Annotated in this window: 49 protein-coding genes and 1 pseudogene (2 of these 50 running past the window's edge); 14 read left to right on the top strand and 36 right to left on the bottom strand. The window is 64.5% G+C overall.

Going from position 1 to position 56,623, the window contains the following annotated elements; genetic code table 11:
• Window positions 1-1,872 carry the 3' portion of an acetyl-CoA carboxylase biotin carboxylase subunit gene (locus tag BcanWU425_RS36695; RefSeq protein WP_204513123.1) on the top strand. Its footprint begins 102 nt before the window's first position, so only the last 1,872 of its 1,974 coding nucleotides appear in the window; its start codon lies beyond the left edge, outside the window; it ends in the stop codon at window positions 1,870-1,872.
• A 50-nt stretch (window positions 1,873-1,922) separates the two neighbouring features.
• Here the strand turns inward: BcanWU425_RS36695 and BcanWU425_RS36690 are convergent, their stop codons facing one another.
• The 7 genes from BcanWU425_RS36690 to BcanWU425_RS36660 form a co-directional block, all read right to left on the bottom strand.
• The gene (locus tag BcanWU425_RS36690; RefSeq protein WP_085348659.1) at window positions 1,923-2,909 is read right to left on the bottom strand and encodes an ABC transporter ATP-binding protein; all 987 of its coding nucleotides are present in this window, start codon (window positions 2,907-2,909) and stop codon (window positions 1,923-1,925) included.
• Window positions 2,906-3,913, bottom strand: a complete 1,008-nt coding sequence (locus BcanWU425_RS36685) for an ABC transporter ATP-binding protein (RefSeq protein WP_231189560.1) — start codon at window positions 3,911-3,913, stop codon at window positions 2,906-2,908. Before BcanWU425_RS36685 ends, BcanWU425_RS36690 begins: the two co-directional genes overlap by 4 nt.
• Window positions 3,913-4,806: an ABC transporter permease gene (locus BcanWU425_RS36680; RefSeq protein WP_018455966.1), complete on the bottom strand. Its 894-nt coding sequence runs from the start codon at window positions 4,804-4,806 to the stop codon at window positions 3,913-3,915. Before BcanWU425_RS36680 ends, BcanWU425_RS36685 begins: the two co-directional genes overlap by 1 nt.
• 9 nt (window positions 4,807-4,815) lie before the next feature.
• Complete coding sequence (locus BcanWU425_RS36675) at window positions 4,816-5,763, bottom strand: ABC transporter permease (RefSeq protein ID WP_018455967.1); 948 nt, start codon at window positions 5,761-5,763, stop codon at window positions 4,816-4,818.
• Window positions 5,764-5,798: 35 nt separating this feature from the next.
• Complete coding sequence (locus tag BcanWU425_RS36670) at window positions 5,799-7,397, bottom strand: ABC transporter substrate-binding protein (protein ID WP_204513125.1); 1,599 nt, start codon at window positions 7,395-7,397, stop codon at window positions 5,799-5,801.
• A 172-nt stretch (window positions 7,398-7,569) separates the two neighbouring features.
• Complete coding sequence (locus tag BcanWU425_RS36665) at window positions 7,570-9,120, bottom strand: AMP-binding protein (RefSeq protein WP_204513126.1); 1,551 nt, start codon at window positions 9,118-9,120, stop codon at window positions 7,570-7,572.
• A gap of 18 nt (window positions 9,121-9,138) precedes the next feature.
• Window positions 9,139-10,293 (bottom strand): iron-containing alcohol dehydrogenase, encoded by a 1,155-nt coding sequence (locus BcanWU425_RS36660; RefSeq protein WP_204513127.1) that lies wholly within the window; start codon window positions 10,291-10,293, stop codon window positions 9,139-9,141.
• A gap of 279 nt (window positions 10,294-10,572) precedes the next feature.
• Between BcanWU425_RS36660 and BcanWU425_RS36655 the strand changes: the two genes are divergently transcribed.
• The 3 genes from BcanWU425_RS36655 (at window position 10,573) to BcanWU425_RS36645 (ending at window position 16,438) form a co-directional block, all read left to right on the top strand.
• Window positions 10,573-11,778, top strand: coding sequence for an efflux RND transporter periplasmic adaptor subunit (locus BcanWU425_RS36655; RefSeq protein WP_018455971.1), 1,206 nt, complete (start codon window positions 10,573-10,575; stop codon window positions 11,776-11,778).
• Entirely contained in the window at window positions 11,775-14,939 is a 3,165-nt protein-coding gene (locus tag BcanWU425_RS36650) for an efflux RND transporter permease subunit (protein WP_018455972.1), read from the top strand. The genes BcanWU425_RS36655 and BcanWU425_RS36650 overlap by 4 nt, the downstream gene beginning before the upstream one ends.
• 305 nt (window positions 14,940-15,244) lie before the next feature.
• Window positions 15,245-16,438, top strand: coding sequence for an ABC transporter substrate-binding protein (locus BcanWU425_RS36645; protein ID WP_231189558.1), 1,194 nt, complete (start codon window positions 15,245-15,247; stop codon window positions 16,436-16,438).
• A 32-nt stretch (window positions 16,439-16,470) separates the two neighbouring features.
• On the opposite strand, the pseudogene BcanWU425_RS36640 reads toward BcanWU425_RS36645, so the two are convergent.
• The 5 genes and pseudogenes from BcanWU425_RS36640 to BcanWU425_RS36620 form a co-directional block, all read right to left on the bottom strand.
• Window positions 16,471-17,461, bottom strand: a pseudogene (locus BcanWU425_RS36640) (IS30 family transposase); the annotation flags it as partial.
• Between the two features lie 179 nt (window positions 17,462-17,640).
• Window positions 17,641-18,027: an MAPEG family protein gene (locus tag BcanWU425_RS36635; protein ID WP_018455974.1), complete on the bottom strand. Its 387-nt coding sequence runs from the start codon at window positions 18,025-18,027 to the stop codon at window positions 17,641-17,643.
• 27 nt (window positions 18,028-18,054) lie between these two features.
• A complete protein-coding gene (locus BcanWU425_RS36630; protein ID WP_204513130.1) occupies window positions 18,055-19,137 on the bottom strand; it encodes a lipocalin-like domain-containing protein in 1,083 nt (360 codons plus the stop codon).
• The gene (locus tag BcanWU425_RS36625; RefSeq protein ID WP_231189555.1) at window positions 19,127-21,589 is read right to left on the bottom strand and encodes an ABC transporter permease; all 2,463 of its coding nucleotides are present in this window, start codon (window positions 21,587-21,589) and stop codon (window positions 19,127-19,129) included. The genes BcanWU425_RS36630 and BcanWU425_RS36625 overlap by 11 nt, the downstream gene beginning before the upstream one ends.
• Window positions 21,586-22,239, bottom strand: coding sequence for an ABC transporter ATP-binding protein (locus BcanWU425_RS36620; protein WP_204513132.1), 654 nt, complete (start codon window positions 22,237-22,239; stop codon window positions 21,586-21,588). Before BcanWU425_RS36620 ends, BcanWU425_RS36625 begins: the two co-directional genes overlap by 4 nt.
• A gap of 145 nt (window positions 22,240-22,384) precedes the next feature.
• Between BcanWU425_RS36620 and BcanWU425_RS36615 the strand changes: the two genes are divergently transcribed.
• Complete coding sequence (locus tag BcanWU425_RS36615; RefSeq protein ID WP_085349635.1) at window positions 22,385-23,743, top strand: MFS transporter; 1,359 nt, start codon at window positions 22,385-22,387, stop codon at window positions 23,741-23,743.
• A gap of 187 nt (window positions 23,744-23,930) precedes the next feature.
• Here the strand turns inward: BcanWU425_RS36615 and BcanWU425_RS36610 are convergent, their stop codons facing one another.
• The 10 genes from BcanWU425_RS36610 to soxX form a co-directional block, all read right to left on the bottom strand.
• On the bottom strand, window positions 23,931-25,139 hold the full coding sequence (locus BcanWU425_RS36610) for an MFS transporter (RefSeq protein ID WP_018455979.1): 1,209 nt from the start codon (window positions 25,137-25,139) through the stop codon (window positions 23,931-23,933).
• Between the two features lie 131 nt (window positions 25,140-25,270).
• On the bottom strand, window positions 25,271-25,444 hold the full coding sequence (locus BcanWU425_RS36605; RefSeq protein ID WP_018455980.1) for a hypothetical protein: 174 nt from the start codon (window positions 25,442-25,444) through the stop codon (window positions 25,271-25,273).
• A gap of 76 nt (window positions 25,445-25,520) precedes the next feature.
• A complete protein-coding gene (locus BcanWU425_RS36600) occupies window positions 25,521-26,558 on the bottom strand; it encodes an MBL fold metallo-hydrolase (RefSeq protein WP_018455981.1) in 1,038 nt (345 codons plus the stop codon).
• Window positions 26,559-26,829: 271 nt separating this feature from the next.
• Window positions 26,830-27,288, bottom strand: coding sequence for a DsrE family protein (locus BcanWU425_RS36595; RefSeq protein WP_018455982.1), 459 nt, complete (start codon window positions 27,286-27,288; stop codon window positions 26,830-26,832).
• Window positions 27,285-29,036: a thiosulfohydrolase SoxB gene (gene soxB, locus BcanWU425_RS36590; protein WP_204513133.1), complete on the bottom strand. Its 1,752-nt coding sequence runs from the start codon at window positions 29,034-29,036 to the stop codon at window positions 27,285-27,287. The genes BcanWU425_RS36595 and soxB overlap by 4 nt, the downstream gene beginning before the upstream one ends.
• 55 nt (window positions 29,037-29,091) lie before the next feature.
• Window positions 29,092-29,409: a hypothetical protein gene (locus BcanWU425_RS36585; protein ID WP_085349637.1), complete on the bottom strand. Its 318-nt coding sequence runs from the start codon at window positions 29,407-29,409 to the stop codon at window positions 29,092-29,094.
• Window positions 29,406-30,269: a sulfur oxidation c-type cytochrome SoxA gene (gene soxA / locus BcanWU425_RS36580; protein ID WP_018455985.1), complete on the bottom strand. Its 864-nt coding sequence runs from the start codon at window positions 30,267-30,269 to the stop codon at window positions 29,406-29,408. The genes BcanWU425_RS36585 and soxA overlap by 4 nt, the downstream gene beginning before the upstream one ends.
• Window positions 30,269-30,580 carry a thiosulfate oxidation carrier complex protein SoxZ gene (gene soxZ, locus BcanWU425_RS36575; RefSeq protein ID WP_204513134.1) on the bottom strand — a complete coding sequence of 104 codons (312 nt, stop codon included), beginning with the start codon at window positions 30,578-30,580 and terminating at the stop codon, window positions 30,269-30,271. The genes soxA and soxZ overlap by 1 nt, the downstream gene beginning before the upstream one ends.
• 15 nt (window positions 30,581-30,595) lie before the next feature.
• A complete protein-coding gene (soxY, locus tag BcanWU425_RS36570; protein WP_018455987.1) occupies window positions 30,596-31,087 on the bottom strand; it encodes a thiosulfate oxidation carrier protein SoxY in 492 nt (163 codons plus the stop codon).
• 38 nt (window positions 31,088-31,125) lie between these two features.
• Entirely contained in the window at window positions 31,126-31,479 is a 354-nt protein-coding gene (gene soxX, locus BcanWU425_RS36565) for a sulfur oxidation c-type cytochrome SoxX (RefSeq protein WP_018455988.1), read from the bottom strand.
• A gap of 258 nt (window positions 31,480-31,737) precedes the next feature.
• On the opposite strand from soxX, the gene BcanWU425_RS36560 reads away from it, so the two are divergent.
• Window positions 31,738-32,409 (top strand): DUF938 domain-containing protein, encoded by a 672-nt coding sequence (locus tag BcanWU425_RS36560; RefSeq protein ID WP_018455989.1) that lies wholly within the window; start codon window positions 31,738-31,740, stop codon window positions 32,407-32,409.
• A 116-nt stretch (window positions 32,410-32,525) separates the two neighbouring features.
• Here BcanWU425_RS36560 and BcanWU425_RS36555 read toward each other — a convergent pair whose 3' ends face one another.
• Window positions 32,526-34,592, bottom strand: coding sequence for a prolyl oligopeptidase family serine peptidase (locus BcanWU425_RS36555; protein WP_204513135.1), 2,067 nt, complete (start codon window positions 34,590-34,592; stop codon window positions 32,526-32,528).
• 207 nt (window positions 34,593-34,799) lie between these two features.
• On the opposite strand from BcanWU425_RS36555, the gene BcanWU425_RS36550 reads away from it, so the two are divergent.
• Together BcanWU425_RS36550 and BcanWU425_RS36545 are read left to right on the top strand one after the other, a co-directional pair.
• The gene (locus tag BcanWU425_RS36550) at window positions 34,800-36,047 is read left to right on the top strand and encodes an MFS transporter (RefSeq protein WP_204513136.1); all 1,248 of its coding nucleotides are present in this window, start codon (window positions 34,800-34,802) and stop codon (window positions 36,045-36,047) included.
• 174 nt (window positions 36,048-36,221) lie between these two features.
• Window positions 36,222-37,466 (top strand): MFS transporter, encoded by a 1,245-nt coding sequence (locus BcanWU425_RS36545; protein WP_204513137.1) that lies wholly within the window; start codon window positions 36,222-36,224, stop codon window positions 37,464-37,466.
• On the opposite strand, the gene BcanWU425_RS36540 is transcribed toward BcanWU425_RS36545, so the two are convergent.
• Window positions 37,458-37,892: a helix-turn-helix domain-containing protein gene (locus tag BcanWU425_RS36540; RefSeq protein WP_085361906.1), complete on the bottom strand. Its 435-nt coding sequence runs from the start codon at window positions 37,890-37,892 to the stop codon at window positions 37,458-37,460. The two genes, BcanWU425_RS36545 and BcanWU425_RS36540, sit on opposite strands and share 9 nt — an antisense overlap.
• 83 nt (window positions 37,893-37,975) lie before the next feature.
• Between BcanWU425_RS36540 and BcanWU425_RS36535 the strand changes: the two genes are divergently transcribed.
• Entirely contained in the window at window positions 37,976-38,848 is an 873-nt protein-coding gene (locus BcanWU425_RS36535) for a class I SAM-dependent methyltransferase (RefSeq protein ID WP_085349643.1), read from the top strand.
• Entirely contained in the window at window positions 38,841-39,353 is a 513-nt protein-coding gene (locus BcanWU425_RS36530; RefSeq protein WP_085349644.1) for a DUF2938 domain-containing protein, read from the top strand. The genes BcanWU425_RS36535 and BcanWU425_RS36530 overlap by 8 nt, the downstream gene beginning before the upstream one ends.
• Here the strand turns inward: BcanWU425_RS36530 and BcanWU425_RS36525 are convergent.
• Entirely contained in the window at window positions 39,350-39,844 is a 495-nt protein-coding gene (locus tag BcanWU425_RS36525; RefSeq protein ID WP_018455996.1) for a VOC family protein, read from the bottom strand. The two genes, BcanWU425_RS36530 and BcanWU425_RS36525, sit on opposite strands and share 4 nt — an antisense overlap.
• Before the next feature lie 91 nt (window positions 39,845-39,935).
• A complete protein-coding gene (locus BcanWU425_RS36520) occupies window positions 39,936-40,481 on the bottom strand; it encodes a carboxymuconolactone decarboxylase family protein (protein ID WP_204513138.1) in 546 nt (181 codons plus the stop codon).
• 136 nt (window positions 40,482-40,617) lie between these two features.
• Between BcanWU425_RS36520 and BcanWU425_RS36515 the strand changes: the two genes are divergently transcribed.
• Complete coding sequence (locus BcanWU425_RS36515; RefSeq protein WP_085361901.1) at window positions 40,618-41,832, top strand: acyl-CoA dehydrogenase family protein; 1,215 nt, start codon at window positions 40,618-40,620, stop codon at window positions 41,830-41,832.
• A 148-nt stretch (window positions 41,833-41,980) separates the two neighbouring features.
• A complete protein-coding gene (locus tag BcanWU425_RS36510) occupies window positions 41,981-43,120 on the top strand; it encodes an acyl-CoA dehydrogenase family protein (protein ID WP_231189533.1) in 1,140 nt (379 codons plus the stop codon).
• 276 nt (window positions 43,121-43,396) lie between these two features.
• Here the strand turns inward: BcanWU425_RS36510 and BcanWU425_RS36505 are convergent, their stop codons facing one another.
• The 10 genes from BcanWU425_RS36505 to BcanWU425_RS36460 form a co-directional block, all read right to left on the bottom strand.
• The gene (locus tag BcanWU425_RS36505; RefSeq protein ID WP_085362044.1) at window positions 43,397-44,434 is read right to left on the bottom strand and encodes an amino acid ABC transporter substrate-binding protein; all 1,038 of its coding nucleotides are present in this window, start codon (window positions 44,432-44,434) and stop codon (window positions 43,397-43,399) included.
• A 59-nt stretch (window positions 44,435-44,493) separates the two neighbouring features.
• Window positions 44,494-45,087, bottom strand: a complete 594-nt coding sequence (locus BcanWU425_RS36500) for a L,D-transpeptidase (protein ID WP_007597994.1) — start codon at window positions 45,085-45,087, stop codon at window positions 44,494-44,496.
• Window positions 45,088-45,408: 321 nt separating this feature from the next.
• The gene (locus BcanWU425_RS36495) at window positions 45,409-46,383 is read right to left on the bottom strand and encodes a hypothetical protein (RefSeq protein ID WP_085385501.1); all 975 of its coding nucleotides are present in this window, start codon (window positions 46,381-46,383) and stop codon (window positions 45,409-45,411) included.
• 84 nt (window positions 46,384-46,467) lie between these two features.
• Window positions 46,468-47,031 (bottom strand): thioredoxin family protein, encoded by a 564-nt coding sequence (locus BcanWU425_RS36490; protein WP_018456003.1) that lies wholly within the window; start codon window positions 47,029-47,031, stop codon window positions 46,468-46,470.
• Between the two features lie 31 nt (window positions 47,032-47,062).
• Window positions 47,063-47,761, bottom strand: a complete 699-nt coding sequence (locus BcanWU425_RS36485; protein ID WP_085361899.1) for a cytochrome c biogenesis CcdA family protein — start codon at window positions 47,759-47,761, stop codon at window positions 47,063-47,065.
• Between the two features lie 310 nt (window positions 47,762-48,071).
• Window positions 48,072-48,683 carry a sigma-70 family RNA polymerase sigma factor gene (locus tag BcanWU425_RS36480; RefSeq protein WP_018456005.1) on the bottom strand — a complete coding sequence of 204 codons (612 nt, stop codon included), beginning with the start codon at window positions 48,681-48,683 and terminating at the stop codon, window positions 48,072-48,074.
• Between the two features lie 411 nt (window positions 48,684-49,094).
• Entirely contained in the window at window positions 49,095-49,829 is a 735-nt protein-coding gene (locus BcanWU425_RS36475) for a response regulator (RefSeq protein ID WP_085361898.1), read from the bottom strand.
• Window positions 49,830-49,839: 10 nt separating this feature from the next.
• Window positions 49,840-51,585, bottom strand: a complete 1,746-nt coding sequence (locus BcanWU425_RS36470) for an ATP-binding response regulator (protein ID WP_018456007.1) — start codon at window positions 51,583-51,585, stop codon at window positions 49,840-49,842.
• Window positions 51,555-53,585: a sensor histidine kinase gene (locus BcanWU425_RS36465; RefSeq protein WP_018456008.1), complete on the bottom strand. Its 2,031-nt coding sequence runs from the start codon at window positions 53,583-53,585 to the stop codon at window positions 51,555-51,557. Before BcanWU425_RS36465 ends, BcanWU425_RS36470 begins: the two co-directional genes overlap by 31 nt.
• Before the next feature lie 54 nt (window positions 53,586-53,639).
• On the bottom strand, window positions 53,640-54,635 hold the full coding sequence (locus tag BcanWU425_RS36460; protein WP_026233068.1) for a TRAP transporter substrate-binding protein: 996 nt from the start codon (window positions 54,633-54,635) through the stop codon (window positions 53,640-53,642).
• A 186-nt stretch (window positions 54,636-54,821) separates the two neighbouring features.
• On the opposite strand from BcanWU425_RS36460, the gene ugpB reads away from it, so the two are divergent.
• A complete protein-coding gene (gene ugpB, locus BcanWU425_RS36455; RefSeq protein ID WP_085349649.1) occupies window positions 54,822-56,162 on the top strand; it encodes a sn-glycerol-3-phosphate ABC transporter substrate-binding protein UgpB in 1,341 nt (446 codons plus the stop codon).
• A gap of 154 nt (window positions 56,163-56,316) precedes the next feature.
• Window positions 56,317-56,623, top strand: partial view of an aminoglycoside phosphotransferase family protein gene (locus tag BcanWU425_RS36450; protein WP_204513139.1) — the start only. The gene runs 641 nt beyond the window's last position; the window shows 307 of its 948 coding nt (coding positions 1-307); its start codon is at window positions 56,317-56,319; the stop codon falls past the right edge of the window.

The raw sequence follows: 56,623 nt of genomic DNA, 5'->3' as shown, positions 1-56,623 counted from the left end.
CTCGGCGTCGTCGCGGTCTATTCGGATGCGGATAGGGATGCGCTTCATGTGCAACAGGCCGACCAGGCCGTGCGAGTCGGCGAAGCGCTGCCGGCGCAGTCCTATCTCAACATCGCCGCGATCATAGCGGCCGCAAAGGCCAGCGGCGCGGATGCCGTTCATCCCGGCTATGGCTTCCTCGCCGAAAACGAGGAGTTTGCGCAAGCCTGCAAGGATGCCGGCCTCGTCTTCATCGGCCCGTCGCCGCAGGCGATCGAGACAATGGGCAACAAGGCCGGTGCCAAGGAGATCATGAAAAAGGCCGGCGTGCCCGTCGTGCCCGGCTATCAGGGCGCCGATCAGGGCGATGAAGTCATGCTCGCGGAGGCGAGAGAGATCGGCTTTCCCGTGATGATCAAGGCGGTCGCCGGCGGCGGTGGACGCGGGATGCGGCTCGTTGCGGATGCCAATTCGTTCCCCGAGGCACTGCGTAGCGCGCGGTCCGAGGCGAAGGCGGCGTTTGGCGATCCGACGGTGATCCTCGAACGCGCCATCCAGAATCCCCGTCACATCGAAATTCAGGTGTTCGGCGACAGCCATGGCAACGCCATCCATCTTGGCGAGCGCGACTGCTCGGTGCAGCGGCGGCACCAGAAACTAATCGAGGAGGCGCCGTCGACCGCAGTCACGCCCGACCTGCGTGCGAAGATGGGCGAGGTCGCGGTCGCCGCGGTGAAGGCGTTGCGTTACGAGGGCGCCGGCACGCTCGAATTTCTGCTCGATGCGAGCGGCGGATTCTACTTCATGGAGATGAATACGCGTCTCCAGGTCGAGCATCCCGTCACCGAGGCCATCACCGGGCTCGATCTCGTCGAATTGCAGCTGCGCGTCGCGCGCGGCGAGTCGCTGCCGGTCAAGCAGCAGGACATTCGCTTCACAGGCCACGCCATCGAGGTGCGGCTGTGCTCGGAGGACGCCGCGCAGGATTTCATGCCGCAGTCCGGGCGCATGGCGCGCTGGCAGGTGCCGGATGGCATCCGCGTCGAACATGCGCTGCAATCGGGCTCCGAGATTCCGCCGTTCTACGATTCCATGATCGCGAAGGTGATCGGCCATGGCGCGACCCGCGAGGAGGCGAGGGGGCGGCTGATCGTCGGCCTGGAGCAACTGACCGGATTTGGTGTGACTACCAATCAGACTTTCCTGATGTCATGCCTGCGTCATCCCGGCTTCGCCAAAGGCGAGGCGACCACGGCGTTCATTGGTGCCCATCGCGACGAGCTGCTGGCGCCGCGCGCGGACGCCGCATTCGACATGGCCTTGGCCGGCCTGCTGCTCTACGTCACGAACCCCCAGGCACCGTCGTGGCGCCGCGGACGGAGCCTCGCGGCAACGTTCCCGCTGCCGGCGAAAATCGAGATCGCAGGCCAGGCGCTTGAGCTAGAAGTCTGGCGCGAGCGCGATGGCAGCTACATTGTTGCCAGGGACGGCCGGCAAGACAAGTTCGAGATCGACCAACTCGATCTCGACGTGATTCGCTTCCGCCATGACGGCGTGATGGACAGTGCCAAATTCCTGCGCGACGGCGACCGGCTCCACCTCCAGCGCCGCGGCATCCCGCTCGCGGCGACCGATCTCACCCTCGCCGCGCCGAAGGCGGCCGCAAGCAACGGAGACGGCAAGGTTCGCGCTGCCATGAACGGCCGCGTCGTTGCCGTCCTGGTCAAGCCGGGCGACCGCGTCACTGCCGGCCAGCCGGTGATGACGCTGGAAGCGATGAAGATGGAGCATGTCCACAAGGCCGGCATCGACGGCGTCGTCGCCGCGATCGACGTCGCCGAGGGCGAGCAGGTGACAACGGGCCGGATCGTGGCGGAGATCGGGGCTGAGTAGGGCGGCAAGCTCAACTCGTCGCCCCGGCGAAGGCCGGGACGACAGCGGAGCTACTGGCTCCGCCCCGTTCCGCCATTGAGCAAGCACGCCACCTGGTGCCCGTCCCCCGCGTCCACCAACGCCGGTCGTTCCGTCCTGCATCGCTCCATCGCATACCGGCAGCGGGTGTGAAACGCACACCCCGGCGGCGGATTGACCGGGCTTGGCACGTCGCCGTCGACCAGCGGCACGAGCTTTTTGGCGAGCGGGTTGGCGATCGGTACCGAGGCGAGCAGGGCCTGCGTGTAGGGATGGCGCGGATTGCGGAACAGCTCGTCCTTGTCCGCGATCTCGACGATGCGGCCGAGATACATCACGGCGACGCGGTGACTGATATGGGCGACCACGGCGAGGTCATGCGCGATGAAGAGGTAGGAGAAGCCGTGCTGCCGTTGCAGATCGATCAGGAGATTGATCACCTGCGCCTGGATCGAGACATCGAGCGCGGAGACCGGCTCGTCGCAGACGATCAGGCGGGGCCCGAGCGCCAGCGCGCGGGCGATGCAGATGCGCTGGCGCTGGCCGCCGGAGAATTGATGCGGGAAGTTGCGCATCTGGTCGGGCCGCAAGCCAACCTGCTCGAACAGCTGTGCGGTACGTGCCTCCAGCGCTTTGCCGGTCGCGAGCCCGTGCACGAACAGCGGCTCGCCCACGATGTCTCCGGCAGTCATGCGCGGGTTGAGCGAGGCGAAAGGATCCTGGAATACGATCTGCATCGAACGACGGTGTGGCCGCAGCGCGGACTTGGAGAGATGCGTGATGTCCTCGCCTTCGAGGCGAATCTGGCCCGAGGTCGGCTCGACCAGCCGCAGCACGCTGCGCGCCACCGTCGACTTGCCGCAGCCGGATTCGCCGACAAGGCCCAGCGTCTCCCCGACCCCAACCGAAAACGAGACGCCGTCGACCGCATGCACTGTGCCGATTTGTCGGCGCAACACGCCGGCGCGCACCGGATAGTGCTTCTTGAGTTCGGTGACTTCGAGCAGTGCCTCGGTCATGCCACCTCCGCAACCTCGGCCGCCCGCCAGCATGCGGCGAGATGGCCGCCGCCCCAATCGATGAGCGGCGGATATTCGGCCTCGCAGCGCTTGATCGCGAGCTTGCAGCGTGGCGCGAACGCGCAACCTTTGGGCAGCCCCACCAGCGACGGCACGGTGCCGGGAATTTCGTTCAACCGTGCCGGCGCGGCAACGCCGGGCGCCGGCACCGCCGGGATCGAGGCCATCAATCCGCGCGTGTAGGGGTGCTTTGGCGCGGCGAACAGCGCCTCGACGCTCGCTTCCTCGACCTTGCGTCCCGCATACATCACGATGACGCGTTGCGCGGTCTGCGCGACGACGCCGAGATCATGCGTGATCAGCACGAGCCCGGTGCCGAGCTCTTTCTGAAGGTCTAGGATCAGCGCCAGAATCTGCGCCTGGATCGTGACGTCGAGCGCGGTCGTGGGCTCGTCCGCGATCAGCAGCACCGGCCGGCACGCCAGCGCCATCGCGATCATGGCGCGCTGGCGCATGCCGCCGGACAGCTGATGCGGATATTCCCGCGCGCGCCGAGCCGGCTCGGGGATGCGCACCAGGCGCAGCATCTCGATTGCGATGCCCCGGGCCTCTTTGCTCGACATGTTCCGGTGCAGCCGCACGGCCTCGACGATCTGGTCGCCGATCCGCATCACCGGATTGAGCGAGGTCATCGGCTCCTGGAAGATCATCGAGATGCGGTTGCCCCTGACGGCACGCATCTCTGCTTCGTCCAGCGTCAGAAGGTCGGTGCCTTCGAGCGTGACGGAGCCGCCGACGATGCGGCCGGGTGGATCCGGCACCAGCCGCATCAGCGATAGTGCAGTGACGCTCTTGCCGCAGCCGGATTCGCCGACGATCGCCAGCGTCTCGCCGCGCTTCACCGTGAAGGAAACATCATCGACGGCCTTGAACAGACCGGAGTTGGTGAAGAACACCGTCTTCAGGTTCTTCACCTCGATCACGAGATCGGAGTTCTCAGCCATCAGCCGCGCTGCCGGGGATCGAGGATGTCGCGCAAGGCGTCACCGAACAGATTGGCGCCGAACACCGCGAGGCTGATGGCGATGCCCGGGAAGATCACCAGCCATGGCGCCGTGCGGACATATTCGGCGGCGGATTCAGAGAGCATGCGCCCCCACGACGGGTACGGCTCGGGAATGCCGAGGCCGAGGAAGGAGAGCGAGGCTTCCGTGAGGATAGTCGAGCCGAGCTGGGCCGTCGCAAGCACGATCAGCGGCGCCAGCGTATTCGGCAGCACGTGACGGAGCGCAATGCGTACCTCGCTCATGCCGATCGACTTGGCGGCCTCGATGAATGGCAGCTCGCGCAGCGCCAGCGTGTTGGCGCGGATGACGCGCGAGACGGTCGGGATCAGCGGAATGGCGATCGCAATGATGACGTTCGGCAAGGACGGCCCAAGCGCCGCGGTCATGATGAGGGCCAGCACCAGCAGCGGCAGCGCCTGGAGGACATCGGAGACGCGCTGGAACACGAGATCGACCCAGCCGGAGAGATAGCCGGAGGTGAGGCCGACGATCACGCCGATGCTGCCGCCGAGCGCCGTCGAGCCGATGCCGACCGCGAGCGAGATCCGCGCGCCATGAATGATGCGGCTGAAGACATCGCGGCCGAAGGAATCCGTGCCCATCCAGTGTGCCAGGCTTGGACGCGCCAGTGCCCGAGCGGCATCGATCGTCAGCGGATCGTAACGCGCGATGAAGTCGGCGAAGATCGCGGTGAACACGAACAGGGTCATGATGACGAGCCCGGCCGCGCCCAGCACATGCCGCTGCGCCAAAAACAGCACGCGCCGCCAGCCGACGGTCGCGTGCGCCCCGGCGCGCCTCAGTTCAACGTCATAGTCGATCGCAGCCAACAGGTTCTCCTAATCCGTGTACCGGATACGCGGGTCGAACACCGCGTACAGCATGTCCACGATGAAATTCGCGCTCACCACGACGATGGCAATCAGCATCACCAGGTTCTGCACGATCGGATAATCGCGCCAGCGAATCGCTTCGACCAGGAAGCGCGCGACGCCGGGGATGTTGAACACCGTCTCCGTCACGATGAGGCCGCCGATCAGGAACGCCGCTTCGATGCCAATCACGGTGATGACGGGCAGAATCGCATTCTTCAGCGCATGCTGATAGTTCACAGCGGCGTCCGATGCGCCCTTGGCACGCGCGGTGCGGATATAGTCCTGCCGCAGCACCTCCAGCATCGAGGATCGCGTGATGCGCATGGTCAGTGCCGCGCTGCGGAAGCCGACGGCTGCGGCGGGCACGGCATAGGTCGCAAACGCTTCCAGCCAAGTCGCTGGATTCGGGTTGAAGATCGGCATCTGGTTGAACATCGCCACCGAGGCGGTGAGGATGAGCAGGCCAAGCCAGAACGAAGGCAGCGACAATCCGCTGAGGCTCACCACACGCAATGCGTAGTCGAGCCTCGTTCCCTGCTTCACCGCGCTGATCACGCCAAGGGGGATGCCGATCGAGGTCGAGAACAACAGCGCCAGGCCAGCGAGCCGTGCGGTGATCGGGATCCGTGGCAGGATCTCCTGGAGCGCCGGCTTCTCGGAGACGTAGGAGTAGCCAAAATCGCCGCGCAGGAAGCCGCTGATCCAGTGCCAATATTGCACCACCAGCGGCTGGTCGATGCCGAGCTCCTTCTCCAGATTGGCCTTGTCGGCGGGGTCCACATAGCCCGCGGCGGCGAACAGGATGTCGACGATATTCCCGGGGACGATGCGCAGCAGGAAGAAGATGACGATCGAGATCCCGAACAGGGTCAGGAGCATCAGCAACAGGCGCCGCACCAGATAGGCAAACATGCATCGCCTCCCGTCGAACCCATCAGCCGCCCGCGCTACTTGTCCATCCAGACGTCCTCGTAGCGATAGCCATTGTAGGAGCTGTTCGACATCACCGTCACGCCCTTGACGTAAGGTTGCCAGCAGCTGCCGGTACGTGCGTGGAAGATGATCGGGCGGGCGACGTCCTCCTGCAGCTTCTTGTCGATGTCCCACACCAGCTTCTTGCGCTTGTTAATGTCGGTCTCCTGGGACTGCACGTCGAACAGCTTTTCGATCTCCTTGTTGCAGTAATTGGTGTAGTTGCGCTCGGAGCCGCAGGAATAGTTCTCGTCGAAAGACTGGTCGGGGTCGTCGACGGCATTGCCGGTCAAATTGAGCCCGAGCATGTAATCCTTCCGCGCGATCTTCGGGAACCAGTTTGCGGTCTCGACCACGTCGAGCTCGCCGTCGATATAGATGCTCTTGAGCTGATCGATCAGGATCACCGCAGGATCGCGGTAGACCGGAATGTTGCGGGTCGAGACCTTGACGGCGAGATGCTTATCCGGCCCATAGCCGGCCTTCTGCATCAGCTTTTTTGCTTCCTCACGGTTGGCGTTGATGTCGGGGCCGTAGCCCGGAATGGTCTCGAGCATCTCCTTCGGCATCCCCCACAGCCCATTCGGCGGCGGCAGCAGGGTGCCGCCGATGTCACCCTGGCCCTCGAACAAGATCGAGATGAAGGCCTTTCGGTCGAGCGACAGCGCCATGGCGCGACGGATGTCGATATTGTCGAACGGCGGCGCGGACGAATTGACGATGATGTTGGTGGCGACATTGTTGGGCTCGACCACGCAGACCGCGTTCGGCGCCTGCGATTTGACGTCCTTGAGCAGCGGGATGCTCACCTCGGTCGGGAAGGTCATGTCGAACTTGCCGGCGACGAACGCGAGGATCGCGGTGGAGCGGTTCGGGATGATGGTGAACTCGATGCCGTCGAGATAGGGCCGGCCCTTGCGCCAATAGTCGGGATTGCGGGTCAGCTTGATCGATTCATTGGCCTTGAACTCGACGAACTTGAACGGCCCGGTGCCGATCGGGTGCGTGCGCATGTCGCCGGGCGAGACGTGGCAGGGATAGACCGGCGTGTAGCCCGAGGCGAGCAGCGCCAGCAGCGAAGGCTGTGGCCGCTTCAGGTTGAAGGAGACCTCGAGATCGCCGTTGGTGGAGACGTCGTTGACCTGTTCGTACCAGCTCTTGCGCGGGTTCTGCCGGAACTTCTGCTGCGACTTGCCCATCAGCATGTCGAAGGTGCATTTGACGTCCGCCGAGGTGAACGGCTTGCCGTCGTGCCACTTCACGCCCTGGCGTAGCTTGAAGGTCAGCGTCTTGTTGTCGTTGACCCAGGCCCAGCTCTCGGCGAGCTCGGGCACGATGGTGTCCATGCTGTTCTGCGCCACGTCCTGCTTGTAGATGACGAGGTTGTTGAACACCGGCATGAAGGGAACGTTGAGCGAGTAGGTCGCGCCTTCGTGGATCGAGGCATTGCCGGGACTGTCGCGGTGGTACATCCGCAAAATGCCGCCCTGCTTGGGCTCGCTGGCGAGTGCAACGCTCGAAAACGCAAGCAAAGATAGCGCCGCCGTCGCGGCGAGCGCCCGTACGCTCCGCATCCTCGTCCTCCCTGGACATCGGCCTTTTGCGGCCTGTTTGTCCCGACGATAGCGGCGCGTGCGCGGTGAGGCAACCGTCAAGGTCCGCTACTCTCTCGGCAATTCGGACGACGGAAAGCCGCAGGGGTGTCTCTCACGATGAGAGGGAAGTTTCTCCGGCGACAGCGGCCCTTCACACAATCCTTGACGCCTTGTTCCCCCAATACCGGTCCCGCAGCAGCCGCTTGTACAGCTTCCCCGTCGGCAGCCGCGGCAACTCCTTCTCGAAATCGACCGAGCGCGGCACCTTTTGCCGCGACAGCGACGCCCCGCAGAACGCGATCAGCTCCTCGGCGAGCGCCTCGCCCGGCACGGCCCCGGGCATCGGCTGCACCACCGCCTTCACCTCTTCGCCGAGATCGGAATTGGGCACGCCGAACACCGCGGCGTCCGCAACCTTCGGATGGGTGATCAACAGATTCTCGCACTCCTGCGGATAAATGTTCACGCCGCCGGAGATGATCATGAAGGTCGCGCGGTCCGTTAAATAGAGGAAGCGATCCTCGTCGACATAGCCGACGTCGCCGACCGTGCTCATGCTGCCGTCGGTCGAGCGCGCTTCCTTGGTCTTCTCGGGATCGTTGAAATATTCGAACGGTGAGGCCGTCTTGAACCAGACCTGTCCTGGCGTGCCGGTGGGGCATGGCTTCATGGTCTCATCGAGAATATGGAGGTCGCCGAGCAGCACCTTGCCGACGGTGCCGCGGTGGGCGAGCCATTCCGCGCTGTCGCAGGCGGTGAAGCCAAGGCCTTCGGTGGCGCCGTAGTATTCGTGGATGATCGGTCCCCACCATTTGATCATGTCATCCTTGACCTGCGCCGGGCAGGGCGCGGCGGCATGGATCGCGATCTCGAGCGAGGAGAGGTCGTAGCGCGCGCGCACCTCCTCCGGCAGCTTGAGCATGCGCGAGAACATCGTCGGCACGAGCTGGGTGTGGGTGATACCCCATTGCTCGACGAGCTGGAGGTAACGCTCGGGATCGAAATTCTCCATGATGATCGCGGTGCCGCCCATGCGGATCGTGAGGTTCACGGCGGCCTGCGGCGCCGAATGATAGAGCGGCGCCGGCGACAGGTAGACCATGCCCTCGCGGTAGTGCCAAAGCTTTGTCAGGAAATCGAACAACGGCAGATTGTGTTTCGGCGGCTCCTCCGGAAGCGGCCGCAGAATCCCTTTTGGCCGTCCCGTCGTGCCCGATGAATACAGCATGGCGGTGCCGAGCCATTCATCCGGGATCGGCGTCTTCGGCAGGTCGGCGGTTACCTCAGTGAGGCCGACGATGCGCTCGCTCTCGCCCGGGCCGTCGGCGACGATGCACAGCTTGATGTCGGGGCAGACCTTGATCGCCTCGCGGGCGATATCGAGCTTAGCAACCGACGTGATCAGGATTTTCGACTGGCTATTGACCAGGAGATAGGCGAGCTCGCCCGGCGTCAGGAACGAGTTGATGCAGGTGTAGTAGAGGCCGGAGCGCTCGCCCGCGCCGCAGGCTTCGAGGTAGCGGGAATTGTTCTCCATGAAGATCGAGTAGTGGTCGAGCCGCTTCAGGCCATACTTGCGGAACAGGTGCGCCAGCCGATTGCTGCGCGCATCGAGCTCGCGATAGGTGACGGCCTCGCCGGTCGTCGCCATGATGAAGGCGGGCTGGAGTGGGCGCAGGCGGGCATGCTGACCTGGGTACATCAGTCCTCCGGCTTTGGATCATGCGGCAAGAAGCAGGATTTCGCGCACTTGAGCGGGGCTGTCGATCTTGCGCGGGTTGCGCGGGATCCAGTTCGTGCGCATCGCAGCGTCCGCGATGGCGTCGAAATGCTCCGGCGAGACGCGCACATCGGCGAGGCTGCGCGGCATGCCGAGCGAGCGGATGAAGGCATCGAGCACATCGGCTGCCGCGTGGCCGGGAAAGCCCATTGCGGCCGCGACGATCATCTGGCGCTCGGCATTGTCGCGCGCATTCCAGCGCATCACGGCCGGCAGCATGACGCAGGAGGTGTAGCCATGCGGTACGTCGAAGGCTGCGCCCAGCACGTAACCGATGCCGTGGCTCGCGCCCATCGGCACGCCAGCGGCGAGCGCGCCCATCGACAGCCAGGTGCCGATCTGCGCATCCATTCGCGCGTCGAGGTCAGCAGGGTCAGCCTTCACCCGTGGCAGCGCGTCGGCGAGCATGGCGAGGCCCTTCACCGATTGCGCGTCGGCATAGGGGTGCGTCTCGCGCGAGCAGATCGCCTCGACGCAATGATCGATGGCGCGGATGCCGGTCGAGAGGAATAGCCATTCCGGCGTGTGCACGGTGATGGCGGGATCGAGGATGGTCGCGCGCGGAACGCTGAGCGGATGCCGTAGCATCTGTTTCACATGGGCGGTGCGGTCGGTGACGCCTGCGATCGAGCTGAACTCGCCGCCGGCGATCGTGGTCGGCACGCTGATCTGACGCACGGTCGGCGCCGTCATCTCGGGCGCGACGCCCTTGTGCACGCGGATACGCTCGATGCCGTCGACATCGTCGATGCCGTTGGCGAGGCAGAGCTGCACCGCCTTGGCGCCGTCGGTGATCGAGCCGCCGCCCACGGTGACGATCAGGTCGGCGCCCGCTTCGCGCGCCGCATTGGTGGCGGCGATCACCGCCTCGCGCGGGGTGTGCGCCGGCATGGCATCGAAGACGCCCGCGCAATTTGTGCCCAGGGCTTGTTTGATCTTGGCGATTTCGTCGGTCTGCCGGTTGAGCGTGCCCGAGACTATCAGGAAGGCGCGGCGCGTCCCCAGCCGGTCCATCTGGGCGACCACGGCCTCGGCCGCGGGGGGGCCGAACACGACTTCCTCGATCGCGCCGTAAACGACACGTCCCTGGTGCACGCCTGTCCTCCCTGGACAATTCGTCTTGTTTTATGAGGAGCAATCTAGCCGAGCCGGCTCCGCCCGTCATGTGCGAAGACGCTAACGCACTCTCCGCTTGCTCTCCCGGCTTACGGGGAGAGGCCAACAAGCCCTGTCAACCCGTCATCCGGCCAGGGCATTCCTCCGAGCATTGCCTGCGCTTTGGTCTTGAAGAGTTCATCATTGCCACCCATCTTGTGGCGCCCGCGGGTACAGGCGTACCCTGCTTTTTCCGCGGCTTTGATGCGAGGACCTGGGATGACTGGACCGGACGGAAGCGAGCAATTTGTCAAAACGCACGATTTCGTTTCGCCTCGGCCTTACGCCATCGTCGGCCTTCTCGCCGCGGCGTTCGTGCTCACCGGTTGCGGCCAGCCGGCCTCGCAAGCGAGCGCTCCCCCGCCGGCGCCGGTAACCGTCGCCCAACCGGTCAAGCGCACCGTCACCGATTGGGACGAGTTCACCGGCCGCTTCGAGGCGATGGAGGAGGTGCAGGTCCGCCCGCGCGTCGGCGGGTTCGTCAACTCTGTCGAATTCCAGGATGGCGCCATCGTGCGTCAGGGCGATCTGCTCTACGTCATCGACCCACGTCCGTTCGAGGCGGTGGCCACGCAGGCCGAGGGGCAGCTTTCCGATGCCCGTGCCAAGGTGGAGCTTGCAAAGCGGGAGCTCGATCGCGGTTTGAGCCTGGTGCAGACCAGCGCCGTCTCCGAGCAGGTGGTCGATCAGCGCCGTCAGGCCTTGCAGGCCGCGCACGCTGCCGAAACACAGGCCGAGGGTGCGCTCAAAGTCGCCAAGCTCAATATCGAATTCACGCATGTGACGGCGCCGCTGACCGGCCGCGTCAGCCGCCACCTTGTCAGCCCTGGCAATCTCGTGCAGGGCAGCGATACCGGAACGTCGACGCTGCTCACCTCGATCGTGACGCTCGACCCGATCTATATCTATTTCGACATGGATGAGGCGACCTTCATCAAATACAGCAAGCTGTGGTTCGAAGGCCGCCGCCCGAGTTCGCGCGATACGGCGAACCCGGTGCAGGTGACGCTCGCCGGCGAGACGAAACCATCCCGTGAAGGCAGCATCAATTTCCTCGACAACCGCCTCGATGTCTCCACCGGCACGCTGCGCAGCCGCGCCGTGGTCAAGAACACCGATCTTTCGATCCTGCCCGGTCAGTTCGGGCGTATCAGACTGATCGGCAGCGCGCCCTATGAAGCGCTGCTGATCCCCGACGTTGCGGTCGCAACTGACCAGTCCCGCAAGATCGTGTTCGTGGTCAAGCCGGACGACACCGTCGAGGCGCGTCCCGTGACGCTCGGACCGCTCGACGAGGGCCTGCGCGTGATCCGCGAGGGATTGAAGGCGGACGACCGCGTCATCGTCAACGGCATCCAGCGCGCCCGCGTCGGTGCCAAGGTCGCACCGCAGACGGCACCAGCGCCCGCCGGTGGCAAATCATGAATCTTGGCCGTCTCTCCATCAACCAGCCCATCCTGGCGATGGTGCTGTCGATCGTGCTGCTGATCGTCGGCGCGCTGGCCTATACCACGCTGCCGGTCTCCGAATATCCGCAAGTGGTGCCGCCGACCGTCGTCGTCACCACGCAATATCCCGGCGCCTCCGCGCAGACCGTGTCCGACACGGTTGCCGCACCCATCGAGCAGGAGATCAACGGCGTCGAGGACATGCTGTATCTCTACAGCCAGGCGACCTCGAACGGCCAGCTCACCATCACCGTCACTTTCAAGCTCGGCACCGATCTCGACAAAGCCCAGGTGCTGGTGCAGAACCGCGTTGCGATCGCGCAGCCGCGTTTGCCTGAAGAGGTTCAGCGCAACGGCGTCACCACGCGCAAGAACTCGCCCGACATCCTGATGGTCGTGTTCATGCTGTCGCCCGACGACACGTTCGACCAGCTCTACATCTCCAACTATGCGCTGCTCCAGGTCCGCGATCAGCTGCTGCGGATCGACGGCGTCGGCGACATCCAGATCTTCGGCGCGCGCGATTATTCGATGCGGCTATGGCTCGATCCTGACCGAATCGCCAATCTCGGCTTGACCGCAACCGAGGTGCTCGCCGCGATCCGCGCGCAGAACGTGCAGATCGCGGGCGGCCAGATCGCCGAACCGCCGATCGCCGACCGCGCCTTCCAGCCGAACCTCACCTTCACCGGGCGATTGAAAGACCAGAAGCAGTTCGAGGACATCCTGATCAAGGCCGGCTCTGACGGCCGCACGGTGCGCCTGCGCGACGTCGCCCGTATCGAGCTTGGTGCTCTCGCCTACTCCACCAACAGCTTCCTGCTGCGCAAATCGGCGGTCGCCATGCTGGTGACGCAGCGGCCGGGATCGAACGCGCTCGCGACCGCGAAGAACATTTCGGACACCATGACGAAGCTGAAGGAGACCTTTCCGAAAGGCCTCGACTTCAATATCGGCTACAACCCGACCGAGTTCATCGCGCAGTCCGTCCACGAGCTGATCAAGACCATCTACGAGGCCATGTTGCTCGTGGTCGTCGTCGTGCTGGTGTTCCTGCAGGGATGGCGTCCCGCGATCATTCCGATCATCGCGATTCCGGTTTCGCTGGTCGGCACCTTCGCGGTGATGGCGGCGCTCGGCTTCTCGATCAACAATCTCACGCTGTTCGGGCTCGTTCTCGCCGTCGGTATCGTGGTCGACGACGCCATCGTGGTGGTCGAGAATGTCGAGCGGCATCTCGAGCATGGCATGAGCCGGCGCGATGCCGCGCTGAAGACCATGGAGGAGGTCGGCGGCGCATTGGTGTCGATCGCGCTGGTGCTGTGCGCGGTGTTCGTCCCGACCGCATTTCTGGGCGGAATTTCGGGTCAGTTCTTCCAGCAATTCGCCGTCACCATTGCGGTCGCGACCGCAATCTCCTGCTTCTGCTCGTTGACGCTATCGCCGGCGCTGGCCTCGCTTCTCCTCGTCCCCCACGAGGAGAAACGGCCGCCCGCGCGCTGGAATCTTGTTGCACGCGGCTGGAACGCTTTCACTGGCGTGTTTAACCGCGTGTTCGACCGTCTCGCGCATGGCTACGCCGGCCTCGCCAATTTCGTGATCCGGCATTCGGCGGTGATGATCCTGATCTACGTCGTGCTGATCGGCAGCGCCGGCTGGCTGATCGCCACCACGTCGCAAGGCTTTATTCCGGCGCAGGACCGCGGCTACGTCATCATCTCCGTGCAATTGCCGGGCGCCGCTTCGCTGGCGCGCACCACCGAGGTCGTGCGCGAGATCGAGCGGATCGCGCTGGATACGCCGGGTATCATCCGCGTGGCCGCTTTCGCCGGCTTCTCCGGCGCGACGCGGACGCAGGCCGGCAACGCGGCGGCGCTCTTCCCAGTGTTCGACGAGCCCGAGGCGCGGATCAAGAAAGGATTGTCTGCGAACGCCATCACGGTCGAGCTGCGCAAACGCCTGGCCGCGATTCAGGGTGCCTTCATCATCGTGATTCCGCCGCCGGCCGTGCCCGGCATCGGCACCGGTGGCGGCTTCACCATCCGCATCCAGGACCGCCAGGGCCGTGGGCCGGAGATGCTCGCCGCGGCTACTGACGAGCTTGTCGCCGCGGCGCGCAAATCGCCCTCGCTGCTCGCTCCCTCCGTGTTCTCGCCGTTCTCGGCCAATACGCCGCAGCTCTTCGTCGACATCGACCGCACCAAGGCGCAGAAGCTCGGCGTTCCCATCGCCGGCATCAACGACACGATCCAGACCTATTTCGGATCGACCTATGTCAACGACTTCAACCTGTTCGGCCGCACCTACCACGTCACCGCGCAGGCCGACTTCCCGTTCCGGAAAGAGCCGAGCGATCTCTCGCGGTTGCGCACGCGCAACGCCTCCGGCGACATGGTGATGCTCGGCAGCGTGGTCGAGTTCAAGGACGTTTCCGGCCCTGACCGCGTCGCGCGCTACAATCTCTACGCGGCCTCCGAGCTGCAGGGCGAGCCGGCGCCGGGCACCAGCTCGACCACCGCGCTCAACGCGATCAAGAAGCTCGCCGACGACACCCTCCCGAGCGGCTTCAGCTTCGAGTGGACCGATCTGTCCTACCAGCAGATCACGGGCGGCAATGCGGGTCTCTACGTATTCCCGATCTGCGTGCTGTTCGTCTATCTGGTGCTCGCCGCGCAATACGGCAGCTGGACCCTGCCGTTCGCGGTGATCCTGATCGTGCCGATGTGCCTGTTGGCGGCCACCATCGGCGTGCGCATCATGGGGCAGGACGTCAACATCCTCACCCAGATCGGTTTCGTCGTGCTGGTGGGGCTGGCGGCAAAGAACGCGATCCTGATCGTCGAGTTCGCGCGCGACATCGAGAAAGAAGGCAAGCCGCGGCTGGAGGCCGTGATAGACGCCTGCCGCCTGCGCCTGCGGCCGATCCTGATGACGTCCTTCGCCTTCATCCTCGGCGTCTTGCCGCTGGTGATCTCGTCCGGCTCGGGCTCGGAGATGCGGCAAGCCGTCGGCGTCGCCGTGTTCTTCGGCATGATCGGTGTCACCCTGTTTGGGCTTCTGTTCACGCCGATCTTCTATGTGGTGGTGCGGAACCTGGCCGAGGGGAAGAACGAGGGGAAGCCGAAGGCGGTGGGCTGATAAGTATCAAATGGCGCGCCACCGACCCTTCAATATTCACGCTGTCGTCCCGGCGAAGGCCGGGACCATAACCCTCGAACGTGGTTTAGTGAAGATTCGTCGTTCGGTACTCCTACCGACCGCAACCGAGGGATTCCGCGGTATGGGTCCCGGCCCCCGTGCGCAATTGCGTACTAGGCCGGGACGACGCCGTTTGCTTGGCACGCCCTTCATACTAACGACCAACATGCAATGGATGGGCACCGCCGGGGTTCTTCACTAGTATCCGCGCGATTTCAAAACAGAAAACTGCTGGGAGCTAACAGATGAAATCAGCACTTTTGGCCGCTGTCGCAATTTCGGCTTTGCTGCTGGCCGCGCCGGCCTCTGCGCAAGGCGTCAAGATCGGCATCCTCAACGACCAGTCCGGCGTCTACGCCGATTACGGCGGCAAATGGTCGGTCGAGGCCGCCCGGATGGCGATCGAGGATTTCGGCGGCGAGGTGCTGGGCCAGAAGGTGGAGCTCGTCACCGCCGACCACCAGAACAAGCCGGATCTCGCGACCTCGATCGCGCGCCGCTGGTACGATGTCGAGAACGTCGACATGATCACGGAGCTGACGACCTCATCGGTCGCGCTCGCGATCCACGAGCTTTCCAAGGAAAAGAAGAAGATCGACATCGTCGTCGGCGCTGCGACCTCGCGCCTCACCGGCGATGCCTGCCAGCCCTATGGCTTCCACTGGGCTTATGACACCCGCGCGCTCGGTGTCGGCACCGGCGGCTCGCTGACCAAGGCCGGCGGCGACAGCTGGTTCTTCCTCACCGCGGACTACGCCTTCGGCTACGCGCTGGAGAAGGACACCAGCGAGATCGTCACCGCCAATGGCGGCAAGGTGCTCGGTTCGGTGCGCGTGCCGCTCAACTCCTCGGACTTCTCCTCCTTCCTGCTCCAGGCGCAGAGCTCGAAGGCGAAGATCGTCGGCCTTGCCAATGCCGGCCTCGACACCACCAATTCGATCAAGCAGGCGTCCGAGTTCGGCATCGTCTCCGGTGGCCAGAAGCTCGCGGGCCTCTTGATGACGCTCGCCGAAGTGAACGGCCTCGGCTTGCAGGCCGCGCAAGGCCTGGTGCTGACCGAGGGCTATTACTGGGATATCAACGACCGCACGCGCCATCTCGGCGAACGCTTTCTCAATCGCACCGGCCGGATGCCGAACATGATCCAGGCCGGCACCTATTCGGCGACGCTGAGCTATCTCAAGGCGGTCAAGGCCGCCGGCACCAAGGATCCAGATGCGGTCGCCAAGAAGCTGAAGGAGCTGCCGGTCGACGACGACTTCGCGCAAGGCGGCAAGGTGCTCGAGAATGGCCGCATGGTCCACGACATGTATCTGTTCGAAGTGAAGAAGCCCTCGGAATCGAAGAAGCCCTGGGACTATTACAAGCAGCTCGCGGTCGTTCCCGGCGAGAAGGCGTTCTTCACTGCCAAGGAGAGCGGCTGCCCGCTGACGAAGTGAGGATCTCTATGTCGTCCTGGCGAAAGCCAGGAGGTGGATTCACACTCGAAGTGCAACAGTTGAGAGGAGAAGGCCTCTGCCGGGGTTCTGAAGTCAAGGCATTTGCGCGGGGTGTTGTTGTAGGCGGCAATGGACTGACGGAAGCGCCTGGTTGGGAGCTTTTCGAGGTCGGTCTTTCGGGGGATGAAGCGGCGCAAGCGGCCGATGGCGTTCTCGATGCCGCCCTTTTGCCACGGCGCGTGCGGGTCGCAGAAGAAGGTCTTCATCAAGAGGCTCTGCAAGGAAAGGTGGGCGGCGAACTCGGTGCCGTTGTCGAAGGTGACGGTACGGCGCAGTGCCTCCGGTACGGCTTTGAACAGGCGTACGAGATGGCTAGCGATACCGGCGGCGAACTTGCGTTCGATGGGAACGGCGAGCAGCAGGCGCGAGGTTCGCTCGTGGACGGCCAGGATGGCCTGCCGGTATTTGGAGAACATCATCAGATCGGCTTCCCAGTGGCCCGGGACTTTGCGATCGGCGACCTCGGCAGGCCGTTCTGCCAGCGAAACACGGCCTTCGATGAAGCTTGCGGGGCTCCCGCCTCGTTTGCCGCGGTGGCCTCGCTTGCTCTTGCCTCGAGGCAGATAGCGCCGCCAGGTGAAGTCCGTCGTGCGTGTGATCTGGGCGTAGATGAAGCGGTAGATGCTCTCGCAGGAGATCACCCTACGGCCACGTTCCCGGGCCAGCCTGCCTGCGACCTGTTCGGGTGACCAACCGCGGCTCAAGCCTGCCAAGACCTCGCGGCGCAAGCTGGCGTCCCGCTCGAGGCGAGAGCCCTTCCAGCGCCGCGCCCGGGTCTGCTGCTGAGCATAGCTTGGCTTGTAGCCGACTTGCCTGCCACGGTTCCGCCTCAGCTCCCGAGAGATCGTTGATGGCGGCCGATCCAAAGCTGCCGCGATTTGCCCGACCGAGCCGCCATTGGCCGAAAAGGCGGGCAATCTCGCATCGATCGTCAAGGGAGAGCTGTTTGTAAGTCCGCCCCATGGCAACACCTCCAGATGGAAGTGTTGCACTTCGTTTGTGAACTCAGGGGACCCATTACCCCGACAGCCGCTTGTTGAAACAAGCTGTCGCCGCCATCGTGCCCATAACCGTGTCCTGTCGTTATGGGTCCAGGCCTCCGCCAGGACGACGGCGGGGCAAGTGGCCGTATGTCGGCTGCCTCACACCAGCCGCAGCACCGCCGCTCCCAGCGCCCCCGCCCACAGCGCAATGGCCGCGATACCCTGAATAAAAAATCCCGGGCCGCGTTTTGCGGCGGCCTTCGAATAGCCGATGAAGTAAACGATGCGGCCGACGATCCAGACCGCGCCGATCGCCGCTGCGCCAGAATCGCTGATGTAAATCGCGAAAAGCCAGAGCGACGGCAGGAAGATCGGCATCCATTCCAGCGTGTTCATCTGGATCCGGAACGCGCGCTCGAAATCCGGATGGCCCGACATTGCCGGCACCTTGACGCCCGTTTTGGTGCGCGAGCGCGACACGTTGATGGAGGTGAAGAAGTAGAACAGGATCGCCAGCAGCGTGACGAGGGCGGTGAGGTGATGCATCGCTAGTCCCTTCGAAGAGGTCCCGGTTCAATACCCGGTCAGCTCGAGATAGCCAACGCCGTCATGCGTACCGGCAAAGCTGATCGGCCCTTCCCAATAGGAAAAACCGGTCCCCATCCACGCCTGTGGATTGAGCGGCTTGCACTGGATCGAGAACGACCGCGAGGGGATCGCGATCTGCCATTCCACCGGGAGCTTGTGTCCCGCGACCTCAGCCGTCGCTTTCGGCATCATCTGGATATCGTCGCCCGCGATCATCTGCGTCTCGCCCGCCGCGCTGATCCAGTTGCCGAACGGATAATCTTTGCCGTCCTTCTGCCGGAGCCGGTACAGCATCAGCTTGTCACCGGATGACAGGTGCAGCGACAGCCAGTCCCAGCCGGTCTGGTCGGCATCGAGTGGCTGGCTGCTCCATTCGCGGTCCATCCAGGCCTGGCCGGAAACATCGACCGTCCTATCGTCGATGGTGAGCGTGCCGCGGGCGCGATAGAACGGCTGGCTGTAATAATAGGAGGCCTGACCGCGCTCCGATTTACGGCTGTAGCCGCCGGCGCCCTGCAACACCACCGGACGATCGGCCTCGAGCGTCAGCACGTAACTGAAGTCGGCGCCCGAGGCCTTCAGCGTCAGCGGCGCTAAAGCGCGATCTTCGGTGCGCTCGGATCCGTTCATCTCCCAATCGTCGATCCAGGCCGAGAACGGTTTCGCCGTGACGCCGGCCTGTCCCACACCACCGCGGGAAAACAGCTCGTTGAAGCGGTGGGTGTCGGCGCGCGTTACCGCGGCATGCGCCATCCACACCTGTTGATTGGCCCAGCCCTCGCCCTGCGGCCCCGGCTGCGTCGCCTGCCGGAACAGCGTCCATTGCAGGCCGCAAGCCGCGCCGCTGCCATCGACGAGATTCGCCGTGAGATACCACCACTCGATGCGAAACTCCGGATGCGGCCCGTGATCGCCGGGAAAGGCGAACGTCTTCCCCGGTGTGACCTTCGCAAAGCCGTCGGCCGTTTCGCCGAGCCCGGCATAACCTTGCGCGCCCGCGCGGCTGACAGCCGCGAGCGCGGCGATCCCGCCCGCGAAGGTGCGCCGGGAGATCCTGTCAGCGCTCATTGGCAAACACCTTGACGAGGCCCGCCGGCTGCATCCGGGCCAGTCGGATCATCGGCGGCAGCGCGGCAAGCAACGAGGCGGACAGCGCGATCGCGACCAGTTCGACCAGTTGCAGCGGAAACACATGGAACGGCAGCCGCCAGCCGAACGCCTTCACGTTCACGATCGCGATCAGGCACCACGCCACCAGCAGCCCGAGCGGCACGGCCAGGAGCGAGGTGAACAGCGCGACCGACAGCGTCTTGGTCAATTCGATCGCGGCAAGGCGCGGCCGCGTGATGCCGATCGCCCAGAGCGGCGCGAGCTGCGGCAGGCGGGAGTTCGCCAATGTCAGCAAGCTGGTCAGAAGCGCGATCCCGGCGACGCCGAGCGTGAACGCGTTCAGCGCCGAAGTCACCGCAAAGGTGCGGTTGAAGATCCGGATCGACTCCGCCTTCACCGTCGCCTGGTCGGCGACGCTGCGGTCGTCGAGCGCAAACTGCTTCTGCAGCGCCGTGATCAGGCTGGGGATATTCTCCTTCGCGACGATGAGACCGATGCGCGTCTGCGGCGTCTGCGGAAAATGCCGGATCAGCGCCGCGACATTCACCGCCAGCTGTCCCTTGGGGTTGCCGTAGTCGGCATAGATGCCGACGATGTCGAGCTCCCAGGTCCCGCCCGGCGCCGGGACGTCTACGACGTCGCCGACGCGGACGTTGAGGCGGCGGCTCAGCTGCTCGCTGATGAAAGCGGCATTGCCGGGTATGAGTTGTGTCCAGGCACGGGGTGTGGCTTCGAGCAGCGGCCAGCGCTCGCGATAGAGCGCGTGATCGGGCAGGCCAAGCAATTCCACCGGCTGGCCCTGCACCTGCGCCTCGGCGCGTCCGCCCGACAAGATCGCCTGGACATCGCTGCGCTCCTTCAGCCAGTTGCGGATCGCGACACCTTTGGCGTTGTCGGAGGCGCTGATGTAGACGTCGGCTGCGAGCCGCCCGTTGAGCCAGCCGATGAAGGTGCGGCTGAACGTTCCCACCATGGTGGACACCCCGACATTGACGGCGAGCGCGAGCAGCAGCGCCATCAGCGCCAGCGACAAACCCGAGAGCTGCTGCCGACTGTCCGCCCAGAACCACAGCGCAAGCGGCCTCCGCGCGAAACGCTGCCCGGTCCGCAGGATGATGTCGAGGAAGGCCGGCAGGATCAACGCCGCGCCGAGCATCAGCGCTGCCAGCACGCCAAAGCCCGCGATCAGCGATTGCCCGTACTGGAGCAGCAACAGCGCGACCACCAACACAGCGCAGGCAGCCCCGCTTTGCAGGATCAGCCAACGGCGCTGCCGCTGTTGCCAGGCGCGCGGCTGCGCGGTCGCCAGCACCGGCATCCTGACAGCCTTGATCAGGCTGGTCGCCGCGGCCACCAGCGCGCCCACAATGCTGATGCCGATCCCGGCGAGCCACCATTCAGGTCGCAAGCTGAGCTGCCCCGGGATCTGCGCGCCATAGAGTCCACGCAGGGATGCTGCGACGTCGGGCAAGAGCGCGGCCGCAATGAAATAGCCGCAGGCAAGCCCGATCAGGCCTGCGATCAGCGACAGCGCCACGAGCTCGACCACCAGCACGGTGTTGACCAGTCGGGCCGAGGCACCGCAGGCCCGCAGCGTACGCAGCATCGGCAGCCGCTGCTCGAAGGCGAGACCGACGGCTGAATTGACGATGAAAAGACCGACGAAGAACGACAGCAGGCCGAACGCGGTGAGGTTGAGGTGAAAGCTGTCGGTGAGACGCTCCAGCTCGGTCTCCGCATCCGGCTCAACCCGCTGTAAGCGGTCGCCGACGACGCTCGCTAAGGGCGCGGGCTTGCCCTTGGGCTTGCCGATCAGAAGCCGCGAGATCTGGTCCGGCTTGTTCAGCAGCCGCTGCGCAACGCCGATATCGACCACGAGCACGTCGGGCACGAGCTGCGGCAGCACGCGCAGCGGCGGCAGTATTGCGCCGTTGCTGATCGGCGGCGCTGCGCCTTCCCGCTCCTGCAAGTCGGTCAACGTTTCCTTTGCCACCAGCGTCTGGCCCGGCGGCGCGACGAAGCTGCTCAGATCGGCGGCGCCGAGGCGCGGTGCGTTGCCGACATCGACCGGTAGCGTCACCGGCTCGATGCCGAGCAGCCGGACCGAGCGCCCGTTGACCTGGACCCGTCCCTCCAGCATCGGCGAGACCGGCCAGCCGGCGCGGCGCAGCTTGACGAACAGCTCCTGCGGAAAGGTCGCGGCATCAGGCGCGACCAGCATCGGCGTGCGCGCGCCGCCGAAGGTTGCCGCGGCGCGGTCATAGGCGTTGCGGGCCTGCTGGTTGATCGCCTGCACGCCGCTCCACAGCGCGGTCGCCGCGATCAGCCCGATCAGGAGCGTCGCGAACTGCATCTTGTGGCGCCGCCAATGGCTGAGCAGCACGGCGAGGACCCAGAGCGCGCGCCTCATGCGATCCGCCCGGCATGCAGGTTGACGTGGCGATCGAGTGTCGCGGCCAGATGCAGGCTGTGCGTCACCATCAGAAAGCCGCAGCCGGTGCGCGTGACGAGGTCGCGCGTCAAGGCCAGCACGTCCTCGGCGGTGGCCTCGTCGAGATTGCCGGTCGGCTCGTCCGCCAGCAGCAACGACGGCTTCGTCGCCAGGGCCCGGCCAATCGCGACCCGTTGCTGCTGTCCGCCCGACAATTGTTCTGGATAACGCTTGAGCAGGCCGCCAAGCCCGAGACGCTCGATCAGCTCCTTGTACCAAGCCTCGTCGTACCGGCCGGCGATCCGTGCCTGAAACACCAGATTATCCCCGACCGACAGACTCGGGATCAGATTGTATTGTTGAAACACCAGGCCGATCCGGTCGCGCCGCAGGCCCGCGCGTCCCGCATCGGACAATTTGGTGACCTCCGTGTCTTCCAGTCGGATCGTGCCGCCATCGGCGGCATCGAGCCCTGCGATCAGGTGCAGCAGTGTGCTCTTGCCGCTGCCGGACTCGCCGGTCAGTGCGACGCGTTCGCCGGCCTTGAGATCGAGATCGACGCCGCGCAGGACATGGACCGGCTCACCGGCCGAAGAGAACGTCTTGGAGAGGTTTTGGATGCTCAGCACGATGAATGGCGCCGGACGGAATTAGCGGAATTGCTGCGTAGCACACTTGCTGCGGAAATGCCGGGTTGCGTTGGTATTGAAGCCGTTGTTAGCTCCTAAGAGGACCACATCAAAAAAGTGCCAAAAAGGGACGACGGGGAGAACGATGAGCGCTCAGGCAACGCAGCCCGCGGCGGGCAAGATGACGGGGATGTCCAAGGAAACGTCGAAGGAAACGCAAAAGCAAACGCCAAAGGGCGCCTGGACCGTTACATTTCTCCTGTTTCTTTTCATGCTGGTGAACTTCGCCGACAAGATCGTCGTCGGTCTCGCGGGCGTTCCGATCATGACTGAGCTGAAGCTCGAGCCCGAGCAGTTCGGTCTGCTCGGCTCGTCGTTCTTCTTCCTGTTCTCGATCTCGGCGATCGTGGTCGGCTTCATCGTCAACAAGGTACCGACCCGCTGGGTGCTGTTGACGCTCGCGGTGATCTGGGCGCTGACGCAGTTTCCGATGGTCGGCACCGTCTCTTTCACCACACTCCTGATTTGCCGCATCGTGCTCGGCGCCGGCGAAGGCCCGGCGGCCTCGGTGGCGATGCACGCGATCTACAAGTGGTTCCCCGACGAGAAGCGCACGATGCCGACCGCAATCCTGTCGCAGGGTTCGGCCTTCGGCGTGATCCTGGCGGTCCCGGCGCTGAACTGGATCATCGTCAACCATTCCTGGCACTATGCGTTCGGTGCCCTCGGAATCGTCGGCCTGATCTGGGTCGCCGCCTGGCTCGCACTCGGCAAGGAAGGCCCGCTGGACACCCACGCATCGGCCGTGATCGAACCGAAAATACCCTATCTCCAGCTTCTGACATCGCGCACTTTCATCGGCTGTGTGACCGCGACCTTCGGCGCCTATTGGGCGCTGTCGCTCGGGCTCACCTGGTTCACGCCCTTCATCGTCAAGGGCCTCGGCTTCTCGCAGTCTCAGGCGGGCTTCGTCTCGATCCTGCCCTGGGTGTTCGGGGCGACCATCGTCATTCTCACGGGCTGGATCTCGCAGGTGATGCTGGCACGCGGCTACACGTCGCGGATCTCCCGCGGCGTGCTCGGCTCTGTGCCGCTGATCGTCGGCGGCCTGATCCTCGCGATGATGCCGCACGTCCAAGGTGCCGGCCTCCAGATCGCCCTGCTCGTGGTCGGCTCCGGCCTGTGCGGCGCGATCTACGTCGTCTGCCCGCCCATGCTCGGCGAGTTCACGCCGACGTCGCAGCGCGGCGCGGTTCTCGCGATCTACGGTGCGCTCTATACGCTTTCCGGCATCATCGCGCCGCTCGTGATGGGCAGCGTAATCCAGCGCGCCGGCAGCATGCTCGACGGCTACATGACCGGCTTCACCATCAACGCCGCGATCATGGTCGGCTCCGGTGCGCTCGGGCTGCTCCTGCTCTGGCCCAACACGGAAAAGGCCAGGCTGACCGGTGGAGCTGCTCCGCAGGCAGCGCCGCTGAAGAGCGCGGTGTCGCCGACGTAAGGGGCCACTTCAGCCAACCCAATCACAACTGTCATCCCGGCGAAGGCCGGGATCCATAACCACGATTTTTAGTTTGGCGAAGACTTGGAGTTGGCAGCTTTGCGCCACAACTCCGATTCGTGGTTATGGGCCCCCGGCCCCTATGCGCAATTGCGCACTAGGCCGGGACGACAATTGAGTTTGTTGCTCAAGCCGCGATTTGCCGCTTCCGCTCCGTGAACGGCGACAGCACCACCGTCGCGACCATGAAGATCACGGATGCGCCGAACACCCAATGCGGCGCGCTCTGGTCCATAATCCAGCCGAACAACAGCGGGCTGACGATGCCGCCGAGATTGAAGCCGGTGGAGACGATGCCGAAGGCGCGCCCCGCCGCGCCGGGAGGTGCTGCATTGCGCACCAGCATGTCGCGCGAAGGCGCGATCACGCCGGAGAGGAATCCCGCGGCCGCCATCGTGGCGGTCAGCGCCCAGCCCGGCAGCGTGACCAGCGCGATCAGCAGCACGATCGCCGCGTTCGCGGCGAAGCAGGCGGCGGCGACATAGCCGTGGCGCTCGGTGTGGTCGGCAAGAAAGCCGCCCGCGAGCACGCCGGCGGCGCTTGCACCGAGGAAGGCGGTGAGCGCGACATTGGCCGCGGAATAGGTCACGCCATAGCCACTCATCAGCGCCACCACGCCGAAATTGTTGATGCCGGCGACCGACAGGCTGAGCAGCATGAACAGTGCCGTCAGCGTGATCAGCGCCGGCGTGATCACGGCCTGTTTGGGTGCGTTCTCGGTGCCTGGCTTGGTCTTGTGCGCGCCGGCATCGGGAATGTTCATGGTCACCAGCAACACCGCGACCAGAACGCCGATCACGCCCGATGCGATCAGCGCACCGACACCGCCTGACACGATGACCATCGCGGCGACGATCGCCGGCGCCACCGCGCCGCCGAAATAGCCGGCAAAGGTATGGATCGAGAAGGCGCGGCCCATCCGCGCTTCGTCCATGTGCTCGGCGAGGATGGCGTAATCGGCGGGATGGTAGACGCTGTTGGCGAGCCCGAGCAGCACGGCGCAGGCGATCAGCGAGGTGTAGCTGAGATGCAGGCCAAGCAGGATCAGCGCGAGGCCGCCGAGGGTGAGGCCGCCCAGCAAAATCTTTCGCGCGCCAAAATGGTCGACGAGATAGCCGGTCGGCGCCTGCGTCAGCCCCGACACCACGGCCGACACGGTCAGCGCGAAGCCGAGCTCGACGTAGCCGACGCCGAGTTGATTTTTGAGGAAGGGAAACAGCATCGGCAGGACCAGCAGATGAAAATGGCTGACCCAATGCGCGATCGAAATTCCCGTCAGCGTGCGTAGCGCGCTGTCCGCCTTGCCTTGCTGCGGTGCGGCGAGAACGTCGACCATTGCAGTTCCGTTTCACGTCCTTTGGAGACGCGCAAACTATCGGGCAGAGCGGTTATTTGTCCATGAACGCAGGCGCATGGCAGTAGCGCGGGGCAGGACGACAGTTGAGAGCGTGGCAAGAGACGAGCCCCTCAAAACGGCTCGTCGTCCGGCCCGTAGCGGTCGCGCTTTGGTGTCGCGATGTCGCCGTCTTCGTAATCATCGTCTTCGGTGTCGCGCGGAGGCTGAGGCTTCTTCGCCTTGTCTTTTGCTGGCGCGTCGTCCGCAATTTTGGGCGGCGCGCTCGGCTTGCCGATCTTGGCCATGGCTGGTCCCGGACAGTGATGCTGCGCCCAAACCTATCCGGAAGATATGTGCAGTTCCTGACTTATCTCAAGGCGGTCAGTGCACCACCGGCCCGCCGGCCTTTTTCCAGGCATCGATGCCGCCGGCGATGTGGGCGGTGTTGGTGAGCCCGGCCTCCTTGGCGGCGGCGACAGCCATCGCAGAGCGTTCGCCGAAGGCGCAGAAGAACACGACGCGGCGACCGGTGGCGGCCGCGACCTCGCGCAGCATGCCGCCGGGCTTGAGGCTGTCCTCAACGGACGGATAGGGTGTATGCAGCGCGCCTTCGAGCATGCCGTGCTTCATCCGCTCATTGGTCTCGCGCAAATCGACCAGCAGGATATCGGGACGGCCGAGGCTGCGGATCGCCTCGACGGCGCGGAGCACGCGGCCCTCTTTCTCCAGCTCCTCCTGGTGCAGGCCGACATGCATGTTGGCGGGCACCGCGACGTCCATCATCTTCGGATTGGGCAGCTTCAGATTGGCCATCAGCTCGATATAGTCGTCGACCGAGCGCACCTGGAGCCGCGGATTGTAGCGTTTCTCCTCGCCGATGGTGGAGACGGTGTCGCCCTTGTAGTCATGCGCCGGGAACACCATGGTCTCGTCGGGCAGCTTGAGCAGGCGGTTGAAGATCGAATCGTACTGCGCGCGCGACGAACCGTTCTGGAAATCGGTGCGGCCGGTGCCGCGGATCAGCAGCGTGTCGCCGGTGAAGACGCGGTCGCCCATCAAGTAGGAGTAGGAGTCGTCGGTGTGGCCGGGCGTGTACATCACGTCGAGCGACAGGCCCTCGATCGTCACCTTGTCGCCGTCGGCAACCCGCATCGCCACCACGTCGGCCTTGGTCTGGTCGCCCATCACGGTCATGCAATGGGTGCGGTCGCGCAGCTCGCCGAGGCCGGTGACGTGGTCGGCGTGCAGATGGGTGTCCACGGCCTTGACCAGCTTGAGATCGAGCTCGCGCAGGAGCTGGCAGTAGCGGTCGACCTTCTCCAGCACGGGATCGAGGATCAGCGCCTCGCCGCCGGCGCGGCTCGCCAGGAGATAGCTGTAGGTGCCCGAAACACTGTCGAAGAGCTGGCGGAAGATCATGGCAAGACCCGGCGTGAACTACCCCGAGATTCTACTACATTTCGAGCTTACAAGAGAAGCAATTCACTGTGTAAGCAAGAAAATTTGGAAGATTTTTATTCCTGTGACGGGCGGGTGGGCGTCACCTAGCCACCGCTGCCATTCCCCGCGAAGGCGGGGAATCCAGTACGCCGCGCCCTCCCGTACCCCTCGCGGTCTCGGAGTACTGGATCGCCCGCCTTCGCCGGCGATGACACCGAGTATGCCGCGACGCTTCGCCCCGGCAAAAGGCTCAGGGCCTCACCACCGTGTATCCGTTCTCGCTGAGGAACAGGATCTGCCCGACCCCGACCTGCACCGGCGTAGCGGCAGGGATGAACTCCGGCCGCTTGCCGGTCTCCCGCTCGATCGTGTCGACAGTGTTGAGGCAGATGTCGAAGCGTACGCCTTGCGCGATCAGGCTCTCGACCTGCTTGCGGCGCTCGCTGCCGGTGAACAGGAGGTCGATGCCGGGACCGAACGCCACCACCTCGATTGCGACCTTGTCGGGGTCGTAGGCCTTCAGCAAATTGTTGGCGACGCTGAGCACCAGAGCTTGCTTCCTGGCATCGCCATCGGAGAGCTGCAGCACGATCTTGTGCTCGGCGAACGGCTTGTCCTGGAGCGGCACCTGCTGCGCGAAAGCCGGTGGCATCGCCGCCCAGGCGAACAGCGCCAGCAGCATCGCGGATAGGGTTTGCGACCGCATCATCCCTGTCCTGCGATGCCCGGATTACCCTCGACGCCCTTTAGCGTGACGCCGGAGCCGAGCCGCTCCTGAAACATCCGGCCCGAGCGCAGATATTTTGCCACCACATCCCACACCGGCGCGCCTTGCTGGCCGTTGACCGAGGCCCAGCCCGCGACCTTGTAGCGGTGGCTGGCACTGAGCGCCTTGCCGCCATTGAGCTTCAGCTCCGAGATCCGGCTGCCGATCGTCGCCGTCGGCGTGCAGGTGTAGCTGAGCCCACCGGCGCGCACCATGTCGCCGCCCTGCTGGTAATAGGGATCGGTATTGAAGAGGTTGTCGCAGACGTCTTCCAGCACGTCCTTGATCTCCGCGCCGGTCATCTCCTGCACATAGGTCTCGGGATAGCTGATCGCGGTTTCCGCGAGCAAATCCTCCATCGTCAGTGCCTGGCCGGACAGTCCGGTGACGCCCCAGCGGAAGCCCGGCGACAGCGCGATCTCGGCGTCGAACTCGGTGCGCAGCGCGCTGCAGATCAGCTCGTCGACTGGGCCGGCGAAATTGTCGCGTCGATACAGCAGGCGATCGGGCGTCGCGATCTTCTCCAACCAGTCGGTGACGAAGGGTGCCCGCAACCGGCCGATCAGTTCGGCCATCCCGGGATCGGGTTTCAACAGCTCGGAATAGACCGGCAGCAGATGATATTTGACGTCGCCGACCTTGCCCTTGTCGAGCGCGAGATCGAGCACGGCCAGAAATTTTCCGTTGGAGCCGGCATTGGTGACGAGCGTCGTGCCGCTCGCATTCTTCACGGCGATGGGCTGCGGGATCGCATCATGGGTATGGCCGCCGAGGATGACGTCGATACCGGTGACGCGGCTTGCGAGCTTGAGATCGACGTCCATGCCGTTATGCGACAGCAGGATGACCGCATCGACCTTGTCGGTGCCGCGCAGGCCGTCGACATGCTTCTGGAGCTCTTCCTCGCGGATGCCGAAGGACCAGTCCGGCGTGAACCGTTTGGGATGCGCGATCGGCACGTAAGGGAAGGCTTGGCCGACGATCGCGACGCGATGGCCGCCGAGCTCCTTGATCACGGAGGGCTTGAACACGCGTCCCGTCGCCTTGTCGAAGGCCGGGGCATCATTGAATGCGGCTTCCTCGGTGAGAAAAACGTTCTGCGCCAGAAACTCGCCCCTGAAGCGCGCGAGATTGTCGCGCAGCGCCTGCTCGCCATAGGTGAATTCCCAATGCCCGGTCATCGCCTCGACACCGAGCAGGTTTGCGGCCTCGACCATGTCGCGGCCCTGCATGATGTTGGCAAGTCCCGAGCCTTGCCAGAGGTCGCCGCCGTCAACGAGCACGGAGCGTTTTTCGCCGACATCGCCACGCAAGCGGTCGATCAGCGTCTTCAGATGGGCGAAGCCGCCGAGCTTGCCGAAGCGGCCTGCGGACTTCTCGAACTCGAAGCAGCTGAAGGCATAGGCATCCGCGCTGTCGGGCCTGATGCCGAAACGGTCGAGAAAGGCGCGGCCGACCAGATGCGGCGGCCGTCCCGCCATCTCGCCGATCCCGATATTGACGCTGGGCTCGCGAAAATAGACTGGATTGAGTTGCGCATGCGTGTCGGTGAGGTGAAGGATGCGCGCATTGCCGAACCGTTCGAGGTCGTAAATGCTCGCAGCCTCAGCACCGCGCGCAAGCCGCGGCAGGCTCAGCGATGCGGCAGCAAGGCCTGCATTCTTCAGGAAATCGCGGCGGCGGATCGCCATCCAGAAATTCTCCGCGCCCTCTCACGGTCGCAAGGCTGTTGCACAAGCGAACAGTCTAACGGATTTCCATCGCCTTCCAGGCTTCTTTTTCGGAAATCGCCTGGAAGATCGACGCCTTCGCCAGCGCCTCGGCCTCCCTGGCTGCGGCCACGGCGCGGTCGAAATCGCCGCCATCGGCCGCCTTCTTTGCGGCGGCCAGCGTCGAGACGGTCACGGTCCATTGGTTGCGCATGCCGGCGGCCTCCTTGGAGGCGGCCTCGGCGGCGGCAAAGGCCGCCTTGTAGTCTGCCTCATCTGCCGCGCGCGCCGCCGGCGCGAGCCCGAGGGTAAGCAGCAAGGCAAGCAGCCGGGCGAAAGGGAGTGACAGCTTCATGGCCGCGCTCCCGGTCCCGATATCGGCAGGCCGTTGGCGACGTAGGACAGGAAATATTCGACGTCGCGATATTCATCCGCCTGCGGCTCCAGCGGAACCGCGCGGGTCTGGCTGTTGCAGGTGACGAAGCGGCGGCTGGTGGTGCCCATGCCGCTCCATTCGGAGCGGTAGATCGGCATCGCGTTCAGAATGCCAAGCGCCGGCGCCAGGATCTCGGCGCGGATGCGCTCACCCGGGCTCTGCACATGGCAGCTCGCGCAGGAGAAATTCAATTGGCCGCGGCGGGTGTAGAAATAGCGCTTGCCGTTCTCGAATGCCGCGAGCGCGCGAGGATCGTCGGGGATCTTGATGTCCATCGGCTTGCCGCGCGAGGTGAAGGCCATGTACGCCGTGAGCGAGGCCATCTCGTCCTTGACGTAGGAATAGGGCGCCTCGCCATTGGCCTCGCGGCAGCGGTTGAGCGCCAGCTCCAGCGTGACGACCTTGCCTTCCTTCTCGTCGAAATAAGGATAGTTCTGGCGGATGCCGATGCCGCCGTTCGGGAAGCAGTCCGCATAGGTCTTGCCGTTCTTGAACGGGGTGGCGAACATCTCCTTGCCGGCGTCGAGCGCAAACTCGTAGGGCGGGAATTCCTCCTTCTCCTGCCACTGCCGCTTCATGTCCTCGTTCATGGAATAAGGACCGTTGACGAAATCCTCGTGCTTCACATCAGGGAATTTCTGGAAGAAGAAGTTCTGGAACGCCTTGGCATCGGCGATGGGATCGACCTTGTCGGCCGCCACCACGCGTGGAGAGGTGAGGGCCAACGCGACGAGCGCGGCGCTCAACGAACCAAGCAGGATGGTGGTGCGGGCCTTCATCACGAGATCTTCGCCGTGGTCGTATCCGACGCACCCTTGTTATCGGTCCAGGAGACCTTGAGATCGTCGCCCTTCTTGGCCCCCTTGAAGCTGAACTTGACGTAGGGGTCCTTCGAGACCGCGGTGCCCCAATCGGCAACGAAGACGTCCTTGCCGTTACATTCGAATTTCAGCTGCTGGATGTAATGCGCCGGGATCAGCTCGCCTTTGGCGTCCTTGACGAAGCCGGTATCCATCGGGTGCTGGATCAGCGCCTGCACCTCGGTGATGTCGCCGTTGGCGGTGGCGCGGACGCGAATGCTGGATGCCATCTCGATCTTCCTCGCTTAGCCGCCGCAGCCGCCGACGGTGACCTTGACCTCTTTGGTCGCGCTGTAGAGCTTGCCGTCGGCCTCCACGATCGCGACCACGTTGGTGGTCTTGGCCATCTTCAGCCGGTTGGCGACAGCAGGGATCGTGCCTTCGGGAATCCTGTAGCTGGCGGCCAGCGCGCTGGGATTCTCGGCCACGAAGAATGAAATCGAGGTGACCTTGTCGAGTGTCGTCGTCACCGAGATCGGCACCACACCGCCGTTCTCGGCGATCTCGGGGGCGTCCAGCTTGACCTTGTCGGACGGCTCGGCGGTTTTGCCGTAGAGCGCCTTGATGGCGTCCGCCTCGCTCTTTTGCTTGAACGCCTCTTCCGGATATTTGTCGTTGGCCGCGGCGCGCGCGGGCGCGGCGCCGAACGGCAGATTGCCGAGGCCGAGCAACGCGACCGAGGCTGCGCCCTGAAGGATCAGGCGCCGCGTCGCGCTTGGGCCGGTGAGTGTGGTCATCTCTGGTCTCCCAACCAAATCTCGTGGCATGCCTGAAGTCACAGGGTCTGCAGGAAATCAACGATCGCGCTGATCTCCTGTTCGGTCAAAATCCGGTTCCGGCCGAACGGCGGCATCATGGTCTGCGGATTGCGCTTGGTCTCGTCGAAGATGATCGCGGTCAGTTCGTTGCGATCGGGGTACTTGGCCTTGAGGTCCTTCAGTTCCGGCCCGATCGTTCCCGGCAGGTCGCCACCCCTGATGACATGGCAGGTCAGGCAGTTGCCCTTGCCGCGGTCGAAAGCGAGTTTCTGGCCGTCGGCCACAGCGGACTGCGCCCACGCCGGGGTGGCGAGGCCGGCTGCAATGGCCAGCAAGATGAACAGAACGGGCGTCCGGGAAAAGGCGGTCAAGGCGTTATTCCGAGGCGTTATGCGATGGTCTCGATTACGAAATAGAAGCGTTCCAAAGCACAAAGGGCGCCGCCTGACAATCAAGACTATCCACGCGACAAAATGGAGTTAATATCTTCCCGATTGCAACTAAAGAGATTATTTGTTCAGCCGATTTGGTCCGAGAGTTAGGGGCCGTGGCGCGGGCCGGCTGTTTCCTGAGCGTTTGGGCGCTCAACCTGTTTTCATCGCGTTCTCGTTTTTTCAAGGGGACCTCACTTGGCTGAATATGTCGTCGAATTCGGCAGGGATGGCGGTCGGGTCGAGTCGGATGGGCGGCTCGATGCGCCGGCATTTCATCGCAATCACGAGCCGCTCTGGGCGGCACTGGAACGGCATCTCGCCGGCTGCACCGGCAACGTGGTCGAGCTCGGCAGCGGAACCGGCCAGCACGTGGTCTACTTCGCCCGTCACACGCCCGGCCTGATCTGGTGGCCCAGCGATCTCAACCAGCGCCACCTCAAGAGCATCGAGGCCTGGCGCGTTCATTCGGGCCTCAAAAACATCCGCTCGCCGCTGCGGATCGATCTCACCGATCCGGACTGGTGCCCGGAGATGAAAAGCGGGCAGGGGCCGTCGAGTCTTGCCGCATTGTTCTGCGCCAATGTCATCCACATCGCGCCATGGAGCGTCGCCGAGGGTCTGTTCGCCGGCGCCGGCCGCTATTTGCGGGCCGACGGCAAGCTGTTCCTCTACGGCCCGTTCAAGCGCGGCGGCAAGCACATCGCGCTCAGCAATGCGGTGTTCGACACCTCCCTGCGTGAAGGCAATCCCGACTGGGGCGTGCGTGACATCGCCGATGTCGAGGCGCTTGCCCGCGGCGTTGGTCTTCGCCTTGTCGATACGATGGACATGCCCGCGAACAATCTGACCTTGGTATTCGCGCGATAGGAGGTCGTCATGCCCGGGCTTGTCCCGGGCATCCACGTTCTTCGTGCACCAGCTAAGGCGTGGATGGCCCGGTCAAGCCCGGCCATGACCGTGCGGAGATGTCAGCGCCGCAAACGCTAGCCCTCGTCCTTCCACCCGATCTTGTCCTTTAAGAACCGAAAGCCAATCACCTCGAACCCGGCGCGCTCCTTGTTGTCCTTGCCGTAGCCGTGGCCACCGGCTTCAGGCTCGTAGAACCAGGCCTCGTAGCCCATGGCCTGGAGCTTTGCCGCCATCTTGCGCGCATGCCCGGGATGGACACGGTCGTCGCGTCGCGTGGTGGCGATCAGGATCGGCGGATACGGCTGGCCGGCCTTGACGTTGTGATAGGCGGAGTAGGACTTGAGCCAGTCCCACTCCTCGGGCTTGTCGGGATCGCCATATTCCGCGATCCAGCTCGCGCCGGCGAGCAGCTTCGTGTAGCGGCGCATATCGATCAGCGGGATGGTGCAGAACAGCGCGCCGAAACGTTCGGGGTATCGCACCAGCATGTTGGTGATGAGGATGCCGCCGTTCGATCCTCCCTGTGCGGCAATGCGCTTTGCCGTTGTCATGCCGCGGCGGACGAGATCGGCGGCAACGGCCGCGAAATCGTCGTGCGACAGTTTCTTGCCGGCGAGCCGGCCGGCATCGTGCCAGCGCGTGCCGAATTCGCCGCCGCCGCGCAAATTCGCCTGCACCGTGGTGCCGCCACGCTCCAGCCACAGCTTGCCGAGCGACGGGTTGTAATACGGCTTCACCGAATGGGCGAAGCCGCCATAGGCGCTCATATAGACCGGTGCATCGCCGGTCTCGCCGGCGGGGCCGGTCTGTACATAGGGGATGCGTTCGCCGTCGGTCGAGATCGCTTCGTGCTGGGTCACCACGAGGCCGTCGGCGTTGAATGTTTTCGGCGCCTGCTTCAACACGGTCGGGCTCGCGACGCCGCGCTCGATCAGCAGCAACGACGGCGGCGTCAGCGGATCCTGCACATTGGCAAGCAGGTCGCCATTGCTCTCGGAGGGATGGCGATCCAGCGGCCAGATGTCGACGACGCCGATCTGCGGCAGGCCGCCGAGCGACGCGCGGCTCCAGCCTGTGGCCGACGGCGTGCAGATCTCGAATTGCGGCTGGAGCTCGTCGAGGATCGACAGCACCAGCTTGCCTCCGGTCCAGAACAGGCCTTGCAGGGCGCGGCGAGGTTCCGGCTCGAACAGCACCGCGAAATCGCGGCTGCCGGCGAGGAACGCCGAGAGCGACATGCCGAGCACGGTGTCGGCGGCATAGGTCTTGCCCTCGATCGACCAGGCTTCGCGCAGCTTCATCGCGAACCAGTCGCCATGCGCCTGCAACCAGATGCCGGTCGGCAGATCGAGCTTCGTCGTCGCACCGTCTGCATCGCGCAGCCAGAGCGCATGATTGAAGAAGTCGATCTGGTCGACGATCCAGCTGCGCGGGGCCGCAGCGGTGTCGTCGACGATGCCGGAGATCGCCATATGATCGGCCGTGGTCTCGATGATCACCTGCGCCTGATCGACAGGCTGGCCGCGTCGCCACAGGCGAACCGTCCGGGAATATCCCGAGCTCGTCGCCATGCCTTCGCCATGGGCGCTCGACAGCAGCAGCGTGTCGGCATCGAGCCAATCGGCGCCGCCCTTGGCTTCCGACAGCGCAAATCCGTCCGCAACGAAACTCTTGGTGTCGAGGTCGAATTCCCGCAAGGTGACGGCATCGCTGCCACCGCGCGACAGCCCCAAAATGGCGCGCGCGCTTCCCGGCTGCGTGGTGATGCCGCTCAGCAGCCAGTCCTCGCCTTCGCGTGCCGCGAGCTGGTCGACATCGAGCATGATTTCCCACGTCGGATGCGGTTTGCGAAACTCCGCAAGGGAAGTCTTCCGCCACAGGCCGCGCGGGTTGGTGGCGTCCTTCCAGAGATTGTGCAGTTCGGTGCCGCGGCGGCTGACATAGGGAATGTTGTCGGGACGATCGTAGATCGCCGCGAGGATGTCGCGATCGCGCGCGAAGGCCGCTCCGCCGAACGCGTCGAGTGTCAGGCTGTTCTGCCGCGTGACGAAATCGAGCGCCTGCTTGCCTTCGATCTCCTCCAGCCAGAGCCAGGGATCGTCGTCAGGAGCGCTGAGCGTAGGCCTGTCGTCGACGGACATGAACGAAACTCCGGAAGGTCGCGGCGGATAGGATTTGATCGAGCGCAAGCCGTCAAGTGCGCGGCCCATTATCATCGGCCCGATTGCGTCAGAGACATGGCCTGCGCCCGTTTGCGCCGGTTGCCCGCCCTCCCGCGTCCCGCCATAGTGCCGGGAATCAAGCGAGCCCTTGAAAGCACTTAAAAGCCCGTTGGGGCGGAAATGCCGATGCTGGATGTGACTGCAGCCAATGAGGTCGCCGCCGACGCCCGCGTGCGCGCCAATGTGGTGCGCCTTGCTGCCGCGCAGGCGCTGACCGGCGCCAATTCGGCGGTGATCTTCGCCACCGGCTCCATCGTCGGTGCGACGCTTGCACCCGACATGTCGCTCGCGACGGTACCGCTGTCGATGTACGTGCTGGGGCTTGCGGCCGGCACGCTGCCGACCGGCGCGATATCGAGTCGCTTCGGCCGCCGCTGGGCCTTCATCATCGGCACGGGCCTGGGTACGCTCACCGGCCTGCTCGGCTGCTTCGCGATCCTGCACGCTTCGTTTCCGTTGTTCTGTCTGGCGACTTTTCTTGGCGGCCTCTACGGCGCGGTGGCGCAGTCCTATCGCTTCGCTGCCGCCGACGGCGCCAGCGCGGCGTACCGACCCAAGGCGGTGTCCTGGGTAATGGCGGGCGGCGTGTTCGCCGGCGTGCTCGGTCCGCAGCTCGTGCAATGGACCATGGATGTCTGGCAGCCTTATCTCTTCGCCTTCAGCTTCTTGGTCCAGGCGGCTGTCGCGCTCATCGCGATGGGCATCGTCGCCGGGGTCGACATGCCGAAACCGGCGCCGGCCGATCTTCATGGCGGGCGGCCGCTGCTCGAGATCGTGACCCAGCCACGCTTCATCGCCGCGGCGCTGTGCGGCGTCATCTCCTACCCCATGATGAACCTGGTGATGACCTCGGCGCCGCTTGCCATGAAGCTGTGCGGCTTGAGCATTTCAGATTCCAATTTCGGCATTCAATGGCACATCGTCGCCATGTACGGGCCGAGCTTCTTCACGGGCGCGCTGATCGCCCGCTTCGGCGCGCGCAAGGTCGTTGCCGCCGGCCTGCTGCTGGAGGCCGGCGCGGCCTGCATCGGCCTGTCCGGCATCACCGCGATGCATTTCTGGGTCACGCTGATCGTGCTCGGTGTCGGCTGGAACTTCTCCTTCATCGGCGCCTCGGCGCTGGTGCTGGAGACGCACCGGCCGCAGGAGCGCAACAAGGTGCAGGCCTTCAACGATTTCCTGGTGTTCGGCATGATGGCGATCGGCTCGTTCTCGTCCGGCCAGTTGCTCGCCAGTTACGGCTGGTCCGCGGTGAACATGGTGGTGTTTCCGCCGGTGCTGCTCGGTCTCGCCGTGCTCTCGTTGGCGTCCTGGACCCGTCGCCGCAAAGCGCGGCTCGACGCGGCCATGGGCGAGTTCCCGGATGCGATCTGACATGGCGGGAGGCTGTCAGCAGCGTTGATAGTTCGATCCAGGTCGAAGTGATTTTCTGGTGAAGGTTACTAGATGTCGTCATGGCCGGGCTTGTCCCGGCCATCCACGTCTTGGGCGCGCGGATCGAAGAACGTGGATGCCCGGAACAAGTCCGGGCATGACGGAGTAAGCGGCATGCTCGATAACCCTCGACACGACGGATCCGTCGACGAATCCTCTCTCCGCTACGAAGGCTGGCGCATCGTTGCGGTCTGCTTCCTGCTCGCGACCTTCGGCTGGGGGCTCGGCTTCTACGGCCAGAGCGTCTATGTCGCCGAGCTCCAGCGTGCGCACGGCTGGTCGGCCTCGCTGATCTCGTCGGCCACGACGTTCTTCTATCTGTTCGGCGCGCTGCTCGTCGTCTTCGTCGGCGAAGCCGTCAACAAGTACGGCCCGCGCCTCGGCCTGATCGCAGGGACGCTGGCGATGTCGGCCGCGGCGGTCGCGATCGGCGCGGTGCGCGAACCGTGGCAGCTTTATCTCGCGAACGCCGTGCTCGCCTTCGGCTGGGCCGGCACGAGCCTGGCCATGATCACCAACACGATCAGCCTGTGGTTCGACCAGAAGCGCGGCATGGCGATCAGCCTCGCGCTGAACGGCGCAAGCTTCGGCGGCATCGTCGGCGTGCCGCTGCTGGTGACCTTGATCGGCCATGTCGGCTTCGCCAGCGCGATGTTTATCGTCGCCGGCGCCATGCTGGTACTGCTCGTGCCGGTGATCCTGATTGTCGTCGGCCGCCCGCCCGATCTCCATGGCCGGCGCGCCGCGACGAAAACGAAGCCGCAATCGTCGGCGCAGATTCGTAGCCAGGCGTTGCGCGATGTCGGCTTTCTTACCGTGACCATTGCCTTTGCCTTGGTGCTGTTCGCGCAGGTCGGCTTCATCGTCCACCTGATCTCGTTCCTCGATCCCGTGATCGGGCGCGAGCGCGCGGCCGTCGCGGTTGCGGTGCTGACCGCGATGGCGGTGATCGGCCGGGTGCTGTTCTCGCTGGTGATCGACCGACTCAACCAGCGGCTCGCCTCGGCGCTGTCGTTCCTGAGTCAGGCCGTGGCGCTGTGTGTCGTCATCAATTTGCACAATGATTACGTGCTGATCGCCGCCTGCGCGTTGTTCGGCTTCTCGGTCGGCAATCTCATCACGCTGCCGTCGCTGATCGTGCAGCAGGAATTCGATTCCGCCTCGTTCGGCGTGCTGATCAGCCTCAACACTGCGATCAACCAGGTGACCTATGCGTTCGGCCCCGGCGTGGTCGGTTTTCTGCGCGATTTCTCCGGTGGCTATGAGCTGCCGTTCTATCTGTGTATTGCGCTGGAGCTGGTGGCGGCGGCGTTGATCATGGTGCGGGGGCACACAAGGCGATCGACCCCTTCAGCCTGATCGCGGCGCGCGCGGGGCCCGCTTGGGCGACCTCGCCTTTCCCAATGCCGCGACCCGCATGAGGCGGCGAAAATGCGGGCATTCCATGTGACTTGGCGCCGGACAGGCCGCGGCATGGCGCAGGCCGTCGCGCATCGCGATAAGCTTGCGGATCGTTCGGTCCAACTCGTCGGCCTTGGCGGCAAGCTTCCGCCGGTCGATACGCGGCCGTCCGTCGGGTGCGAACATCCGGGCAACTTCATCGAGCGAGAAGCCCGCCGCGCGCCCCAGCGCGATCAGCGCCAGGCGATCCAGGATCTCCAGATCGAACAGCCGGCGCAGGCCGCGCCTGCCGATCGGGGCAATCAACCGCTTTTCCTCATAGAATCGCAGCGTCGACGCCGGAACACCGGAGCGCCGTGCGACTTCGGCGATATCGATCGTCATCACGCCTCTTGACCTCAAGTTCACTTGAACTGGCAGTATGCCGCGTCCAACGCCGCCAAGGCAAGACGAAAGGGGAAACCATCATGGACGCTATGCAGAAGGCGATCGAGCAGATGAGGCTTTGGAATGGTCCCGCCGGACGCGCCTGGGTCGAGACCCAGGACATCCTGGATGAGATGTTCAAGCAATTCGAGAGGCCGCTGTGCGAGGCCGTTCCTGCCGGCTCCAATCGTCGCGTCCTGGACGTCGGCTGCGGCACTGGTGGTCTGACCGTTGCGGTCGCGCGAAAGCTCGGGCAAGGCGGCCGTGTGGTCGGCATCGACATCTCCGCGCCGATGATCGGGGCGGCGCTGGCCCGCGCCGAGCGCGAAGGCACCTCGGCCAGCTTTATCTGCGCCGATGCGCAGCACCATAAATTCGGCCCGGCGAGCTTCGATACGATCATTTCACGTCTCGGCGTGATGTTCTTCGAAGACTTCGTTGCGGCCTTCGCAAATCTGAGGCGCGCTGCCGCCGAAGGCGCCGGGCTCGCCGTCGTTGCATGGCGGGGCGCAGCGGAGAATCCGTTCATGACGGCGGCCGAACGAGCCGCCGCGCCCCTTCTGCCGAATATGCCTGCCCGTCCATCCGGCGGTCCGGGGCAGTTCGCCTTCGCTGACAAAGATCGGGTCAGGACCATCCTGCTGGAGAGCGGCTGGACCGAGATCGACATCCGGCCGGTGGATATTCCATGCCGCTTTCCTGCCAGCGAACTCGCTCGCTATGTCGGTTGGCTGGGACCCGTCGGAACGATCCTGCAGGACGCCGACAGGGGATTGCGCGAAAGGGTCGTGGATGCGGTGCGGCCCGCCTTCGCCCCCTACGTGGAGGCAGATGCGATCCGTTTTACCGCCGCATGCTGGATGATCCAGGCGCGGGCTTCAACCGACGCGGCAGGCGAGGTCTCGAATGGGTGAAATGATTGAATTTCTGGTCGGCGCCGCCTTGATCGGATCCGGTGCAACGGCCGTGATCGATGGTTGGGCAGTTCTCCGCGCGCATGTTCTTGGAATCCCATCGCTAGACTATGGACTCCTAGGTCGCTGGCTCATCCTGCTCGCGCGCGGACAGTATCGGCATCTTAAGATCGCGGCACCCGATCCGGCTCCACGCGAGCGCCTGATTGGGTGGGCCGCGCACTACCTGATCGGCATTGCGTTCGCGGCCGTCTTGCTGGCGATCTGGGGGCTCGATTGGCTGCATTCCCCGCGTGTCGGCCCCGCATTGATCGTCGGAATCGGCAGCGCGGCGGCACCTTTCCTGATCATGCAGCCGGGCATGGGCCTCGGCATTGCTGCCCATCGCGCGCCACGTCCCAACGTGGCGCGTCTCAACACGCTACTCACGCATGCCGTGTTCGGCGTCGGGCTCTATGCGGCCGGATGGGTCCTGAGGCTCGTGCAGTGGCGAGGTGCGGACTAGGCCTCCCGCTGCTTCAGCAGCTCCTCCACATCCAGCCGCTTCGTGAACATCGAAAGCTTGCCGTCCGGCCCGAATGGCCATTGCTCCCGCGGCTTGTCCCAATACAGCTCCACACCGTTCTGGTCCGGATCGCGCAAATACAGCGCCTCGCTGACGCCGTGGTCGCTGGCGCCGTCGAGCGCAATGCCGGCCGAGAGCACGCGGTGCAACGCATCCGCCAGCGCCGGCCGCGTCGGATAGAGGATCGCGGTGTGATAGAGCCCGGTCGCATCAGGCGGCGGCGGCGAGCCGCCCTTGCTCTCCCAGGTGTTGAGCCCGATGTGGTGGTGATAGCCGCCGGCCGAGATGAAGGCCGCGCCCGAGCCCATGCGCTGCATCAGCTCGAAACCGAGCACGCCGCAATAGAAGCCCAGCGCGCGATCGAGATCGGCGACTTTGAGATGGACGTGGCCGATCCTGGTGCCGGCGGCGACGGCTTGGTTTTGCGACATGCGGCTGCTCCGTTGATGAACTCCACATAAGTCCGGCCTCGGGACAGTGCTACCGGCCGATCCCGAAACCCAGCGTTTCCGGATAGGCAACTTACGACAGCTCCCGCACCTCGCCCTCCGGCAGCTCGAACTCAAACGTGTTCAGCGTCATCGACACCAGCGTGTAATAGCCGCAGAGACCAATCACCTCGACCACGCCGCGCTCGCCGAGCAGCTTCACCGCCTCGTCATAGAGGCCCTTCTCGACGCCGTGGCCCTCATGCAGCGATTTTGCGACGTCGTAGATCATCTTAGCCCTGGGATCGTCGAAGACGGGCGTGCGGCGGTCGCGGATCGCGTCGATGATGTCAGGGTCCATGCCGCCCGCAAGCGCCAGCCGCTTGTGCGCGTACCATTCGTAATGGGCGGTCCAGTGCCGCGCCGTCACCAGGATCGCGATCTCCGAAAGTTTCGCGGGAAATATCGTATCGTAACGCAGGACCTCGCCGAGCCGCGTGGCGTGACGGGCCATGTCGGGGCTGTTGAGCCAGGCCATCATCGGTGCCGGCGGCCCGCCGCGCTTGCCGGCAATCGACTCGTCATAGGTCTGCCGCTGGCTCTCGTTCATTTCGCCAGGCGAAAGAAGCTTCAGGCGCATTGTTGTTTCCTCTTTGTTTTCAAGCTCGCCGTGGCGGCGACTATAGCGGATGCGTGACACGGAAGTGGTTGAATTCCGCGGGAGCTTGGCCCAGAGTCGCGCCCAACAAACCGACATAGATTGATGGAAACGACCTATGACTGACTCCAGGGCCAGCGAGACTGAGACCGCCGATCTCGAAACATTCCGCAGCGAAACGCGCGCCTGGTTGGAAGCCAATTGCCCGCCGGAAATGCGCAAGCCCGCGACGTCCGACGCCGACGTGTTCTGGGGTGGACGTAACGCAAAATTTTCGTCCGAGCCGCAACGCATCTGGTTCGAACGCATGCGCGACAAGGGCTGGACCGTACCGGACTGGCCGAAGGAATATGGCGGTGGGGGCTTAAGCGCCGCCGAGCACAAGGTGCTGCGCGCGGAGATGGCCAGGATCGGCGCGCGGCCCCCGCTGTCGAGCTTCGGGATCTGGATGCTCGGGCCGGCGCTGCTGAAATACGGCAACGATGCCCAGAAGAAGGAGCATCTGCCAAAGATCGCCGCGGGCCTGATCCGCTGGTGTCAGGGCTATTCCGAACCGAACGCCGGCTCCGATCTCGCCTCGCTGCAGACCCGCGCCGAGAGCGACGGCGATCATTTCGTCATCACCGGCCAGAAGATCTGGACGTCCTACGCCAACTACGCCGACTGGATCTTCTGCCTCGTCCGCACCGATCCCGCCGCAAAGAAGCACGACGGCATCAGCTTCATCCTGTTCGACATGACCTCGAAGGGCGTGACGACCAAGCCGATCCTGCTGATCTCCGGCTACTCGCCGTTCTGCGAGACGTTCTTCGACAATGTCCGCGTGCCGAAATCGCATGTGGTGGGCACCGTCAACCGCGGTTGGGACGTCGCAAAATATCTGCTTCAGCACGAGCGCGCGATGATATCAGGCATGGGCGAGCGCGGCGTCGGCCGTCCGCTCGGCCAGATCGCGGCCGATTCCCTCGGCACCGATGCGCAGGGACGGCTCGACGATTCCATGCTGCGTGGCCGGATCGCCAGCTTCGACGTCGACGAAGCGGCTCTTGCCGCCTGCGCCGAGCGCGCGGTCGATCTCGCCAAGGCCGGTCAGGCCCATCCGGCGTTCTCGTCGGCGATGAAATATTACGGGACCGAGCTCAACAAGCGCCGTTACGAGATCCTGATGTCGGCCGGCGGCGTCGATGCGCTGGAATGGGAGAGCGAGCGTTCGAAACAAGGAGCGCGTCCGCGCGCCTGGCTGCGGACCAAGGCCAACTCGATCGAGGGCGGCACCACCGAGGTCATGCTCGGCATCGTCGCCAAGCGCATCCTCGATTTGCCGGGGGCGTAACCCCAGCGTCGTTCCGGGGCGGTCCGCAGGACCGAACTAAGGTGCGCGGTTGCGCACCTGAGAACCTCGAAATTCCGGGTTCACGCTTCGCGTGCCCCGGAATGACAACAACAGACATGCATTCCGCCAGACGTTAGAGACATTGCACATGGCCCTCGTCCTCACCGAAGAACAATCGATGCTCCGCGACAGCGCGCGCGGGCTGATCAGCGACAAGGCGCCGGTGTCGCATTTGCGGCATCTGCGCGATAGCAAAGACCCCATCGGCTTCTCCAGGGAGTTTTGGCATTCCTTCGCCGAGATGGGTTTTGCCGGCTTGCTGGTGCCGGAAGAGTTCGGCGGCAGCGGCCTCGGCTATGTCGAGGCCGGGGTGGTGATGGAGGAGATCGGCCGCACGCTGATGCCCTCGCCCTTCCTCGCAACCAGCGTGGTCGCGGCCTCGGCACTGAACCGTGGCGGCAATGCCGCGCAGAAGTCGGAGTATCTGCCGAAGATTTCCAACGGCTCCCTGCTCGCGACGCTCGCGATCGACGAGGGCGCAAAACACCGCCCGCTTCAGACCTGCCTCCAGGCCGTGCGCGCCGGCAACGGCTTTAAACTCTCCGGCGCCAAGGCGCTGGTGGTCGACGGTCACGTTGCCGATCTCCTCATCGTCGCTGCGCGTACGGCGGGTTCGGCCGGCGAGCGCGAGGGGCTGACGCTGTTCCTGGTCAACCCCAAGGCCAAGGGCGTTGCGATCGAGCGCACCATCATGGTCGACGCGCACAATGCGGCGCGGATCGAGCTTGCCAATGTCGAGGTCGATGCCGACAGCGTGCTCGGCGAAGTCGACCAGGGAGCCGGCTTGCTCCACGGCGTGCTCGATATCGGGCGGGGCGCAGTGGCCTCCGAAATGGTGGGTCTGAGCGAAGAGGTGTTCAACCGTACCGTCGAGTACCTGAAGAGCCGCAAGCAGTTCGGCAAGCTGATCGGCGAATTCCAGGCGCTGCAGCACCGCGCCGCCGAACTCTATGTCGATATCGAGATCACCCGCGCCGCCGTGGTGAAGGCGCTGCAAGCGCTCGATACGGACGTCGCCAAGGCGGCGTCAGCCGTCGCAGTGGCGAAAGCCCGCGCCGGCACCACCGCCACGCGCGCGGTGCAGGAAGGCGTGCAGATGCATGGCGGCATGGGCATGACCGACCAGTTCGACATCGGCTTCTTCATGAAGCGCGCGCGCGTGTGCGAGGAATTGTTCGGCGACGCCAATTACCACACCGAGCAGCTGGCAAGGGCGCGGGGGTATTGAGGCGCACCGTCGCGTCGCATTGGGTGTCATCGCCCACCTTGTGCGCAATTGCGCACTGGGGCGGGCGATCCAGTACGCCGCGGCCCCTCAGTATGCGATTGATGTCTCGGAGTACTGGATCGCCCGTCAAGCCGGGCGATGACAGTTGAGAGAGTGGAAAGCGCCTGCCCCAAGCTCGTCATTGCGAGCGCAGCGAAGCAATCCAGTCTGTCACCGAGGAGCGACTCTGGATTGCTTCGTCGCTGCGCTCCTCGCAATGACGGCGGATAGAGCGCCTTACCGCACCGGCGGCGCGTACTGCACGCCGCCCGCATTCCACAGCTGGTTCATGCCGCGCGGGATCTTCAGCTTCGACTTCTCGCCGATGTTGCGCTCGTACATCTCGCCGTAATTGCCGACGTGGCGGATGATGCGGACCACCCAATCCTTGGTCAGGCCGAGCTGCTCGCCGTAATTGCCCTCGGTGCCGACCAGCCGCATCACTTCCGGCTTCTTCGACTTCAGGGCCTCGTCGATGTTCTCCGAGGAGACGCCGAGCTCCTCGGCGTTGATCATCGCGTACAGCGTCCACTTCACGATCATCATCCAGTCGTCGTCGCGCTGGCGCACGACGGGGGCGAGCGGCTCCTTGGAGATCATGTCCGGCAGGATCATGCTGTCGCCGGGCTTCGACAGGTTGATCCTCAGCGCGTAGAGCTGGGAGACGTCGGCGGAGAGCGTGTCGCATTTGCCGGTGTCGTAGGCCTTCACCACGTCGTCCAGCTTGTCGAACTTCACCTCTTCATACTTCATGTTGTTGGCACGGAAGTAATCCGCGACATTGAGCGCCGTGGTGGTCCCGGTCTGGACGCAGACCTTGCTCCCGGTCAGGTCCAGCGCGGTTTCCTTGTTGCGCGCGCGCGGCAGCATGAAGCCTGCGCCGTCGTAATAGGCGACCGCGGGGAAATAGAGATCGTAGTCGAGCTCGCGCGCCATGCTCCAGGTCGAGTTGCGCGAGAGGATGTCCACTTTCCGGCTCTGCAATTCCTTGAAGCGCTCGTTGGCATCGAGCGCGACGAATTTCGCCTTGCTCGGGTCGTTGAAGATCGCGGAGGCCACCGCGCGGCAGAAATCGACGTCGAAGCCGGTCCAGTTGCCCTTGTCGTCGGGGATCGAGAAGCCCGGCAGGCCCTTGTTGACGCCGCACAGCACCTCTCCGCGGCGTACGGTGCGCTTCAGGGTGCGGGTGTCGTAGAATTCATAGATGATGGCCAGGACGGCGACCAGCACGGCGACTGCGAGCCCGATCAGCAGGCCGCCACGAAAAGTGCGCATCATGTTGCTCTCTCGAAATAATCGGGAAAAGGAATATTCGCTAAGGCGAGGAGATCAGATCAGAGCTCGGGCTTCTGCCGGATGACGACCTTGGTGCCGACAGGGACGCGATCGTAGAGATCGGCGACGTCGCGGTTGACGAGCCGGAAGCAGCCGGAGGAGACCTTGGTGCCGATCGTGTCGGGCCGGTTGGTGCCGTGGATGCGGTAGACCGTGGTGCCCAGATACATGGCGCGCGCACCGAGCGGATTACCGGGGCCGCCGGCCATGAAGCGCGGCAGATAAGGCTGGCGCTGGATCATCTCCGGCGGCGGCGTCCAGTCCGGCCACTCCTTCTTGTTGGTGATGTTCACCAGACCCTGCCACTGAAAACCGTCGCGGCCGACGCCGATGCCGTAGCGGATCGCACGACCGCCAGGCTGCACCAGATAGAGATGCCGTTCGGCGGTCGAGATGATGAGGGTGCCGGGCGCTTCGGTGGTGCGGAAGTAGACGACCTGCTTCTGCCATTCCGGATCGAGTTCATAGGCATCGTCGGCGACCAGGCCCGGCTCGTCGCCGCGGTCGGGCTGCTGGGCGTAGGCGTGGGGCGCGGACAGGATCAGGCCGATCGCAGCCACAAACATCCCGGTCAGGCGACGAAAATCCGTCATTTCAAGCTCTCCCCGCGGCCAAAGCCAAATCATCTGGAACCATCAAATCTCAGGGCCATCTTCATGGCAAGTTCAAGGCACCCTTAGACCATATGTCACGAGAATGCTTTGGTTTTTTGACGGACCGCGCGCAATGCCACAAACGGGGGATGGCGCGAAAAGCAGTGGCCATGGCGTCGCCTAGGGTGGGCGACCAAATTTGCATTCACAAACCCCGTCATGCCCGGGCTTGTCCCGGGCATCCACGTTCTTAGCACTGGCGGTAAAAGACGTGGACGGCCGGGACAAGCCCGGCCATGACGATGTGGAAGCAGCGCGATATCAGATCTGGTTATTCTCCGGCGCGATCCCGAGCCGCCGGACGATCTCCGTCCCCACGGCCCGGGCCTCAGGCCTCGAACCGATGCGAGGGCTGCGAAACCGTTGTCCGGACTGCAATCGGATCACGACGATGCAGTGCTCGTCCTCGGAGCGGCCGCGGCGCTCGACCGTGATCGTCTTGACGTCGCGCCCTTCGATGTGGTCGGCGCGCAACGTGCCGTCGCCCCACAGGCGTTCGACCCGGATATCGCCCTGGCGGATGATCCAGAACGCGCCGGTCACAAGGTTGGCATATCGGGAAACGCCGAAAGCGGCGAGCGCGCCGACGGGCAGCAGCACGATGTCGACCGACCCGGGCGACAGGCCACGCCAGAGCCTGTAGGCGTAGGGAACGGCGCACAATGCGACGACGATCAGTGCGACGATCCTGATGTCTCTCTTCGAGAACGGCTCGAGGGGGTCGCCGAGACGCATCTCGGGATTGCTGGCATCGAGCGGATTGACCGGAGCCTCGACGTCGGGGACGTCGAATTGCGCGGCGATCCGCGCCACCGTGTCGTGCACATGGGTGACATCGGCGATCGGCGGCGATGTCAGGCGCTCACCGGAGGCCAAGGTGAAGGCGAGCTGGAAGCGGGCTTTCGCCCTCTTGCTGCCGGGAACCTGCAATCCCCTGATGTCGTCCTTGGCGACGATCCGCGTCCGCAGTTTTCCGAACGGGCGCTGCTCGCCGATCAAGATCTCGTCCGGCGTGATGATCCACACCACCGCCGGCGCCAGCATGATGATGCCGACGAACGCCGCTCCCACGAGCAGCGCGACCACGGAGATGATTACCTCCAGAGTGTCGTGCGTGAACAGGCCCGGCGTGAAGCACAGCGCAACGGCAGCCGCAAAGCCGGACATGACCAGCCGCTGCGCAATCGAGGCGCCCTCGCGAAGGCGAATGTCGGTGCTGTTGGTGGCGTCGTCCATCGCGGGCGGCTGATTACGTGGCCCGCGAAACTCCACGGACGGGTCCGTGGAGTCAAGCAACAAGGGCGCGACCCGTGCCGGGCGTCAGCTATTGGCGTTCAGCAGCTTTGCCACGGTGCGGTCGATCTCGTCATAACGGCCTTCGCCCTCGTGCTGGAATACGATCTTGCCGTTCTGGTCGATGATGTACTGCGCCGGCCAATATCGGTTGCGGTAAGCGTTCCAGGTCCTGGAATCATTGTCCTGCGCCACCGGATAGGTGATGCCGTGGCGCTTCAGCGCCGCCTGCACATTGGAGGCCGAGCGCTCGAACGGGAACTCCGGCGTGTGCACGCCGACCACGACGAGGCCCTTGTCCTTGTACTTGGCATAGAGATCGGTGACGTGCGGCAGCGTGTTGACGCAGTTGACGCAGCCATAGGTCCAGAAGTCCACCAGCACGACCTTGCCGCGGAGATCGGCGATATTAAGCGGCTTCGAGTTGAACCAGTTGTTGATGCCGGCGAAGTCGGGCGCGGTGTCCTGGCTGGCGGCGGCGGTGACGACAGGGACAGCGCGCGCGGCCTCGTCGCAGATGCCGGGGATGACGGCGCCTGTTACGGCGATGCCGATCAGTGCGGCGGAGACGGCGAGCAGTTTGAAAGTCATGGAAAGATCCTCCGGTGAAGCTGAGGGATGATCACAGGCCGATCTGGCCGGTGGGATAGAAGCCGGTGAGCCACGCCACGATCAGCGTGTCGTATTGGAAGTAGGCGGCGAGCGCGAAGCCGATCACGACGACGCCAAAGCCCTGCTGCAGCCGCGGCGAGATGCGCGCGAGACTGCGCACCCGCGTGGTGGCGGCTTGCCCGCCATAGGCGATCGCCAGCATGGGAATGGCCGCACCGATGGCGTAGGCGATCAGCAGCGTGCCGGCCCAGCTCGCATTCTCAGTGGTTGCGACCAGCGTCAGGATCGAGCCGAGCACCGGGCCGGCACAGGGCGTCCAGACCAGGCCGAGCGTGGTGCCGAGCACGAGCCCGCCGAGTGCGCCCTCGCGCTGCGTGGCGCTGGAGTTGCCGAGATCGAGCCAGCCGTTGAGCCGGATCGACAGCCATTCGAACGGTGCCGGCCACAGCATCAACAGGCCGAAGCCGAGCAGCAGGATCGAGGCCGCTTCGCGCAGCACGTTCGGATCGAAATTAAACAGCCGCGTGATGGCGCCGAGCAGCAGCGCGGTCGCGGAGAACGAGATGACGAAGCCGAGCGCGATCATCGCCGGACGAAGATGCGAGCTGCGGCCGATTGAGGCGCCGAGCAGGATCGGCAGCATCGGCAGCGTGCACGGCGCGGCGATGGTGAGGATGCCGGCGAGGGCAGCGAAGAGAAGTTCGAGCATGGGGCACTCGTGGAGAGGGTCACGAGGGCAGTTCGGGATGAGAGAGGCAGTCGTTACGCCGCGTCACGCCTTCGTGACGGGAGTGCTGCTGCCGCAGCGGTGCCCCAAACACAAAACGACCCGGAGGGGGGCATCCCGTCCGGGTCGCTGGAGGTCTTGGGAGGTTTAACGAAACCGTATGTGAGCTTTATAGGAGGGAAGTTTTTCCGCCTGATGTTGTGCTTTGTTTCAATTGTTTCGTCGGCGGTAACACTTCCGTGTCCGGGGTAGGGTTTAAACTTGTGTCCTATCCCATTGAAATATCTGAACTTCAGGCGGCGAAGCGCTCGACGCCACAGCCCTTAAGCAATTCGGCCAGTTGCTTGCGGGCGTAGAACATCCGGGTCTTCACCGTGCTCTGCGGGATGCCGATGATCTGTCCGACCTCCTCCACCGACTTCTCATGGTAGTAGACCAGCGTGATGATCTCACGATGCGCGGGCGACAGCTTCTGAACGCAGGCGCGCAGGATGGCGCTGGTGTCGCTGCGGTCGAGCGAGGTCTCCGGCGTGTCGCAACCATCGGCGATCTGGCGCACGTCTTCCTGGTCGATATCCTCGAAGCGGCGCTGGCGCATCGCAGTCAGCGCCTTGAAGCGAGCGATCGAGAGCAGCCAGGTCGAAACCTGCGAGCGGCCCTGGAATTGGCCGGCGGTCCGCCACACGTCCAGAAACACCTGGCTGACCAGGTCTTCCGCCGTGGTCGCGTCGCGCACGATCCGCAGGATGAAGCGGTAGACGCGCACATTGTGCCGGCAATAAAGGATGTGCATGGACGTCCGGTTGCCGTCGGCAATGCTTTCGAGAAGCATGTCGTCCGAGGTCGCCTGAGCGGCAATGATGCTCTGGCTGGCTTGGGCGTTGATGGCGATGACGTTCGGCATTGACTTGGCTCCCCGTAGCGCCGCAACCGAGCGGCGTTTCCTTGGACCAAAGTGTTAATGAGCCAACGTTTCGGGACGTCTGCACGAAAAGCGGAAAATGGTTTCGTGCGCCGACAAATTGTTTCGTCGAATTAGCCGCGACGAAACATTCGGGGCAAAAAAGCGTGTAATTTCAATGTACGGAAAATACGGGGATGGGATTAGGCAGCGAGCGGATGCGCCGGGAACGTATTTCGGGCCTTTGCGTTCGCACTCCCGTGTCGTCCTGGACAAGCGAGCAAAGCGAGCGCCGATCCATGACCCATGACCCCAGGGAGACGTTTTGCGGAAACGCGTGGTTGCCAGCCTCGCGCCACAATCTCTGCCTGGGGTAATGGGTCCTGGCCTTCGCCAGGACGACGATGGGAGGCGCTACGCCTTCTCGCCCGCCGGCGAGAACAGATAGCCGCCGCCGCGGATGGTGCGGATCACGGCGGGTTTTGCCGGATCGGGCTCGATCTTGCGGCGGATGCGCATGATGCGCAGGTCGACGGCGCGGTCGAAGGCTTCGGCGTCGCGGGCATTGGCCAATTCCAGCAGGCGCTCGCGCGACAGCACGCGCTTCGGATTGGCCGCGAACACTTTCAAGAGCCCGAACTCGGATGCGGTCAGCGGATGCTCGTTGCCCTCGTCGTCGCGCAAGGCCTGCGCTTCGAGATCGAGCCACTTCGTCCCGAACCGTACCAATTGCTCCTTGTCCGATTTCGCAGCCGCCGTGTCCGCCACGGCTTTCGCCGGCGCGCTCCGGCGCAGCACCGAGCGGATGCGTGCCATCAGCTCACGCAGCTCGCACGGCTTGGCCACGTAATCGTCGGCGCCGAGCTCGAGGCCGACGACGCGGTCGATCGGGCTTGCCGTCGCCGTCAGCATGATCACCGGCACGTTGATGCGGCTCTTGAGGTCGCGGATGATCGAGAGCCCGTCTTCCTCCGGCATGTTGAGGTCGAGCACGACGAGGTCGGGCATGCTGCCGTCGATCGCCGTGCGCAACGACTTACCGCCGTCGCACAGCGTCACGGTGAAGCCGTGCATCTTGAGGTAATCGCCGACCATCTCCCGGGCCGGGGCCTCGTCGTCGACGATCATGATGTGCTGGCTTTGGGTCATGGTCCTGAGATCACGAAATTTCGGTCGCGGGGAGGGTGATGGTGAAGGTCGAGCCCTTGCCGGGGCCCTCGCTCTCGGCGGTCACCTCGCCGCCGTGCATGTCGATAATACGCTTGACGATGGACAACCCAAGCCCGGTCGAGCTCTCGCCGGCGGTCGGTTTTGCCGACAGCCGCTGGAACCGGCCGAACAGGCGGCCGAGATCCTCCGGCGACAGGCCGGCGCCCTCGTCGCTGACGCGGACGATGGTGTCGCCGCCCTCATGGCTGACGACGACGCCGATCTTGCCGCCGATCGGTGAGTATTTGATGGCGTTGCTGATCAGATTGTCGATTGCCTCGCGAATGCGGTCGGTGTCGCACATGGTGACGACGTTGACGGGCGCGGTGACGCTGATCGCCTGCTGCTTGTTGACGGCGAGCGGCTGGTTGGCCTCGGCGACCTCCTTGACCAGGGCCGCGACGTCGACGGGCTCGCGGCGGATGGTGATGTCGAAGGCATCGGCCATCGCATCCGAGATCAGATGATCGACCATCGTGGTCAGGCGCTTGGTCGCATCGCGGATGTGATCGACCTGGGCCACGACGCCGCCTGACGACGCGCCGGTCGAGATCAACTCCTTCAGCATCTCGGTGCGGCCGAGGATGACGCCGAGCGGATTCTTCAGATCGTGGGCAACGGTACCGAGGATTTCGTTCTTGAAGCCGTTGGCGCGTTGCAGCCGCAGCCATTGCGCCGAGAGGCGGCGGTTGGCCTGCATCAGCGCGCGGGTGCGCTGGGCGACGCGGTCTTCCAGCTGGGTGTTGGCGGCCTGGAGCTGCTGGTAGAGGATGACGTTGTCGAAGGCGATCGAGAGCCGGCTGGAGAAGATCTCGACCAGCGAGCGGTCGGTCTCGGACAGCTCGCGCTCGGCCTGCAGCAGCACCACGACCTCGCGGCCGCTTCCGGTGCGCAAATAGATCACGCTGCGGTGGTCGGCGAATTCGTTCTTGCGGCCCTGGAACGCGGCTTCCACCATCGCGCGCAGATCGGGGTCGAGCGCCTTCGACGAGGTGGTGCCGATGAAGCGGCTGTAGCAGCCGCTGCCGGCGAGCACCGAGAGCTCGGGGTCGATGCCGCCATTGTCGCGCAAAACCAGGATACCGGCGCAATCGACGTTGAGCAGCGAGGCAAGCTGGGTCAGTACGCCCTCGGCGAGCCGCTGCATCGACTTGAAATCGTACAGCGTCGAAGCCGCGTCGATGATGATCTCGAGCCCGCGCCTTGTCTGCAGCATGCGCTCGAGCTGCTGGTAGGAGCGCAGCGCCGCGGTCAGCGAGGTGAACAGCTTGTCGGCGGTGAGCTCGGTCTTCGCTTTGTAGTCGTTGATGTCGTACTGCACGATCACGCGCCGTTCAGGCGCTTGACCGGGCTGTCCGGTGCGCAGGATGATGCGCACGGTCTCGTTCTTGAGCTCGTTGCGGATGTACTCGACCAGCTCGAGGCCGGCGACGTCCGTCTCCATGATGACGTCGAGCAGCACGGCGGCGATGTCGTTGTGCGCGGCCATCAGCTTGCGACCTTCGGCCGCGGAATGGGCGGAGAGGATCTCCAGGCCCTGGCCGTTGAGGGAATAGTCCGAGAGCGCAAAACGCGTACCGTCATGCACGGCCGGATCGTCGTCGATGACGGCGATCTTCCATTTCCGGGCGTCAACATCCTCCGATGCGGTACCGGTGTCGTCGATCAGGTGGAGGACATCGTCCTGTTCGGCCATTGAGAAGTCCCGTCAGTCTCTGTGCTTTGCCCGCCGCCCTTGGCGACCCGGGGCATGATAATGCGAAAAGTAGTGCCTTGTCCCAGCTTGGATTCCAGCATCATGCGACCGCCGAGCTGCTGGGTGACGAGGTTATAGACGATATGGAGGCCGAGTCCCGTGCCACCTTCATTGCGCCTGGTGGTAAAGAATGGGTCAAAGGCCTGGCGCTGCACGTCGGAGGTCATGCCGGCCCCGTCATCGGTGAAGATGATCTCGACGTCGTCGGCCCCGCGCGGCCGCGCCGAGATCGTGATCGTGCCGGCGCGGCCGTCGGCAAAGGCGTGGTTGGCGGCGTTGAGGAACAAATTGGTCAGGATCTGGCCGTAGGAGCCGGGATAGCCGTCGAGCAGCAGCCCCTCGGGCATGTCGACATGGAGCGTGATCGGCGACCGCTTCAACACCGGCCGCAGGCTCGCGATGATCTGCTCGGTGGCTTCGCTCAGTGAGAACTGTCGCCGCTCGGCATGGGAGCGGTCGACCGCGACCTGCTTGAACGACTGGATCAGCTCGCCGGCGCGCTGGAGATTGGCGACGAGCTGCTGCGAGGCGTCGCGCGAGGACTGCACGAATTCTTCCAGCTGCGAGCGGCGCAGGCCGCCGTCGCCCTTGAGCTGGGCCTCGAAGATTTCGGTGCGCCGGGCAAAGCTCGACGCAACGGTGAGGCTGATGCCGATCGGGTTGTTGACCTCGTGCGCGACGCCGGCGACGAGGCCGCCGAGGGCTGCGAGCCTCTCGGCATCGATCAGATTCTGCTGCGCGGCGTTGAGCTCGAGCAGCGCGCTTTCGGCCTTCTCCTTGGACGCGCGCAGCTCGTCCTCGGTCTGGCGCTTCGCGATGGCGTTCTCGCGGAACACTTCCACCGCGCGCGCCATGGCTCCGACCTCGTCGCGCGCGCGCGTGCCCTGCACCTCGCGGCCGAGGTCGCCGAGCGTGATCGCGCGCATCGCCGCCATGATCTGCTGCAGCGGCAGCCGGATCGACAGCGCGATCAGCACGCCGGCGGTGAGGATGATGCCGAGGAAGATCACGGCGATGGAGAGAACGCGACGGGAAATGTCCGCCAGCGTGCGGTCGAACGTCTCCTGCGCCTTTTGCTCGCGCTGGCGCATCTTGGTGGAGAGATCGTCGATGGCGCCGATCGCCTCGGCCTGGTTGGCGTCGATGGTGTTGCGCAGCAGCTCGGTACGGTTCGTGAGCTGCTCGGAGAGCTTTGCAAAACCCTCGCGCAGCGCGGCGGTCCGGGCGGCGAGTCGTCGCAGCGCCATGCGCTGGAGGTCGTTGTCGGCGAGATCGATCATCACGGGGATGGTCTTCTCGATGGTCTCGGTGTTGCGGCGGGCGTCGTCGGCCGCACCCGATGACAGCGACAGATAGTAGGAATTGGCCGCGACCAGCATCGCGGTGAAGGCCTCGCGCGACTTGCCCAGCGAAGGCCAGATCAGCGCGTCGCGATGGCCGGTGGCGCCTTCGATGATGGAGTAAAGGCCGGCCATGTCCCTGGCCGGTCCCTGCACCTGATCCTCGTAGGTCTTCGCGATGGTGGCCTGCACGCCGCGCAGCTCGCCGAAGCCGTTGAGGAAGCGGTCGGTGGTGCGCTCCAGCTCCTCGACCGAGCCCGACAGCATCGGGTCCTTGGCGGCGCGATTGGTCAGCGTCCCCAGCACCGCCTCGCGCAGCAGCAGGATCTCGGCGAACAGGTCGGGGCTCGGCTGGTTGATATAGCGGTGGATCAGATTGTGCAGCCGCCCGGTCTCGCTTTCGAGCAGCGCCAGAATCCGGTCGGATTCGCGCACCTGGCGCACGTCGTCCCAGGCCGAGCCGAGCACCTGCGAGCCGTTCCAGATCAGCCCGACCAGCACGATGACCACGGCGGAGTTCAGCGCCGCGATCGACAGGATGCGCCAACGGATCGGCACCGCCCGGAGCACGCCGACCAGCCGCGCGCGCAGCCGCCCCATCGGGCCGGGCGACCTGTCTGCATGCTCGCTGTGTCCAAGCCCGGGCAAGAGGCTTCACTCCACCTTGCGAATGCGTTCGATCAGCGCGGCCGCGGCCGGATCCTGCCCGGCCTTGGCGTAGATCGCGACCATCGCGTCTTCGAACGGCTTGCGGTCGATATCCCTGACGATGGTGACGCCCGCTGCTTCCGCCTTGCGCTGCGACTGCTCCTCCAGGTCGCGCCATTTCTCGCGCATGAAGCGGCTGGAGCGCTGTGCGGCTTCCCTGAAGATGGTTTGCTCGTCGGCCGACAGGCTTTTCCAGGCCTTCAGCGAGATCACCAGCACTTCGGGGCTCATCGTGTGCTCGGTGAGGGCGAGATAGCCGGCATGTTTGTAATGGTCCGTCGTCACGTAGGATGGCCAGTTGTTCTCGGCGCCGTCGATCAGGTGGTTGGCAAGCCCGGCAAGCACCTGCCCATAGGGCATCTCGACCGGCTCCGCGCCGAGCGCGCGGATCATCTGGCTCATCAACTCCGACTGCTGCACCCGGATCCGCAATCCCTTGAGGTCCGCGACGTTTCTGACCGGGCGGGCGCCGTTGTAGATCGATCGCGCGCCGGAATCGTAGAAGGCGAGGCCAACGAAGCCGTAGGGCTCGAAGCTGCCGAGGATCTCGCTGCCGATCGGCCCGTCCAGCACCTTCTGCATGTGCTCGATGGACCGGAACAGGAACGGCATCGCCAGCACGTTCATCGCCGGAACGAAATTGCCGATCAGCGCCACATTGGTCCGGTTGAGATCGATCGCACCGACCCGGGTCTGCTCGATGGTCTCCTTCTCCTCGCCGAGTTGGCGGGAGTGGAAGACCTTGACCTCGTGCCGACCGCCGCTGCGCTCGGCGATCAGGGCGCCCATGTAGCGCAGCGCCTGCACGGTCGGATAATCCTCGGTCTGGGTGTCGGCGGCGCGGAACTCACGCGCAGCAGCTCCCGTCGCGCAGAGGGCGATCAAAAGCGCGACGAAAACCACCCCGGTCCGCGTGCGTTCGGCACGGTTCAACACTGGCACACTCAACCCCTCAGTGGTGGAGTCTATGGCGGGAGGAAAAGGTTCAATGCAATCTAGCAGATGGTCGTGGGAAGGCCATCCCGCCGGGCGCCTCGACGTGATTGTGCGGCGCGGCCGGGGCTCATTCCCGGTTGAAACCGCAAATGCCGCGCCTTAAGCAGGGGCAGCCGCTTTCGTCGGTGCGGCATGGAAAGAGCCATCGTGACTTCAGCATCGCGCCTTTCGCAGGTCGTCGCCGTTTTTGCGGCCCTCTCATTGGCCGCGCCGGTGCGGGCCGCGACCGACATCGCGTGGTGGCACGCCATGTCCGGCGAACTCGGCCGCCAACTGGAAAAGCTCGCCTCCGACTTCAACGCCTCGCAGCCGGATTATCGCGTGGTGCCAACTTACAAGGGCAGTTACACCGAGACGGTGACGGCCGCGATCTTCGCCTTCCGCTCGCGCAGCCAGCCCGCGATCGTCCAGGTCAACGAGGTCGCCACCGCCACCATGACCGCGGCCAAGGGCGCGATCTATCCCGTGTTCAGCCTGATGCGGGACATGAAGGAGCCGTTCTCGCTCAATGACTACCTTCCCGCGGTCTCCGGCTACTACACCGATGCGGCCGGCAATCTCTTGTCCTTCCCTTTCAATTCGTCGACGCCGATTCTTTATTACAACAAGACCATGTTCCGCGACGCAGGGCTCGATCCGGAGGCGCCGCCGAAGACCTGGCCGGAGCTTGGCGCTGCTGCAAAACGCCTGCGCGATCGCGGCGCGGTGTGCGGCTTCACCACCTCCTGGCCGTCCTGGATCCATGTCGAGAATTTTTCAGCCTTCCACAATCTGCCGCTGGCAACGCGGGCGAACGGCTTTGCCGCGTTGGATGCCGAGCTGACCATCAACAATCCGTCTCTCGTGCGTCACGTCTCCGAGCTCAGCGAGTGGCAGAAAACGAAAGTGTTCGACTATAGCGGCCGCGGCCAGTCGGCCGAGCCGCGCTTCCAGAACGGCGAATGCGGCATCTTCATCGGCTCCTCGGCGACGCGCGCCGACATCAAGGCGAATTCGAAGTTCGAGATTGGCTACGGCATGATGCCGTATTGGCCCGACGTGAAGGGTGCGCCGCAGAATTCGATCATCGGTGGCGCCACGCTGTGGGTGCTGCGCGACCGTCCGCGCGAGGAATACAAAGGCGTGGCACGATTCTTCGCCTATCTGTCGCAGCCTGGCGTGCAGGCCGCCTGGCACCAGAACACCGGCTATCTGCCTGTCACCCGCGCCGCCTTCGAGCTGACGCGCGCGCAAGGTTTTTACGAGCGCAATCCGGGCTCGGCGATGTCGTTCGAAGAGATCACGCTGCATCCGCCGACGGAGAATTCAAAGGGCATCCGGCTCGGCTCCTTCGTGCTGATCCGCGGCGCGATCGAGGACGAGCTGGAGCAGGCCTTTGCCGGCCGCAAGAGCGCGCAAGCCGCGCTCGATGCTGCGGTCGAACGCGGCAACAAGATCCTGCGCCAGTTCGAGCGCGCCAGCCCGGATAGGTAGGGGGAGGGATGGTAGCTCGGCGTTAAGGCGCAAGGCCATTCCACAGCGTCATGGCCGGGCTTGTCCCGGCCATCCACGCCTTGGCCGCAGCACGAAGAACGTGGATGCCCGGGACAAGCCCGGGCATGACGAGCTCAACAGCCGTTAGGTTGCGATGTCGATGAAACTCCCTCATTGCGCCGACGCGGCAAGCTTTCGCGCCTTTCGCGCCGACCCTCCGCGATGGCTGCCGATCGCGCTCGATATCGCCCGCAGCTACGATCTCGATGCCAGCGCGCCGCACGTCTTTGCGACCGGCACCAATCTCGTGGTCGGGCTCGGCGATCGCCTGATCCTGAAAATCTTCCCGCCGCTGCTCCGCGCGCAGTTCGTCTCCGAGCACGGCTCGCTGGCCCAACTTGCCGGTCGCATTGATTTGCCAATTCCCGAGATCGTCGCGGAAGGCGATCGCGACGGCTGGC

The sequence above is a fragment of the Bradyrhizobium sp. WU425 genome, from assembly GCF_021052305.1.
In the GTDB taxonomy this organism is placed as follows: Bacteria; Pseudomonadota; Alphaproteobacteria; order Rhizobiales; family Xanthobacteraceae; genus Bradyrhizobium; species Bradyrhizobium canariense_D.
Note: the sequence above shows the minus strand (reverse complement) of the source record. Positions and strands in the feature narration are given on the sequence as shown.

What these genes read in the sequence shown, in the direction of transcription:
- BcanWU425_RS36610 (WP_018455979.1), bottom strand. Translation starts at nt 25,139, where the DNA reads ATGGTCGACGTTCTCGCCGCACCGCAGCAAGGCAAGGCGGACAGCGCG.
- BcanWU425_RS36500 (WP_007597994.1), bottom strand. Translation starts at nt 45,087, where the DNA reads ATGACGGATTTTCGTCGCCTGACCGGGATGTTTGTGGCTGCGATCGGC.
- BcanWU425_RS36515 (WP_085361901.1), top strand. Translation starts at nt 40,618, where the DNA reads ATGACTGACTCCAGGGCCAGCGAGACTGAGACCGCCGATCTCGAAACA.
- BcanWU425_RS36600 (WP_018455981.1), bottom strand. Translation starts at nt 26,558, where the DNA reads ATGATCTTCCGCCAGCTCTTCGACAGTGTTTCGGGCACCTACAGCTAT.
- BcanWU425_RS36530 (WP_085349644.1), top strand. Translation starts at nt 38,841, where the DNA reads ATGGGTGAAATGATTGAATTTCTGGTCGGCGCCGCCTTGATCGGATCC.
- BcanWU425_RS36670 (WP_204513125.1), bottom strand. Translation starts at nt 7,397, where the DNA reads ATGCGGAGCGTACGGGCGCTCGCCGCGACGGCGGCGCTATCTTTGCTT.
- BcanWU425_RS36690 (WP_085348659.1), bottom strand. Translation starts at nt 2,909, where the DNA reads ATGACCGAGGCACTGCTCGAAGTCACCGAACTCAAGAAGCACTATCCG.
- BcanWU425_RS36615 (WP_085349635.1), top strand. Translation starts at nt 22,385, where the DNA reads ATGAGCGCTCAGGCAACGCAGCCCGCGGCGGGCAAGATGACGGGGATG.
- BcanWU425_RS36510 (WP_231189533.1), top strand. Translation starts at nt 41,981, where the DNA reads ATGGCCCTCGTCCTCACCGAAGAACAATCGATGCTCCGCGACAGCGCG.
- soxY (WP_018455987.1), bottom strand. Translation starts at nt 31,087, where the DNA reads ATGACCACACTCACCGGCCCAAGCGCGACGCGGCGCCTGATCCTTCAG.
- BcanWU425_RS36490 (WP_018456003.1), bottom strand. Translation starts at nt 47,031, where the DNA reads ATGACTTTCAAACTGCTCGCCGTCTCCGCCGCACTGATCGGCATCGCC.
- BcanWU425_RS36665 (WP_204513126.1), bottom strand. Translation starts at nt 9,120, where the DNA reads ATGTACCCAGGTCAGCATGCCCGCCTGCGCCCACTCCAGCCCGCCTTC.
- BcanWU425_RS36535 (WP_085349643.1), top strand. Translation starts at nt 37,976, where the DNA reads ATGGACGCTATGCAGAAGGCGATCGAGCAGATGAGGCTTTGGAATGGT.
- BcanWU425_RS36470 (WP_018456007.1), bottom strand. Translation starts at nt 51,585, where the DNA reads ATGGCCGAACAGGACGATGTCCTCCACCTGATCGACGACACCGGTACC.
- BcanWU425_RS36585 (WP_085349637.1), bottom strand. Translation starts at nt 29,409, where the DNA reads ATGAAGCTGTCACTCCCTTTCGCCCGGCTGCTTGCCTTGCTGCTTACC.
- ugpB (WP_085349649.1), top strand. Translation starts at nt 54,822, where the DNA reads ATGGAAAGAGCCATCGTGACTTCAGCATCGCGCCTTTCGCAGGTCGTC.
- BcanWU425_RS36655 (WP_018455971.1), top strand. Translation starts at nt 10,573, where the DNA reads ATGACTGGACCGGACGGAAGCGAGCAATTTGTCAAAACGCACGATTTC.
- BcanWU425_RS36605 (WP_018455980.1), bottom strand. Translation starts at nt 25,444, where the DNA reads ATGGCCAAGATCGGCAAGCCGAGCGCGCCGCCCAAAATTGCGGACGAC.
- BcanWU425_RS36525 (WP_018455996.1), bottom strand. Translation starts at nt 39,844, where the DNA reads ATGTCGCAAAACCAAGCCGTCGCCGCCGGCACCAGGATCGGCCACGTC.
- BcanWU425_RS36505 (WP_085362044.1), bottom strand. Translation starts at nt 44,434, where the DNA reads ATGCGCACTTTTCGTGGCGGCCTGCTGATCGGGCTCGCAGTCGCCGTG.
- BcanWU425_RS36545 (WP_204513137.1), top strand. Translation starts at nt 36,222, where the DNA reads ATGCTCGATAACCCTCGACACGACGGATCCGTCGACGAATCCTCTCTC.
- BcanWU425_RS36650 (WP_018455972.1), top strand. Translation starts at nt 11,775, where the DNA reads ATGAATCTTGGCCGTCTCTCCATCAACCAGCCCATCCTGGCGATGGTG.
- BcanWU425_RS36550 (WP_204513136.1), top strand. Translation starts at nt 34,800, where the DNA reads ATGCTGGATGTGACTGCAGCCAATGAGGTCGCCGCCGACGCCCGCGTG.
- BcanWU425_RS36540 (WP_085361906.1), bottom strand. Translation starts at nt 37,892, where the DNA reads ATGACGATCGATATCGCCGAAGTCGCACGGCGCTCCGGTGTTCCGGCG.
- soxA (WP_018455985.1), bottom strand. Translation starts at nt 30,269, where the DNA reads ATGAAGGCCCGCACCACCATCCTGCTTGGTTCGTTGAGCGCCGCGCTC.
- BcanWU425_RS36485 (WP_085361899.1), bottom strand. Translation starts at nt 47,761, where the DNA reads ATGCTCGAACTTCTCTTCGCTGCCCTCGCCGGCATCCTCACCATCGCC.
- BcanWU425_RS36685 (WP_231189560.1), bottom strand. Translation starts at nt 3,913, where the DNA reads ATGGCTGAGAACTCCGATCTCGTGATCGAGGTGAAGAACCTGAAGACG.
- BcanWU425_RS36635 (WP_018455974.1), bottom strand. Translation starts at nt 18,027, where the DNA reads ATGCATCACCTCACCGCCCTCGTCACGCTGCTGGCGATCCTGTTCTAC.
- soxZ (WP_204513134.1), bottom strand. Translation starts at nt 30,580, where the DNA reads ATGGCATCCAGCATTCGCGTCCGCGCCACCGCCAACGGCGACATCACC.
- BcanWU425_RS36520 (WP_204513138.1), bottom strand. Translation starts at nt 40,481, where the DNA reads ATGCGCCTGAAGCTTCTTTCGCCTGGCGAAATGAACGAGAGCCAGCGG.
- BcanWU425_RS36625 (WP_231189555.1), bottom strand. Translation starts at nt 21,589, where the DNA reads ATGAGGCGCGCGCTCTGGGTCCTCGCCGTGCTGCTCAGCCATTGGCGG.
- BcanWU425_RS36675 (WP_018455967.1), bottom strand. Translation starts at nt 5,763, where the DNA reads ATGTTTGCCTATCTGGTGCGGCGCCTGTTGCTGATGCTCCTGACCCTG.
- BcanWU425_RS36555 (WP_204513135.1), bottom strand. Translation starts at nt 34,592, where the DNA reads ATGTCCGTCGACGACAGGCCTACGCTCAGCGCTCCTGACGACGATCCC.
- BcanWU425_RS36595 (WP_018455982.1), bottom strand. Translation starts at nt 27,288, where the DNA reads ATGATGCGGTCGCAAACCCTATCCGCGATGCTGCTGGCGCTGTTCGCC.
- BcanWU425_RS36495 (WP_085385501.1), bottom strand. Translation starts at nt 46,383, where the DNA reads ATGGACGACGCCACCAACAGCACCGACATTCGCCTTCGCGAGGGCGCC.
- soxB (WP_204513133.1), bottom strand. Translation starts at nt 29,036, where the DNA reads ATGGCGATCCGCCGCCGCGATTTCCTGAAGAATGCAGGCCTTGCTGCC.
- BcanWU425_RS36475 (WP_085361898.1), bottom strand. Translation starts at nt 49,829, where the DNA reads ATGACCCAAAGCCAGCACATCATGATCGTCGACGACGAGGCCCCGGCC.
- BcanWU425_RS36480 (WP_018456005.1), bottom strand. Translation starts at nt 48,683, where the DNA reads ATGCCGAACGTCATCGCCATCAACGCCCAAGCCAGCCAGAGCATCATT.
- BcanWU425_RS36630 (WP_204513130.1), bottom strand. Translation starts at nt 19,137, where the DNA reads ATGAGCGCTGACAGGATCTCCCGGCGCACCTTCGCGGGCGGGATCGCC.
- BcanWU425_RS36465 (WP_018456008.1), bottom strand. Translation starts at nt 53,585, where the DNA reads ATGGGGCGGCTGCGCGCGCGGCTGGTCGGCGTGCTCCGGGCGGTGCCG.
- BcanWU425_RS36645 (WP_231189558.1), top strand. Translation starts at nt 15,245, where the DNA reads ATGAAATCAGCACTTTTGGCCGCTGTCGCAATTTCGGCTTTGCTGCTG.